The 55,200-nt window shown below is 72.4% G+C and carries 56 protein-coding genes (2 of these 56 only partly in view); 27 read left to right on the forward strand and 29 right to left on the reverse strand.

What is annotated here, in order from left to right:
* Positions 1-1,183, reverse strand: the 5' portion of a protein-coding gene (locus ACIBCT_RS05630; RefSeq protein ID WP_399186203.1) for an acyl-CoA dehydrogenase family protein. Its footprint begins 23 nt before the window's first position; 1,183 of the gene's 1,206 nt are visible here — the first part of the coding sequence; the start codon lies at positions 1,181-1,183; its stop codon lies off the left edge, out of view.
* 159 nt (positions 1,184-1,342) lie between these two features.
* On the opposite strand from ACIBCT_RS05630, the gene ACIBCT_RS05635 reads away from it, so the two are divergent.
* Positions 1,343-1,924 (forward strand): GNAT family N-acetyltransferase, encoded by a 582-nt coding sequence (locus ACIBCT_RS05635; protein ID WP_399186204.1) that lies wholly within the window; start codon positions 1,343-1,345, stop codon positions 1,922-1,924.
* 5 nt (positions 1,925-1,929) lie between these two features.
* Here ACIBCT_RS05635 and ACIBCT_RS05640 read toward each other — a convergent pair whose 3' ends face one another.
* Positions 1,930-2,511: a TetR/AcrR family transcriptional regulator gene (locus tag ACIBCT_RS05640; protein WP_399186205.1), complete on the reverse strand. Its 582-nt coding sequence runs from the start codon at positions 2,509-2,511 to the stop codon at positions 1,930-1,932.
* 73 nt (positions 2,512-2,584) lie between these two features.
* Between ACIBCT_RS05640 and ACIBCT_RS05645 the strand changes: the two genes are divergently transcribed.
* On the forward strand, positions 2,585-3,808 hold the full coding sequence (locus ACIBCT_RS05645) for an FAD-dependent monooxygenase (RefSeq protein ID WP_399186206.1): 1,224 nt from the start codon (positions 2,585-2,587) through the stop codon (positions 3,806-3,808).
* 109 nt (positions 3,809-3,917) lie between these two features.
* Here the strand turns inward: ACIBCT_RS05645 and ACIBCT_RS05650 are convergent, their stop codons facing one another.
* From ACIBCT_RS05650 to ACIBCT_RS05660, 3 genes are all read right to left on the reverse strand, one after another.
* Positions 3,918-4,805 (reverse strand): DMT family transporter, encoded by an 888-nt coding sequence (locus tag ACIBCT_RS05650; protein WP_399186207.1) that lies wholly within the window; start codon positions 4,803-4,805, stop codon positions 3,918-3,920.
* A gap of 35 nt (positions 4,806-4,840) precedes the next feature.
* Positions 4,841-6,310 (reverse strand): pentapeptide repeat-containing protein, encoded by a 1,470-nt coding sequence (locus ACIBCT_RS05655; protein WP_399186208.1) that lies wholly within the window; start codon positions 6,308-6,310, stop codon positions 4,841-4,843.
* 153 nt (positions 6,311-6,463) lie between these two features.
* Positions 6,464-6,829 (reverse strand): VOC family protein, encoded by a 366-nt coding sequence (locus ACIBCT_RS05660; protein ID WP_399186209.1) that lies wholly within the window; start codon positions 6,827-6,829, stop codon positions 6,464-6,466.
* 312 nt (positions 6,830-7,141) lie between these two features.
* Here ACIBCT_RS05660 and ACIBCT_RS05665 point away from each other — a divergent pair, with 312 nt between their 5' ends.
* Positions 7,142-8,050: a DMT family transporter gene (locus ACIBCT_RS05665; protein ID WP_399186210.1), complete on the forward strand. Its 909-nt coding sequence runs from the start codon at positions 7,142-7,144 to the stop codon at positions 8,048-8,050.
* A gap of 58 nt (positions 8,051-8,108) precedes the next feature.
* On the opposite strand, the gene ACIBCT_RS05670 is transcribed toward ACIBCT_RS05665, so the two are convergent.
* Together ACIBCT_RS05670 and ACIBCT_RS05675 are read right to left on the reverse strand one after the other, a co-directional pair.
* Positions 8,109-8,900 carry a class II aldolase/adducin family protein gene (locus ACIBCT_RS05670; RefSeq protein ID WP_399186211.1) on the reverse strand — a complete coding sequence of 264 codons (792 nt, stop codon included), beginning with the start codon at positions 8,898-8,900 and terminating at the stop codon, positions 8,109-8,111.
* Positions 8,897-10,048: a lactate 2-monooxygenase gene (locus ACIBCT_RS05675; protein ID WP_399186212.1), complete on the reverse strand. Its 1,152-nt coding sequence runs from the start codon at positions 10,046-10,048 to the stop codon at positions 8,897-8,899. Before ACIBCT_RS05675 ends, ACIBCT_RS05670 begins: the two co-directional genes overlap by 4 nt.
* Before the next feature lie 223 nt (positions 10,049-10,271).
* Between ACIBCT_RS05675 and secA2 the strand changes: the two genes are divergently transcribed.
* Positions 10,272-12,482, forward strand: coding sequence for an accessory Sec system translocase SecA2 (secA2, locus tag ACIBCT_RS05680; protein WP_399186213.1), 2,211 nt, complete (start codon positions 10,272-10,274; stop codon positions 12,480-12,482).
* 50 nt (positions 12,483-12,532) lie between these two features.
* Here the strand turns inward: secA2 and ACIBCT_RS05685 are convergent, their stop codons facing one another.
* The 3 genes from ACIBCT_RS05685 to ACIBCT_RS05695 are packed head-to-tail and all read right to left on the reverse strand — an operon-like array spanning position 12,533 to position 13,154.
* Entirely contained in the window at positions 12,533-12,742 is a 210-nt protein-coding gene (locus tag ACIBCT_RS05685) for a hypothetical protein (protein WP_399186214.1), read from the reverse strand.
* Positions 12,739-12,924: a hypothetical protein gene (locus ACIBCT_RS05690; protein WP_399186215.1), complete on the reverse strand. Its 186-nt coding sequence runs from the start codon at positions 12,922-12,924 to the stop codon at positions 12,739-12,741. Before ACIBCT_RS05690 ends, ACIBCT_RS05685 begins: the two co-directional genes overlap by 4 nt.
* Complete coding sequence (locus ACIBCT_RS05695; RefSeq protein WP_399186216.1) at positions 12,921-13,154, reverse strand: hypothetical protein; 234 nt, start codon at positions 13,152-13,154, stop codon at positions 12,921-12,923. Before ACIBCT_RS05695 ends, ACIBCT_RS05690 begins: the two co-directional genes overlap by 4 nt.
* Before the next feature lie 173 nt (positions 13,155-13,327).
* Between ACIBCT_RS05695 and ACIBCT_RS05700 the strand changes: the two genes are divergently transcribed.
* A complete protein-coding gene (locus tag ACIBCT_RS05700) occupies positions 13,328-14,131 on the forward strand; it encodes a helix-turn-helix domain-containing protein (protein ID WP_399186217.1) in 804 nt (267 codons plus the stop codon).
* 111 nt (positions 14,132-14,242) lie between these two features.
* Here ACIBCT_RS05700 and ACIBCT_RS05705 read toward each other — a convergent pair whose 3' ends face one another.
* The 6 genes from ACIBCT_RS05705 to ACIBCT_RS05730 form a co-directional block, all read right to left on the reverse strand.
* Positions 14,243-15,670: a PepSY-associated TM helix domain-containing protein gene (locus tag ACIBCT_RS05705; protein WP_399186218.1), complete on the reverse strand. Its 1,428-nt coding sequence runs from the start codon at positions 15,668-15,670 to the stop codon at positions 14,243-14,245.
* Positions 15,671-16,189: 519 nt separating this feature from the next.
* Positions 16,190-16,738 (reverse strand): hypothetical protein, encoded by a 549-nt coding sequence (locus tag ACIBCT_RS05710; protein WP_399186219.1) that lies wholly within the window; start codon positions 16,736-16,738, stop codon positions 16,190-16,192.
* Between the two features lie 273 nt (positions 16,739-17,011).
* The gene (locus tag ACIBCT_RS05715; protein ID WP_399186220.1) at positions 17,012-18,319 is read right to left on the reverse strand and encodes a CU044_5270 family protein; all 1,308 of its coding nucleotides are present in this window, start codon (positions 18,317-18,319) and stop codon (positions 17,012-17,014) included.
* The gene (locus tag ACIBCT_RS05720; RefSeq protein ID WP_399186221.1) at positions 18,312-18,914 is read right to left on the reverse strand and encodes an RNA polymerase sigma factor; all 603 of its coding nucleotides are present in this window, start codon (positions 18,912-18,914) and stop codon (positions 18,312-18,314) included. The genes ACIBCT_RS05715 and ACIBCT_RS05720 overlap by 8 nt, the downstream gene beginning before the upstream one ends.
* A 210-nt stretch (positions 18,915-19,124) precedes the next feature.
* On the reverse strand, positions 19,125-19,400 hold the full coding sequence (locus ACIBCT_RS05725; RefSeq protein WP_399186222.1) for a hypothetical protein: 276 nt from the start codon (positions 19,398-19,400) through the stop codon (positions 19,125-19,127).
* A gap of 330 nt (positions 19,401-19,730) precedes the next feature.
* A complete protein-coding gene (locus ACIBCT_RS05730; RefSeq protein WP_399186223.1) occupies positions 19,731-20,876 on the reverse strand; it encodes a serine hydrolase domain-containing protein in 1,146 nt (381 codons plus the stop codon).
* A gap of 341 nt (positions 20,877-21,217) precedes the next feature.
* On the opposite strand from ACIBCT_RS05730, the gene ACIBCT_RS05735 reads away from it, so the two are divergent.
* The 3 genes from ACIBCT_RS05735 to ACIBCT_RS05745 all read left to right on the forward strand — a co-directional run bounded on the left by ACIBCT_RS05735 (position 21,218) and on the right by ACIBCT_RS05745 (position 24,346).
* Positions 21,218-21,706 carry a hypothetical protein gene (locus ACIBCT_RS05735; RefSeq protein WP_399186224.1) on the forward strand — a complete coding sequence of 163 codons (489 nt, stop codon included), beginning with the start codon at positions 21,218-21,220 and terminating at the stop codon, positions 21,704-21,706.
* Positions 21,707-21,857: 151 nt separating this feature from the next.
* The gene (locus ACIBCT_RS05740; RefSeq protein WP_399186225.1) at positions 21,858-22,991 is read left to right on the forward strand and encodes an ADP-ribosylglycohydrolase family protein; all 1,134 of its coding nucleotides are present in this window, start codon (positions 21,858-21,860) and stop codon (positions 22,989-22,991) included.
* 302 nt (positions 22,992-23,293) lie between these two features.
* The gene (locus ACIBCT_RS05745; protein ID WP_399186226.1) at positions 23,294-24,346 is read left to right on the forward strand and encodes a class I SAM-dependent methyltransferase; all 1,053 of its coding nucleotides are present in this window, start codon (positions 23,294-23,296) and stop codon (positions 24,344-24,346) included.
* A gap of 85 nt (positions 24,347-24,431) precedes the next feature.
* On the opposite strand, the gene ACIBCT_RS05750 is transcribed toward ACIBCT_RS05745, so the two are convergent.
* The 3 genes from ACIBCT_RS05750 to ACIBCT_RS05760 all read right to left on the reverse strand — a co-directional run bounded on the left by ACIBCT_RS05750 (position 24,432) and on the right by ACIBCT_RS05760 (position 26,791).
* Entirely contained in the window at positions 24,432-24,884 is a 453-nt protein-coding gene (locus tag ACIBCT_RS05750) for a hypothetical protein (RefSeq protein ID WP_399186227.1), read from the reverse strand.
* Between the two features lie 9 nt (positions 24,885-24,893).
* Positions 24,894-26,186 (reverse strand): erythromycin esterase family protein, encoded by a 1,293-nt coding sequence (locus ACIBCT_RS05755; RefSeq protein ID WP_399186228.1) that lies wholly within the window; start codon positions 26,184-26,186, stop codon positions 24,894-24,896.
* Positions 26,187-26,422: 236 nt separating this feature from the next.
* Entirely contained in the window at positions 26,423-26,791 is a 369-nt protein-coding gene (locus ACIBCT_RS05760) for a winged helix-turn-helix transcriptional regulator (protein WP_399186229.1), read from the reverse strand.
* 99 nt (positions 26,792-26,890) lie between these two features.
* Here ACIBCT_RS05760 and ACIBCT_RS05765 point away from each other — a divergent pair, with 99 nt between their 5' ends.
* Genes ACIBCT_RS05765 through ACIBCT_RS05775 form a run of 3 tightly spaced genes read left to right on the forward strand, consistent with a single transcriptional unit; the run spans position 26,891 to position 28,465 of the window.
* The gene (locus ACIBCT_RS05765) at positions 26,891-27,649 is read left to right on the forward strand and encodes an NAD(P)-dependent oxidoreductase (RefSeq protein WP_399186230.1); all 759 of its coding nucleotides are present in this window, start codon (positions 26,891-26,893) and stop codon (positions 27,647-27,649) included.
* A complete protein-coding gene (locus ACIBCT_RS05770) occupies positions 27,649-28,071 on the forward strand; it encodes a nitroreductase family deazaflavin-dependent oxidoreductase (RefSeq protein ID WP_399186231.1) in 423 nt (140 codons plus the stop codon). Before ACIBCT_RS05765 ends, ACIBCT_RS05770 begins: the two co-directional genes overlap by 1 nt.
* A gap of 37 nt (positions 28,072-28,108) precedes the next feature.
* Entirely contained in the window at positions 28,109-28,465 is a 357-nt protein-coding gene (locus tag ACIBCT_RS05775) for a nucleotide pyrophosphohydrolase (RefSeq protein ID WP_399186232.1), read from the forward strand.
* A gap of 104 nt (positions 28,466-28,569) precedes the next feature.
* Here ACIBCT_RS05775 and ACIBCT_RS05780 read toward each other — a convergent pair whose 3' ends face one another.
* From ACIBCT_RS05780 to ACIBCT_RS05795, 4 genes are all read right to left on the reverse strand, one after another.
* Positions 28,570-29,724: an ARPP-2 domain-containing protein gene (locus ACIBCT_RS05780; RefSeq protein ID WP_399186233.1), complete on the reverse strand. Its 1,155-nt coding sequence runs from the start codon at positions 29,722-29,724 to the stop codon at positions 28,570-28,572.
* Between the two features lie 52 nt (positions 29,725-29,776).
* The gene (locus ACIBCT_RS05785; protein ID WP_399186234.1) at positions 29,777-31,150 is read right to left on the reverse strand and encodes a hypothetical protein; all 1,374 of its coding nucleotides are present in this window, start codon (positions 31,148-31,150) and stop codon (positions 29,777-29,779) included.
* 509 nt (positions 31,151-31,659) lie between these two features.
* On the reverse strand, positions 31,660-31,869 hold the full coding sequence (locus tag ACIBCT_RS05790; protein ID WP_399186235.1) for a DUF4287 domain-containing protein: 210 nt from the start codon (positions 31,867-31,869) through the stop codon (positions 31,660-31,662).
* A gap of 249 nt (positions 31,870-32,118) precedes the next feature.
* Positions 32,119-32,811: a DUF998 domain-containing protein gene (locus tag ACIBCT_RS05795; RefSeq protein WP_399186236.1), complete on the reverse strand. Its 693-nt coding sequence runs from the start codon at positions 32,809-32,811 to the stop codon at positions 32,119-32,121.
* Between the two features lie 315 nt (positions 32,812-33,126).
* Here ACIBCT_RS05795 and ACIBCT_RS05800 point away from each other — a divergent pair, with 315 nt between their 5' ends.
* The 5 genes from ACIBCT_RS05800 (at position 33,127) to ACIBCT_RS05820 (ending at position 38,698) form a co-directional block, all read left to right on the forward strand.
* The gene (locus tag ACIBCT_RS05800; RefSeq protein WP_399186237.1) at positions 33,127-33,462 is read left to right on the forward strand and encodes a YciI family protein; all 336 of its coding nucleotides are present in this window, start codon (positions 33,127-33,129) and stop codon (positions 33,460-33,462) included.
* 236 nt (positions 33,463-33,698) lie between these two features.
* Complete coding sequence (locus tag ACIBCT_RS05805; protein ID WP_399186238.1) at positions 33,699-35,921, forward strand: sigma-70 family RNA polymerase sigma factor; 2,223 nt, start codon at positions 33,699-33,701, stop codon at positions 35,919-35,921.
* Between the two features lie 84 nt (positions 35,922-36,005).
* The gene (locus ACIBCT_RS05810; protein ID WP_399186239.1) at positions 36,006-36,494 is read left to right on the forward strand and encodes a VOC family protein; all 489 of its coding nucleotides are present in this window, start codon (positions 36,006-36,008) and stop codon (positions 36,492-36,494) included.
* A gap of 333 nt (positions 36,495-36,827) precedes the next feature.
* Positions 36,828-37,400, forward strand: a complete 573-nt coding sequence (locus ACIBCT_RS05815; protein ID WP_399186240.1) for a hypothetical protein — start codon at positions 36,828-36,830, stop codon at positions 37,398-37,400.
* A 347-nt stretch (positions 37,401-37,747) separates the two neighbouring features.
* Positions 37,748-38,698 (forward strand): hypothetical protein, encoded by a 951-nt coding sequence (locus tag ACIBCT_RS05820; protein ID WP_399186241.1) that lies wholly within the window; start codon positions 37,748-37,750, stop codon positions 38,696-38,698.
* Between the two features lie 48 nt (positions 38,699-38,746).
* Here ACIBCT_RS05820 and ACIBCT_RS05825 read toward each other — a convergent pair whose 3' ends face one another.
* Positions 38,747-39,541: an alpha/beta fold hydrolase gene (locus ACIBCT_RS05825; protein ID WP_399186242.1), complete on the reverse strand. Its 795-nt coding sequence runs from the start codon at positions 39,539-39,541 to the stop codon at positions 38,747-38,749.
* Between the two features lie 358 nt (positions 39,542-39,899).
* Between ACIBCT_RS05825 and ACIBCT_RS05830 the strand changes: the two genes are divergently transcribed.
* A complete protein-coding gene (locus tag ACIBCT_RS05830) occupies positions 39,900-40,415 on the forward strand; it encodes an RNA polymerase sigma factor (protein ID WP_399186243.1) in 516 nt (171 codons plus the stop codon).
* A complete protein-coding gene (locus ACIBCT_RS05835) occupies positions 40,412-41,395 on the forward strand; it encodes a hypothetical protein (protein ID WP_399186244.1) in 984 nt (327 codons plus the stop codon). Before ACIBCT_RS05830 ends, ACIBCT_RS05835 begins: the two co-directional genes overlap by 4 nt.
* A gap of 587 nt (positions 41,396-41,982) precedes the next feature.
* Here the strand turns inward: ACIBCT_RS05835 and ACIBCT_RS05840 are convergent.
* From ACIBCT_RS05840 to ACIBCT_RS05855, 4 genes are all read right to left on the reverse strand, one after another.
* Positions 41,983-42,996 (reverse strand): hypothetical protein, encoded by a 1,014-nt coding sequence (locus ACIBCT_RS05840; protein ID WP_399186245.1) that lies wholly within the window; start codon positions 42,994-42,996, stop codon positions 41,983-41,985.
* Between the two features lie 137 nt (positions 42,997-43,133).
* Positions 43,134-43,952: a neutral zinc metallopeptidase gene (locus tag ACIBCT_RS05845; protein WP_399186246.1), complete on the reverse strand. Its 819-nt coding sequence runs from the start codon at positions 43,950-43,952 to the stop codon at positions 43,134-43,136.
* A gap of 367 nt (positions 43,953-44,319) precedes the next feature.
* Positions 44,320-44,685, reverse strand: coding sequence for a hypothetical protein (locus tag ACIBCT_RS05850; protein ID WP_399186247.1), 366 nt, complete (start codon positions 44,683-44,685; stop codon positions 44,320-44,322).
* Between the two features lie 76 nt (positions 44,686-44,761).
* Positions 44,762-45,019 (reverse strand): hypothetical protein, encoded by a 258-nt coding sequence (locus ACIBCT_RS05855; protein WP_399186248.1) that lies wholly within the window; start codon positions 45,017-45,019, stop codon positions 44,762-44,764.
* A gap of 228 nt (positions 45,020-45,247) precedes the next feature.
* Between ACIBCT_RS05855 and ACIBCT_RS05860 the strand changes: the two genes are divergently transcribed.
* The 9 genes from ACIBCT_RS05860 (at position 45,248) to ACIBCT_RS05900 (ending at position 54,320) form a co-directional block, all read left to right on the forward strand.
* The gene (locus tag ACIBCT_RS05860) at positions 45,248-46,519 is read left to right on the forward strand and encodes a sensor histidine kinase (RefSeq protein WP_399186249.1); all 1,272 of its coding nucleotides are present in this window, start codon (positions 45,248-45,250) and stop codon (positions 46,517-46,519) included.
* Positions 46,507-47,166 (forward strand): response regulator, encoded by a 660-nt coding sequence (locus ACIBCT_RS05865; RefSeq protein WP_399186250.1) that lies wholly within the window; start codon positions 46,507-46,509, stop codon positions 47,164-47,166. Before ACIBCT_RS05860 ends, ACIBCT_RS05865 begins: the two co-directional genes overlap by 13 nt.
* A 446-nt stretch (positions 47,167-47,612) precedes the next feature.
* Positions 47,613-47,891 carry a hypothetical protein gene (locus ACIBCT_RS05870; protein WP_399186251.1) on the forward strand — a complete coding sequence of 93 codons (279 nt, stop codon included), beginning with the start codon at positions 47,613-47,615 and terminating at the stop codon, positions 47,889-47,891.
* Between the two features lie 879 nt (positions 47,892-48,770).
* On the forward strand, positions 48,771-50,345 hold the full coding sequence (locus ACIBCT_RS05875) for a pyridoxal phosphate-dependent decarboxylase family protein (protein WP_399186252.1): 1,575 nt from the start codon (positions 48,771-48,773) through the stop codon (positions 50,343-50,345).
* Positions 50,342-51,883, forward strand: a complete 1,542-nt coding sequence (locus ACIBCT_RS05880; protein WP_399186253.1) for a hypothetical protein — start codon at positions 50,342-50,344, stop codon at positions 51,881-51,883. The genes ACIBCT_RS05875 and ACIBCT_RS05880 overlap by 4 nt, the downstream gene beginning before the upstream one ends.
* 48 nt (positions 51,884-51,931) lie before the next feature.
* Complete coding sequence (locus tag ACIBCT_RS05885; RefSeq protein ID WP_399186254.1) at positions 51,932-52,465, forward strand: hypothetical protein; 534 nt, start codon at positions 51,932-51,934, stop codon at positions 52,463-52,465.
* 25 nt (positions 52,466-52,490) lie between these two features.
* On the forward strand, positions 52,491-53,273 hold the full coding sequence (locus ACIBCT_RS05890; protein ID WP_399186255.1) for a hypothetical protein: 783 nt from the start codon (positions 52,491-52,493) through the stop codon (positions 53,271-53,273).
* Positions 53,274-53,307: 34 nt separating this feature from the next.
* Positions 53,308-53,775: a hypothetical protein gene (locus ACIBCT_RS05895; RefSeq protein ID WP_399186256.1), complete on the forward strand. Its 468-nt coding sequence runs from the start codon at positions 53,308-53,310 to the stop codon at positions 53,773-53,775.
* Positions 53,772-54,320 carry a hypothetical protein gene (locus ACIBCT_RS05900; RefSeq protein ID WP_399186257.1) on the forward strand — a complete coding sequence of 183 codons (549 nt, stop codon included), beginning with the start codon at positions 53,772-53,774 and terminating at the stop codon, positions 54,318-54,320. Before ACIBCT_RS05895 ends, ACIBCT_RS05900 begins: the two co-directional genes overlap by 4 nt.
* A 221-nt stretch (positions 54,321-54,541) precedes the next feature.
* Here ACIBCT_RS05900 and ACIBCT_RS05905 read toward each other — a convergent pair whose 3' ends face one another.
* On the reverse strand, positions 54,542-55,200 hold the 3' portion of the coding sequence (locus ACIBCT_RS05905; protein ID WP_399186258.1) for a protein kinase. It continues 862 nt past the right edge of the window; the window shows 659 of its 1,521 coding nt (coding positions 863-1,521); its start codon lies beyond the right edge, outside the window; the stop codon is at positions 54,542-54,544.

Here is a 55,200-nt window from a genome sequence, read left to right on the forward strand (position 1 = left end):
CCCGGTAGGCCAGGGAGCGCTTGTGGACCTCGTCGGGCCCGTCCGCGAGCCGCAGCGAGCGCGCGCCCGCCCACAGGCCGGCCAGCGGGAAGTCCTGGCTGACCCCTCCTGCGCCGTGCGCCTGGATGGCCTTGTCCAGGATCCACTCCACGTCGCGCGGGGTGGCGATCTTGATGGCCTGGATCTCGGTGTGGGCCCCCCGGTTGCCGACGGTGTCCATCAGCCAGGCGGTCTTCAGCACGAGCAGCCGCAGCTGCTCGATCCTCACCCTCGACTCGGCGATCCAGTCCTGGACGACGCCCTGCTGGGCGATCGGCCTGCCGAACGCGGTCCGCTCCAGGGTGCGGGTGCACATCAGCTCGACCGCCCGCTCGGCCATCCCGATCAGCCGCATGCAGTGGTGGATGCGTCCCGGGCCGAGGCGGGCCTGGGCGATCGCGAAGCCGCCGCCCTCCTCGCCGATCAGGTTGTCGACCGGCACCCGGGCGTCCTCGAAGACGATCTCGGCGTGCCCGCCGTGGTCGGAGTCGGAGTAGCCGAAGACGTGCATGCCCCGCCTGACGTGCATCCCTGGCGTGTCACGCGGGACGAGGATCATCGACTGCTGCCGGTGCGAGGACGCCTCGGGGTCGGTCTTGCCCATCACGATGAAGATCCTGCAGTTGGGGTTCATCGCGCCGGAGGCGAACCACTTGCGGCCGTTGACGACGTACTCGGAGCCGTCCCTGACGATCGACAGGGCGATGTTCGTGGCGTCGGAGGAGGCGGTGTCCGGCTCGGTCATGGCGAACGCCGAGCGGATCTCACCGCGCAGCAGCGGCTCCAGCCACTGCTCGCGCTGCCACCGGTTGCCGAACATGGAGAGGACCTCCATGTTGCCGGTGTCGGGGGCGGCGCAGTTGGTCGCGGCCGGGGCGATCCTGGGCGAGCGGCCCATGATCTCGGCCAGCGGCGCGTACTGGAGGTTCGTCAGACCCGCGCCGTGCTCGCCGGGCAGGAACAGGTTCCACAGGTCCCGTTTGCGCGCCTCCTCCTTGAGGTCCTCCAGCAGCGGCGGGGCGGCCCACCCGCTCTCGGCGGCCTGGGCCTCGAACGCCTCCTCCGCCGGGTAGACGCACTCGTCCATAAAGGCGAGCAGCCGTTCCCTCAGCTTCTCGGTCTGGGCGTCGAACGCGAAATCCATGGGGTCTCCTCACGGTCTCCCGTGAGCGTACCGACCGGACGGTATGAGTGTCGACAGGTCGCGAGGCCGAACCCGGCCGGTCCGTCCGCCGAGTGGTCCTCGGGAACGTGCTGCGAGTGGACCTACGGACAGGTCCACTCGGGATCCTAGAGTCGCCCCATGACCGCGAAGATGCCCGACCCCGTCGTTCTCGAGGGCGACACCGTACGACTGGAGCCGCTGACCACCGGCCACCTTCCCGACCTGTTCCTGGCCGGGGGCGGCGACGAGGAGATCTGGCGCTGGGTGACCTACGACCCCCCTCGCACCGAGGCGGAGCTGGCCGAGATCGCGACCGGTCTGATCGAGGCGCCGGACCACGTCCCGTTCGCCGTGATCCTGCGCGGGACCGGCCGCGCGGTCGGCTGGACCACCTACATGGACACCCCCGGGTACGCCGAGAGCATCGAGATCGGCTGGACCTGGTACGCCAGGTCCGTGTGGCGCTCCGCGGTGAACACCGAGTGCAAGGTCCTGCTGATCGACCACGCCTTCGACGTGCTGGGCATGAGCCGGGTGCAGCTCAAGACCGACAACCTCAACGTCCGCTCGCAGAACGCCATCGGGCGCATCGGCGGCGTCCACGAGGGCACGTTGCGCCGCCACCGCCGCCGCGCCGACGGCACCTGGCGCGACACCGTCTACTTCGGCATCCTCGACGACGAATGGCCCGCCCACCGCGCCCGCCTCACCGGCCGCTGAGGCCGTCAGGTCGGCGGTTCCCGGCCGAGCACGCCGCGCAGCAGTTCCCCGACCCCCAGCCGCAGGTCGTCCAGGCTCGGCTCGACACCGGCACCGACGACGGCGTCGAACATCACCCCTTCGCTGAAGGCGACCAGCAGGCGGGCGTGCCGTACCGGATCGGACGATCCCGCGGCGGCCAGGATCGCGACCGCGGGATCGCGGAACCGCTGCCCGGCCAGGTCGTAGATCGTGCGCAGCTCGGGACGCCGGGTGGCCTCCAGGGCCAGCTCGTAGCGGGCGATCAGCATCTCGCGGCCGACGGTCAGCTGCGTCCGCAGCGCCTGGGCCGTCATCTCCACCAGGACGTCCACGACGTCCGTCTCCGGGGCGTTCAGCAACGGCGCGAACGCGCCGGCCTCCAGCCGGGCGAGCCGCGCGAGGGTCAGCTCCAGCAGGGCGGACCGGGTGCGGGCCAGGTTCGAGGTCGACCCCGGCGGCAGGCCCGCCGCCTCGTCCACGGCCCGGTGGGTCAGACCGCGCATGCCTCGCTCCGCCAGCAGGGTGATGGCGGTGTCGGCGACCAGGTCGGCACGCGGTGACGTCACCCTTCCATACTACATTTGTAGTTGAACTACGGATGTAGTAATTTTCACTACATCCGTAGTGAGGGGATGGGTCATGGCACACGCAGTGGTCATCGGGGCGGGCATCGGCGGGCTGACGGCGGCGGTCGCGTTACGCCGCCGGGGCTGGGAGGTGACGGTGTTCGAGCGGGCGGCGTCCCTGGAGCCGGTCGGCTCCGGCCTGGGCATCGCCGCCAACGCGCTCAGGGCGCTGGACACGATCGGCGCCGGCGACGACATCCGCGCGCTGTCGGCGGTCCAGGGCACGGGCGGCTTCCGCCGTTCCGACGGCCGGTGGCTGCTGAGGACCACCGTGGAGGCGACCGCCGCGCGCAACGGCGGCGACTCGCTGGTGCTGCTGCGCCGCTCGGACCTGGTCGACGTGCTCTTCTCCCGGCTGGAGGCGGGCACGGTCCGGCTGGGCACGCCCGTTCTCCGGGTCGATCCGGACAACGGGCTGGTGGTCCTCGCGCGGGAGCAGGTGACGGCGGACCTGGTGGTGGCGGCCGACGGCATCCACTCCCCCGTCCGGTCCGCGCTGTTCCCCGGCCACCCCGGCCCGCGCTACGCGGGCGTCACCAGCTGGCGGCTGCTCGTCCCGGCGGACCACGTCCCGGGCCGGGCCCACGAGAGCTGGGGACGCGGGAGGGTCTTCGGCGTCATGCCGCTGGCCGGGGGAAGGGTCTACTGCTACGCCACCGACACCGTCCCGGCGGGCGGCGGCCGCGCGAACGGTGACGCGAACGGTGACGGCGGGGATCAACTGGCCGAGCTGCGGCGGCTGTTCGGGGACTGGCACTCCCCGATCCCGGAGCTCCTGGCCGCGGCCTCGCCGCGGGACGTGCTGAGGAACGACGTGTACCACCTGGCCACCCCGCTGCCCGCCATGCACCGGGGCAGGGTCGTCCTGCTGGGCGACGCCGCGCACGCCATGACCCCCAACATGGGACAGGGCGCCTGCCAGGCGATCGAGGACGCGGTGGTCCTGGCCCACGCGATGGGCTCCCCCGGACACGCCGTGCCGGACGGCTCGCACGGCGGGCGGCAGAAGACCCTGGGCGGGGAGAACGGCGGGCCGGCCGCCTACACCGCCGCCCGGCTGGAGCGCACCACGAAGATCATGAACAGCTCCGCGAGGATCTGCCGCGTCAGCCGGATGCGCAACCCCCTGGCCGTACGGCTGCGTGACACCGCGATGGCGGTCGGCTGGCGGCTCGCCCCGTCGCGCGTGAACGGCGCCATGGACGAGGTGCTCGGCTGGACGCCGCCCGCGGGCTGACCCCGATCGGGAGTACCCGGGGCGAGAGGGACGCCTTCGGAAGGGAGACGTCCACGGCGGGACGGGCGTGCCTTCACCGCGGGTTCGCACGGGTTCGGCACGGGGGCGGCTACGGGGAGACGGGCTCCTTCTCGCGGACCGCGGCGGGGACGCCGTGGTCCGGCGAGAGCCTTCCCAGGGTGACCGTCCCCCAGACCAGCAGCGCGGCGGCGCCCAGCGCGGGGATCACGTTCGCCCAGCCGCGGGGGACGGCCTCGTCGAGCAGGAGCGTGCCCGCCAGGATCGAGGTGACCGGGTCCACCACCTGAACGGCCGCGTACGAGATCCCGAAATATCCCACCTCGTACGTCTTCTGCAGCAGCACGACCGCGACGATGAGCAGCACCGGGATCGCCAGGGCGAACCAGTGGACCAGCATGGACAGGTCACCCTCGAAGGTGCCGCCCACCACCCGGACGAAGGTGGAGACGCTGGCCGTCACCGCTCCCGCGCCGACCGACAGCACGAGCGCCTGGGGGGAGCCGGTCATCCTCCGTCCCAGCAGGTGCGTGACCAGCACGACCAGCCCGACACAGCCCAGGAAGCCCAGCGCCTCCTGGTTCGTCATGTGCGGCCTCACCGGATGGGACGGGACCAGCAGCATCAGGACGAGCAGTCCCACGGCCACCGCCAGCGAGCCGAGGATCTCCGCCCGGTGCGGGCGCCTGCCGTGCAGCAACGCCGCCAGCGGCACCGCGAACACCAGCGTCGCCACGCTGATCGGCTGCACCGCGATCAGCGGCGCGAAACTGAGGGCGACGGCGTGCAGGGAGGCCCCGGTGAAGCCGATGACGCCGCCGAGCCACCAGCGGGGCCGCTTCATCAGCTTGAGCGAGGCGCCCTCCGAGACGGCCTCGAACTGCTGGAGCGCGGCCCCGAGCGCGTAACCCAGCGCACCGACCAGCGCGATCGATATCCCGACCCAGGTCATCGCCACCCCCCAGAGCGGACAGGGCATACGGAAAGAAGCGATTCTCGGGTCATCCCGCAAGCTTAGGGCGCCGGAGGAACGGGTAGGGACCCCCCTTCCACCAATCGTGCGATGTCCGAGCCGTCGTCGACGGCCTCGTCCCACCCGCCCGGCCAGGACCGCTGCGTACCGGGCACCGTGCGGGCCCTCGCCTCCGCGAAGGAGGGGCCGGTACGGAACGTGGCCGTGCCGAAGAACGCCGCCCCCTCGAACGTGACCTGGCGGAATACGGCCTCACCGGTGAAGGCGGCACCGCCGAACAGCGCGGCCTCCGCGAAGACGGCCCCGCGGAAGGTCGCCCGGTCCTCGAAGTCCGCGCCGCCGAACAGCGCCGCCCCCTCGAACGTCGTGCCCGCGAAGTTCGCCCGCACCGCGAACACCGCGTCCCGGAACACCGCCTCCCGGGCGAACCGCGCGTTCCTGAAGGTCGCCGCGCGGTCGCCGTACCCTGCCGGGCCGGAGACGTTCCCCTCCCGGCCGGAGGCGCTCCTCGCCGCGCCGGAGACGTTCCCCGCCGGGCCGGAGACGGCGAAGCCGGCTCCCCCGAACACCGCCCGTTCCGCGAAGAGGGCCCCTTCGAAGCGGGCACCCCCCTCGAAGACGGCCCCGCCGAACCCCGCCCGGCGCATCCGGCAGTCGCCGAGGTCGAGCTTCACCAGCCGCGCGCCGGTGAGGTCGAGGTCGATGCCGGGCCAGAACCGGGCGGGCAGCACCGGTTCCGATCCGCTCCAGCGCAGGTGCTCGCCGAGGATCCGCTGTGCCGTGACGCGGACCTGGAGCTCCTGCGGGTCGACGGACGGGTCGGTCTCCCGCTCCTCGCCGGCCGGTTCCGCCGGTCCGGCCCAGGGAGGCATCCGCAGGTAGCCGCAGATCACGTCGACGACCGTCTGGCGATGCTCGGGGTTGTCCTGGGCGACCCGCTCCAGCGCGTACAGCCCGGCCAGCCGCACCGCGGCCCGCTCGTGGCCGAGCTGGCCGGTCGCCCCGATGTAGAGCTCGGTCACGCGCTTCTCGGCGGCGTCGTACTCCTGGTGGGCCTGCGTCCGCTCCCCGAGCCACTGCCGGCGTACGCCGAGCAGGAGCGCCACCAGCCCGGCCGCTCCCGCGCCGACGGTCAGGCCGGTCTTCACCGCGTCCAGCCGCAGCTCGACGCGCCTGGCCGCGTCCGGCGCCGTGTCGGCGAGGGAGAGCAGGAGGGCCGTGGTCCCCCAGACGGACACGGCGACGAGCACGGCTCCGGCGAGGACCCACCATCGGGACAGGACGCGCAGCACCGCGCGCCCCTGTTCGCCGGGTCGCCTCACCAGGCCCGCTCCCGCGGCCGCGAGCACCACGGCCGTCAGGGCGAGCACACCGGGCAGCGGCACGTAGGCCGCCACGTCCGGCGCCCCGGCCAGGGCCGCCACCGGCGTGGCCGTCGCCGCCGCCCCCGCCGCGACGAGCATCCCCACGCCGGCCGCCCGGCGCCCCGGCCGCCACCCCCATCGCCTCATGAGGGAAACTTCACCGCATCCCACCGGAAACGTCCACGGGAACGCCCCGGCCCGGTCACCGCGGGGACGTCCGGAAGAGCGGCCCGGTCATCCCGGGAGATCTGTCCGGCCACCGCGCGAGACGTCCGGAGGAGCGGTGCGCGGGCGGGCCGGCTACTCGGCGGCGGGCGGGCAGATGCAGAACAGATGCCCCTCCGGGTCGGCCAGGACGATCCAGTTCCCCTCGCCGGGCTGGTAGTCGGGCTTGGTGGCGCCGAGCTCCAGGTAGTCCTTGACGGCCTGGTCCACGTCGGGGACGCGCACGTCGAGGTGGAACTGCTTGTCGGGGCCGGGCCAGGCGGACGGCTTGCGGTCGAGGTTCTGCTGGAAGTAGATGGTCATCGTGCCGTCGCCGATGCCGGCGTAGGTGTCCTCGGCGTACTGGACCTCGTAACCGAGGACCGTCGCGTAGAACTCGGCCAGCCGCCTGGGGTCGGCGCAGTCGATGTTCACCGCGATGAATTGCGCTTTCGTGGTCATGTGCCGATCGTCCCGCCCGTACCTGTCACCTGATGTCAGGTTCCCGGAGGGGAACGGGGGGCGGACGGCCCCCTCCCCCGCGACCCTGGCCGTCCGGCGGACCCGGTGGCCCGGCGCGGGCGGTGGCCGGATACCTCCTGGCCCGGGGAGGCGGACCCGGTTATGGTGGCCCCGTGTTCCTGATCGTCTCTCCGCCCCCCGCCCGCTAGCGGGCGGCCCTCTCCTGACAGACCGGACCCGGGCGGTCCGGTGGGTGCTTGCCGTCCGCATACGTGCGACCTGACGACGAACACCTCATCTGGAGAGACCCTCATGACGCATGTCTCCGTACGCCGGGGCCTGCTGTACGTTTCCATCGCGGCGACCGCCTGGGGCACCGGCGGTGCCGCCGGCGCGCTGCTCGACCTGAGCGGCGGGATCGGTCCCGTCGCCGTCTCCTTCTGGCGGTTCGCCGCGGGGGCGGCCATGCTCCTGCTCGCCACCCGCCTGTTCGGCCTGGGGGGAACCCCGGGGCGCCCCTCCGGCAGGCCCCGCAACCTCGGCGGGATCCTGCTCACCGGCGCCGGGATGGCCGTCTACCAGACCGCGTACTTCGCGGCGATCGCGGACTCGGGCCTGGCCGTGGCGACCGTGGTCACCATCGGCGCCACCCCCGTCCTGGTGGCCGCCGGGGGCCGGCTGCTGCTGGGCGAACGGCTCGGCGCGGCCGGGCTGGGTTCGGTCGCGGTCGCGCTGGCCGGTCTGGTCCTGCTGACCCTGGACGACGGGTCGGGGTCCTTCTCGGCGTCCGGCACCTGGTGGGCCCTGCTGTCGGCGGCGGGCTACGCGGGGGTGACGCTGCTCAACCGGGCCTTCGCGACGGAGCCGTACGCCACCGCGACGGGCGGCTTCGTCGTCGGCGGGCTCTGCCTGCTGCCGATCGCGCTCGTCCAGGGCCTGCTGCCCTCCGGTGACCCGCTCGTCTTCTGGACGATCATCGTCTATCTCGGCGCGGTCCCGACGGCCCTGGCCTACGGCCTGTTCTTCATCGGCCTGGGCGCGGTACGCGCCACCACCGCCTCGGTGATCACGCTGGTGGAGCCGGTGGGCGCGACGCTGCTGGGGGTCCTGCTGCTCGGTGAGCGGCTCACCCCGGCGGCGGTGTGCGGCGGGTGCCTGCTGCTCGGCGCGGTGGCCCTGCCGGCCCTGAACGAGAGGGGGCGCACGGGCGTCCCGGCCTGAGGACCGGCCCTGCCGGGCCTCGGCCGAGGCCCGGCGGGGACACCGGCCGCACGGGACCTCAGCCGAACAGGTCGGGCTCGGCGGCGGTGATCTGGTCGTACAGCGGCTGGAAGTTGATCCAGCCGACCGTGTCGTTGCCGATCTGGCCGTGGGTGAGCTTGGCGTTCTCGTGGCTGATCGGGACCGTCGGGCCCGCCGCCTTGGCCAGGAGCTGGGCCTGGCACGAGCGCTCCAGCGTGATGAACCACCAGGCGGCGGCGTCCACGCTCGCGCCGACCGTCAGCAGACCGTGGTTGCGCAGGATGACCGCCTTGTTGGAGCCGAGGGCCTGGGCGATGCGGCGCCCCTCCTCGGTCTCCAGCACGACGCCGGTGTAGTCGTCGAACAGGGCGATGTCCTCGTAGAAGGCGCACGCGTCCTGGGTGAGGGGTTCCAGCAGGGTGCCCAGCGAGGACAGCGCCTTGCCGTACACCGAGTGGCTGTGCGCGGCGGCGACCACGTCCGGCCGGGCCTGGTGGACCATCGAGTGGATCGCGAACGCGGCCTGGTTGACGTGGTGACGCCCCTCGACCACCTGGCCCTCGTGGTTGACCAGGATCAGGTCGGCGATCGTGATGTGCTTGAACGACATGCCGAACGGGTTCACCCAGAAGTGGTCGGTGTGCTCGGGGTCGCGGACGGTGATGTGACCGGCCACGCCCTCCTCGAAGCCGAACCTGCCGAACAGCCGCAGTGCCGCGACCAGGCGCTCCTGCCGGTGGCGGCGCTCCTGGTCGGCGGTCGCGAACGTCTGCGGCAACCGGAAGATCAGCTGGTCGCCGGGGATCGGCTGCAGGTCGGACAGGCTCATGATGCCTCCAGGGCGGAAGGGTCGAGGCCGGCGGGGCCGTCGTGGCCCGCCAGGCCGAGGGTGAGGTCGAGTTCGGCGAGCAGTGAGCGCAGGACGTGGCGGACGCCGTCCTCCCCGCCGACCGCCAGCCCCCACACGTACGGGCGGCCCAGCAGGACGGCCCGCGCGCCGAGGGCCAGGGCCTTGACGACGTCGGAGCCGGTGCGCACCCCCGAGTCGAACAGCACGGTCAGCCGGTCGCCCACGGCCGCCGCGATCGCGGGGAGCGCGTCCAGCGACGCCGTGGCGCCGTCGACCTGGCGGCCTCCGTGGTTGGAGACGACCACGCCGTCCATGCCCGCGTCGGCGGCGCGCAGCGCGTCGTCGGCGTGCTGCACGCCCTTGAGGACGATCGGCCCTTCCCAGTTGTCGCGCAGCAGCGACAGCCGCTCCCAGGTGTGGGAGCGGCCGTTGAACATCGGCGCCCACTGGATGATCGCGGCGTTCAGGTCCTCCTCGACCGGCCGCTCCAGCCGGGAGCGGAACACCGGGTCGGAGAACGGGATCGCCAGGCCGGTGCCGCGCAGGAACGGCAGGTAGGCGAGGTCGAGGTCGCGCGGGCGCCAGGCCAGCGTCCAGGTGTCGAGGGTGACGACCAGGGTGTCGTAACCGCTCCTGGCGGCCCGTTGCAGCAGGCTGAGCGTCACCTCGTCGTCGTGCGGCCAGTAGAGCTGGAACCAGCGGGGCCCTCCGGCCTCGGCCACCTCCTCGATGGTGTGCGAGGCGGCGGTGCTGAGCACCATGGGGACGCCGAGCGAGGCGGCGGCCCTGGCGGTGGCCATCTCCCCGTCGGGGTGGACGATCGACTGCACCCCGATCGGCGCCAGCAGCAGCGGCGCGGGGTACCTCCTGCCGAACAGCTCCACGCCCAGGTCGCGGACCGAGACGTCGCGCAGCATCCGGGGCACGATCCGCCGCCGGTCGAACGCCTCGCGGTTGGCGCGCTGGGTCGCGCCGATGCCGGCCGACCCCGCCACGTACCAGTACGGTCCCGGCTCCAGCCGCTCGCGCGCCACCCGCTCCAGTTCCGCGAACGAGGTCGAGTACGGGGGCTGCCGCCCGGCGAGGCCGTCGAGGTAGATCTCGTACTGGTAATCGGAGAACGACATGTCCCAACCTTTGTGCCGATCGAGGAGAATGTCCACGCCTGGGGGACAGGTCCGGCTTCCGATCCGTTCCCGGGCGGGCGGGCCCGGCGTGTCCGGGTCCCGTCCCCGCGCGGGCGGGGATTCGGCTCGCGCGGGCGAGCCTCCACTCTGTACACGACCGATCTTTACACCACAATGTCCCAAGAGACGGAACGCGAGCCCGGGAAAGGGCGTTGGAGGGAACGTGGCCTCGATAACTCAGCTCTTCCGGCGTTTTCTGGAACGCCCCGGCACCGTGGACCTGTCGAAGTTCGAGCGGGTGGTGGCGGAGGCGGGGGCCCGCGAGGAGCGGATCCGCGCGCTCGACGAGCTCCCCCGCGCCTCGGTCGACGACCTGGCCGAGTTCTGCGCGATCGTGCGGGAGGCCGCGCGCCGCTCCCTGGACCTGCGTCCGTACGACGTGCAGCTGGTCGGCATGCTCGCGATGCTCTCGGGCAACGTCGCGGAGATGGCCACCGGCGAGGGCAAGACCCTGGCCGGCGCGATGGCCGCGGCCGGGCACGCCCTGCAGGGCAAGCGCGTCCACGTCATCTCGGTCAACGACTACCTGGCCCGGCGCGACGCCGAGTGGATGGGCCCGCTGTACGAGACGCTCGGCGTCTCCTGCGGCTGGATCGGGCAGACCTCCACCCCCGAGGAGCGCCGCGCGGCCTACGCGGCCGACGTGACGTACGGCTCGGTCAGCGAGATCGGCTTCGACGTGCTGCGCGACCGGCTCGCCACGGACGTGGACGACCTCATCGTCCCGGCCCCGGCCGTGGCGCTGGTCGACGAGGCCGACTCGGTGCTGGTCGACGAGGCCCGGGTGCCGCTGGTGCTGGCCGGGGCCGCCGACCCCGGTGACGCGGTGCCGGAGATGGCCGCGCTGGTCAGGCAGCTCGTCAAGGGCTACCACTACGAGCTCGACGACCAGGCGCGCAACGTGCACCTGACGAGCAAGGGCATCGACACCGTCGAGCAGGCGCTCGGCGTGCAGCTCTACGACACCCCCGCCACCCTCACCGAGGTCAACCTCGCCCTGCACGCCCACGCGCTGCTGACCAAGGACGTCGACTACATCGTCCGCGACGGCCGGGTGCACCTGATCAACCCGTCCCGGGGCCGGGTGGCGCTGCTGCAGCGCTGGCCGGACGGCCTGCAGGCGGCGGTGGAGGCCAAGGAGGCGCTGTCGCCGTCGGAGACCGGTGAGATCCTCGACTCGATCACCGTCCAGGCGCTGATCACCCGCTACCCGGAGAAGTGCGGCATGACCGGCACGGCCGTCGCGGTCGGCGACCAGCTCCGGGAGTTCTACGACCTCAAGGTCGCGGTGATCCCGTCCAACCGGCCGTGCGTGCGGACCGACGAGCCCGACCGGCTCTTCGAGTACCGGATGGAGAAGGACCTCGCGCTGGTCGACGAGATCGCCGAGGTGCACGCGACCGGCAGGCCGATCCTGGTCGGCACGCTGGACGTGGCCGAGTCCGAGCGCCTGGCGCTGACGCTGAGCGGCCGGGGGCTGGAGTGCGTGGTCCTCAACGCCAAGAACGACGCCGAGGAGGCGGCCATCATCTCCCGGGCCGGGGAGCGCGGCGCGCTGACGGTCTCCACCCAGATGGCCGGGCGCGGCACCGACATCCGGCTCGGCGAGGGCGTCGAGGAGCTCGGCGGCCTGTACATCATCGGTTCCGGACGGCACACCAGCAGCCGCCTGGACGACCAGCTCCGCGGGCGCGCGGGCCGTCAGGGCGACCCCGGCGGCTCGGTCTTCTTCGTCAGCGGCGAGGACGAGCTGATCACCCACTACGTCGCCGACGAGTACGCCAAGGGCGTGCCGGAGCGCTCGCTGGTGGGTCACGCCCAGCGGGTCGCCGAGGGCGTCAACATGGAGATCCACCGCAACACCTGGCGCTACACGCGGCTGCTGGAACGCCAGCGCGGCCTGCTGCTGGAACGCCGCGACAGGGTGCTGCGCGAGCGGACGGCCGGGGACGCCCTGGCCGCCGCGGCCCCCGAGCGGTGGGCGGAGCTGTCGGAGAGCGTCGGCGAGGACGTGCTGCACGAGGCCGCCCGCCAGATCGTGCTGTTCCACATCGACCGCTGCTGGGCCGACCACCTGGCCTACCTGGGAGAGCTGCGCGAGGGCATCCACCTGCGGGTGCTGGGCCGGCTCAACCCGATCGACGAGTTCCACAAGGACGCCGTCCCGGCCTACCAGCGGCTGCTGGCCGAGATCGAGACGCGCTCGGTCGAGACGTTCGAGACCGCCGAGGTCACCGCCGAGGGGCTCGACCTGGAGGGCGCGGGGCTCAAGCGTCCCACCGCCACCTGGACCTACCTGGTGCAGGAGAACCCGTTCGGCACCGAGTGGGACCGCATCCTCAACCGCCTCACCAACAAGGTCCGCCGCCGCTGACCGGACCGTCGCCACCGCACGGGACGGCCGTCATCCCCGCGGGCCGTCCCTCAGGCGCTGAGCTGGTCCACGCGCGACTTCGACAGCTCGAGCAGCGCCGCGCTGTCGCGAACGGACACGCCCGCCGCCCGGAGAGCCGCCACGGCCTCTCTCGCGGTCTCACCGAGCTGTGCGGTGACCTGGTCACGCCGGGCTCGGAGTTCCCGGTAGCTGTCGAGCACGGTGGCCGGGACACCGGCCACCTCGTACTGGTACGTCACGACCACCTCGGCGTCGGGGAGGCGCCGAGAATGAAGTGCTTGGCCGCCTCCACCTCCTCGTACAGTTCCGTGAGGGTGTCACCGGAGACGCCTCCCGCGATGGGCGCGTCCACCGGGAGCGCGATCCAGTAGTCGGTCTTGCGCACGGCCTTCATCGTGAGCCGCAGGGGTGTCCCGGTCATTCCGTCCATCCCTTTCCGAACACGTCTTCCAGGTCATGTTCCAGAGCCGCGAGCAGGTCGGGGTCCATATGGCGCATGGGGACCCTGGAACGGGCGACGACCACCTGATCGGAGTCGTAGAGCAAGAGGGATCGAGTCGTCCCGCCCGCATCGATCCGGTCGGGACGCAGGGCGTGTCGGCGCGCGAGTTCGTAGATCCGATCGCGGATCTCCGGGTATGTCCGAAGCACGCACGGAAGCTAGCGGACTGGACAGGGGGCGTCCAGCGAACTGGACAACGCGGTCTGGTTCGTCGGGGTACATGGCGGCACGTCCCGGCCAGGGCAGGGGCGATGAGACATCATGATCCTCGTTACGTCTCCGGTAATGGTTTCGCCGTCCGGTGACGGTTATCGTGGCGTACGTGACCACCACCAGCGCGTCCCGGCCGGTAGGTGAGCTTCTGCGCCAGTGGCGCGAGCGCCGGCGGATGAGCCAGATGGACCTCGCGATCCAGGCCGACATCTCCACCCGGCACCTGAGCTTCGTGGAGACCGGGCGGTCCAAACCGAGCAGGGACATGATCCTGCACCTCGCCGAGGAGCTGGACCTGCCCCTGCGTGAGCGCAACCACCTTCTCCTGTCCGGCGGGTTCGCCCCGGTGTACTCGGAGACCCCGCTCAACTCCCCGCACATGACCTCCGTGCGGGAGGCCCTGGGGCAGGTGCTCAGGGGGCACGAACCGCACCCGGCGGTGGTCGTGGACCAGCGCTGGAACCTCATCGACCGCAACTACGCCACCGGGGTGATGCTGCGCGGGGTCGCCCCCGAGCTGCTGACCCCCCCGGTCAACGTGCTCCGGCTGAGCCTGCACCCCAAGGGCATGGCGCAGCGGATCATCAACCTGGGCGAGTGGCGGGCCCACCTGCTGCACCGGCTCCGCCGCCAGATGAGCCTGACCGCCGACCCCGAGCTGGCCGCGCTCTGGCGTGAGCTCGACGACTACCCCTGCGACCAGCCCGAACCCGAGATCGACCGGCCGGGTCCCGGTGACATCGTGATCCCGCTCAAGATCCGCCGGGGCTACCGGGAGCTGACCTTCTTCAGCACCATGACGACCTTCGGCACCCCGCTGGACATCACCGTCGCCGAGCTGGCCATCGAGGCGTACTTCCCCGCCAACCCCGAGACCGCCGCCTACCTGCAGCAGCAGCACCACCCGGACTAGAGTCCCGCCGGACGGACGCGGGACGTCCGACGGGGTCATCGCCCCCGGCCGGTGACCCGCGGGACCGGCCCGGCGCGCCCGGAGAGCCGGGCGCGCCGGAGTCCTGGAGCCCTACCCGTCCACCCGGGACCGGCGGGCCCGCAACGCCGCGGTCCTGGCGAGGACGACGTCGACCACGAGGAAGGCGAGCAGCGACAGTCCCAGCAGCGGGAGGAACACCCCCACGGCGATCGCCACCGCCCCCAGGAGCAGGGTCACCCCCACGGGCAGCCGGCGCAGGCCGCCGCGCTCGTAGGGCGCCGCGAAACCGCGGGTCGGACGGCGCAGCCACCACATGCGGTACCCCCATACGATGACCGAGACGAGCGCCAGGGCGAGCACGGCCAGCAGGATCTGGTTGGCCGGGCCGAACAGCACGCCCATGTGCCCGTCGATGCCCCAGCGGGTCAGCTTGGCCGCGAGCGGGTAGTCGTCGAAGCGCAGCTCCGCGGTGACCCGGGCGTCGACGGGATCGACCGCCACCTGGTCGTTGCGCTGCGGCCAGAGCCGGTCGATCTCCTTGACGACGTACGGGCTCCCGGGCTCGGCGGGCCAGACGATCTCCAGGGGGCCGGACAGCCCGCCGCCCGCGGCGGCACGGACGACCTGGTCGGCGTCGGCGGACCTGGCGGCCGCTCCTTCCGCGTCACCGGCGGCGTGACCCCCGTGGTCACCGTGCCCACCGGAGGGGACGGGCAGCGACGGGGTGGACCAGCCGAACGACCTCTGGAGCACGTCCACGTTGGCCCCGGCGTACTTCGACCAGGTCAGGCCGGTGGCCGAGAGCGCGAGCAGGCCCACCAGCGCCCACAGGCCGACCGAACCGTGCCAGGAGAGCGTCCCGCGCAGGCCGCGGACACCGCGTTCGGGGGCGACGATCCGGCGCAGCCGCCGCTCGCCCCGGCGACGGCGGGAGAGCCAGAGCACCAGGCCGCCGAGCCCGACGAGCCAGAGCCAGCTCGCCGCCATCTCGCTGTAGACGCGTCCCGGCTCGCCCAGGTGCAGGTGACGGTGCAGCTGGGAGATCCAGGTCCGCACGGGCAGGGCACCCGAGCTGCCGTAGCTCTCCAGCGCTCCCCGGACCCGGCCGGTGTACGGGTCGACGAACACCGCGAGACGGGTGCTCTCGGCCAGGCCGGGCACGTCGAGCAGCACCTGGGTCGTCACGCCGGGCTCGTCGGAGGTGCGCACGGCCCCGACGGTCCCACCGGGGTGCGCGGCGGTGGCAGCGGCGACCTGCCGTGCCAGCGGCACCCTCTGCGCCTCGGCCGGTACGGGAGCCGTCAGCTCGTGGGAGTGGATCACGTTCTCCAGCTGGAAGGAGGCCGCGTACAGCAGGCCGGTCGTGGCCGCCACCAGCAGGAAGGGGGCGACGAGGATTCCGGCGTAGAAGTGCAGGCGGAGCAGGAGGGCGCGCAGCGTCGCCCAGGGGGAGGTCGCGGGGGGCGGGGCGGGAAGGGACGGCCCGGCCGCCGGTTGGATCTCGACGTCAGAGGTCACGGGGTTCTCCTCGGCAGGGAGCGCGCGTACCGGCAGGTACGCGCCATCGCGATACGGGGTCCGGCCCGGCTCGGGGGTGAGGACCCGGGCCGGGCGTGTGTCGACGACAGGGGAAGGAACGAAAGGACGTACCGGGGCGTACAGGGACGTCCGGAGACGTCCGGGGACGTGTGAGGACACGGATAAGGTCCGCGCGGCCGGGCACGGTGACACGGGCGCGCGAGCGGGCACGGCGGTACCGGGTCTCACCCGCCGGAACGACGCGGCGTCACCCGGGCACGGCCCGTCCCGGCGACGGCCACGGCGGCGTCCGGGCACAGGTCCCGACGACAGGACCGGGACCGATACCGGTGGCCGGACCGGTGGCGTTACCGGCGACGGTGCCGGCGACGCGTCCGGCGCCAGGGTCGGTGACGGGACCGGCACCGGTGCCGATGACGGGGCCGATGAAGGGGCCGGGCGGCGGCCGGTGACGCGGCCCCTCGGGGCACGACGGCGTCCGGGCGGAGCGGCCCGATGTCAGATGGCGTACGAGGGCGCGGGCGGGCCGCGGCGGGAGACGGCGGCGGCGAGCAGCCGCGCGACGAGCGGCACCCGGTCGGCGGGTGCGGCGGGCGGGGCGACGGGATGGTGGACGGCGGGCGCGTACCGCCACAGCACGGTGAGGATCGAGGCGAAGAGCAGGTACAGGAGCGTGGCCAGGCCACGCTCCCCCCGCTCCAGCCAGTGCGCCGACAGCAACGCCGTCACGGTGTGCACCAGCAGCATGAACAGGCCGGCGGACAGGCCGCCGTCACCGTGCTCGTGCCCGGTCGTCGGCGGCGGGACGGCGCCCGCGGTGAACCACAGGTGCATGCCGTACTGGGCGGCGAAACCCGCCCCCATCAGAACGCCGAAGCCGCACTTCCTCCGGGCGAGGACGAACGCCCCCGCCGCGGTCGGCAGCACCGCCCAGGCCAGCACGTCCGCCCCCACCGGGGCGCCACCGGCCAGCACGTGCATGGCGAGCGACACCGTCACGCACACGACCGCGAACACCGCGGCGCGAACGGAGCGGAGGACGTACATGCCGTAATGGTGACAGAGAATGGCGAATTCGCCAGCCCCTTGATTGTTTTGACGAACATGGACCGTTGCACGGTGCACGTTTCACATCGACCGGCGGCCGGGCGTTCCTCACCACCACGCCCGGCCGCTCCGTGTCACCGGGGAGACGTGACCGCCAGGGGCTCGTGCCGCCAGGGTCCCGTCGTCGAGATCCTCGCGGCAGGGATCCCCGCTGTCGGGGTCCCTGCTGCAAAGACCGACGCGATCGGGAGCGATTCCGCGGGGATCGGACCGTCAGGGCCGCATCGCCGGGGCGTCCTCGGACACGCCGTGGGAGACCTCGGGAACGCCTTCGGAGGCCGTCCCGGGAGCGGTCTCGGGAGCGGTCTCGGGAGCCCTGTCGGCGACCGCCACCTTGAGCAGCGCCGTCGAGGTCAGGACGCTCCCCGCCGGGGCCCCGGCCGTGGCCGCGTCCACCACGACGACGCGTTCCCCCAGGTAGCGGTAGGTGACGGGGTCGAAGATGTACTCGTGCCGTATCCCGCTCTCCGGGTTGGACATGGCCGCCGCGACCCCCCTGCGACCCGTGGCGTCCTCGACCCCCTCGACGGTCCGGACACCCGGGATCGTCCCGATCGCCCGGAACAGCGCGGCCCGCTGCGCGACCGGCATGTACGCCTGCGTGATCATCGCGCCGGCCCTCCCCCATGCCTCGTAGTGGTCGACGGCCCCCCCGGTCAGGCCGGTGAAGAGGTGCTCACGCATCCCGGCGGGGTCGGCGGGCAGCCGGCTCAGGTAGGCGTAGTCGGTGCGCAGGTGGTCGGGGCGGTCGTCGCGGCCGGTGACCCTGGCGGGCTCGGACCGGCTCTCCGCCCGTCGCAGCGCCTCGGCGGGCAGCGGCTCCCCCGGGTACGGCTCCGGCGGCAGGTGCCGGACCGACATGACGCCCCCGTCCAGCGGGGAGCCCTCGGCGGGGAGCCAGATCCTGTGCACGCCGCGGTCGAGGTACCGGCGTGTCCGCCCGTCCTCCTCCACCTCGACCGGGAACATGACCTGCGACTCCAGGAAGAGGAACTGGCCGGGCCGCGGGCGCAGGTCGCCCTCGGCGCTCACGGTCTCGGCGGCGCGCCGCAGGACCTCCGTCACCGCCACCGGCGCCATCCGGACGGACGGCGCCACCCGGTCGGGCCCGGCGGACGGGGAATGGACCGCGGTGACGTACACGGTTCCCGCGAGCGCGACGACCGCGGCTCCGGTCCCGACGGCCAGGCTCCGGCGCAGGTTCCCCGGCAGTGCCGCCCGCAGGCCACCGGGCCGCCTCGAACCCTCCGGCCGCTCCCCGAGGCGGCGGGTCGTGCCGGGCCGCTCGGCCGGGGAGCCGGAGGCGCGCCCGGCTCCGGGGGCGGACGCGCCCCTCGCCGCAGCGGACGCGTCCCTCGCCGTACGGGCCGGTGCGCGCGTGGCCGTACGGGCCGACGGCGCGACGGTGGCGACGGAGGCGGCGATCTCCGCGAGCAGTCGCGACTCCTCGGCACGCAGTTCCGCCGGGCCGGGCAGCGGCACCTCGGAACGCAGCCGGTTCACCTGGGTCATCTCATCCATGGACGCTCTCCTCGCTGACGGATGTGGGATCGACCCCGCCGAGATGCTCGCGCACCTTGTCCCTGGCCCGGCTGACGCGCGAACGGACCGTGCCCACCGGGACGCCCAGTGCCTGGGCCGCCTCCGGGTAGGTCAGGCCGCCCCACGCCACCAGCAGCAGCACGTCCCGGTGACCGGCGGGCAGCCCCGCCAGGGCCGCCGCCAGGCTCCGCCGTACGGCGCCCGCGCTCACCCGTTCGTCGCTGCGCTCGGTGAACGGCTCGGTCACCGGGTCGACGCCGGTCCGTTCGAGAACGCGCAGCCGCTGCAGCTCGACACGCCTGTGCCGTCTGATCAGGTTGGTCGCGATGCCGTACAGCCACGGGCGCGCGCTGGGCCGGGACGGGTCGTACCCCTCCCGGCCGCGGAACGCCACCAGGAAGGTGTCCGCCACCACGTCCTCGGCCACGTCGGCTCCCAGCCTGCGGGTGACGTAGCGCTTGATCTCCGGCGCGTGCCGGTGGAAGACCGCGGCGAACGCCTCGGGCTCGTACCGGGACCGTTCGATGACGGAGGCGTCGTCGGCCTCCGGCCCGGTCCGGCTCGTGTCGCTCATATCCGGCCTCTCGGCTCTCGGTCAGGTCACCCGTTGTTGCCTTCCCGGGCGGCAACGGTTCCCCGGACCGACACGGCGCCCCTCCGGCCGATCCCGGCCGGTCCCGTCGGCTCGTGCGCGTCCCCCTCTTCCGAACGATCCATTCTCTTCCGGTCGTACGGGCCTCTTCAGGTCGTACCGGCCTCTTCAGGTCGTACCGGCGCGCGGGTGTCAGCCGTGGCCGACGGGGGTGGTGCCGAACATCAGCGTGCGACGGCGGACGTCGTAGAAGACGGTCCCCGCGACCGAGAGCAGGTCCTGCAGGTTGTCGGCGTCGTCGGGGTCCAGGGTCAGCACCTCCTCCCAGGCGCCCTGGTCCAGGACGAGCTGCAGGGTGTACGTGCCGGACTGGCCGGGGTCTCCCGCGACCCAGCTGAACTGGTAGTGGCTCAGCTGGCGCACCGCGATGCTGTCGTCGGTGACGGGCTGGCGGACTTTGGCGGCCATCGGGTTCCTCCCAAGGTCGAGGTCGGCGGAGCGTCGTCGAGCCGGTGGCGCGGTCCCCGGAGCCCCAGGGTCCGCACCACCGGCTCCACGTGCCGGGTGACGTGCCCGCTTCCCGCTCCGCCACTCCGGCGAGGCGTCCGCCCGTACGCGAAAACCTCCCCATCACGCTTTACCGGCCCTTGGCGCCGCCCCCTTTCCCACGCGTGGTCTCACCATGGGGTCCGGCGACCTCCGCGACCTCCTTGAGCACGGCAGGCGCGGCGGGCACGGCGCCCGCGGTGACGCCGGGGCCGTCGCGCACGGGCCGGCCGCACAAGGCGGCCGCACAGATCAGCCGCACAGGGCGGTCTCGAAGGCGGCGATCAGGTGCTCGCGCTGCGCGGCCGTGCCTGCGGAGCCCGTGGTGTAGACGGTGACCTGACGTCCCCTCCGGTCGCGTCCGCTGACGACGGACACGCCGGGTACGTCACCGCCGTGGAACCAGGCCCGGCCACAGCTCAGCCGGGCATCGGCGATCCCGAAGCCGTACCGGGCGCCCGCGGGCCAGTCCGCGTTTCCGATGGGCACGGAATCGCCGATCATCGTCCGCAGCGCTCCGCGCGACAGCGTCCTACCGGCGAACACTCCCCGCCAGAACCGGTTGAGGTCGCCGGGCGTGGAGACCAGGCCACCGCCGGCACCGAACTCGTAGCCGGGCAGCCGGGTGAGGTCGACGACCCCGCCCGCGGGATCCGCGGGATGCACGCCGTACGTGCGCGCGTGCTCCCCGCGAACGTCCGTCTCGCCCCTGGCCGGCCAGTAGGTGTCCCGCATGCCCAGCGGCTCGATGACCAGATCGCGGCTGACCTCGCGGAAGTCCCGGCCGGTCACGGCACGCACGACCATGCCGGCCACCAGGTAGTTGGTGTTGGCGTAGGCGAAGCGACCGGCGGGCGTCGGCCTCCGGGTGAGCGCGAGCCCGAGGTAGTCCTGGGGGAGCTTGGACCAGTCGACCGCGTCGACGTACTCCGGCAGGCCGCTGGTCTGCCGGAGGAGATCGCGCACCGTGATCCTCCGCCCGTCGATCGCCGCGCCCGCGCCCTTTCCGCGTACGACGCCGGGCAGGTAGCGGTCGACGGGCACGTTCAACCGGATCCTGCCCTGCTCGACCAGCCGCATCACGGTCACCGCCATGACGGGCTTGGTCATGCTGCCGATCCTGAACCTCCCGTCGGCGCCGACCATCGGCCGCCCGGTGCCGCGCTCCGCGGTACCGGAGACGGTGGTCACGTCCCCGCCCCTGCGATCACGGACGTGGGCGAGTGCGCCCGGCAGCCCGTCCTCGCCGGTGAGCCGGTCCAGCCGTGCCTGGAGGGAGGCGGGGCGAGACGCCCCCGGCTCGGTGCGGGCGGACGCAGGGCTCGACGGGACCAGGGACAGGAGGAGTGCTCCGGCGACCGCGGTCGCGAGCAGCCGACGGGAGTTCTTCTGGGACATGGGTTCGCCTTAGAGATCGAAGCGCGGATGGCGCCTCCGACTCTGGCCGGTGCGGCGGGAGGGGGCAGTGACGCCCGCACCACACTTGGGGGGAGGCCTTCCCTACCGCCCCGGGTGGTGCGGGCCCACGGTGAACCGGCCCGCTCCCCAAACCGGCCTGACCTTCCGGACCAGCCGGACCGCACGACCCGGCCGGACCGCACGACCCGGCTGACGCGCCAGAACCGGTTCAACCGGCCGAACCGGCGGCACGACGCCCCGAGCGGACGTTCGTCCCGGCCCGGTCGTTCACATTGCGCAATACTCGATCACGCATCGTAACCGAACGAAGGGGGCTTCCCATGCGTGTTCATCTCGTCCTGGTCGCCGCCGCACTGCTCGCGACCACCTCCCCGGCCCTGGCGGTTCCCGCCTCGGCCTCCGCGTCCGACCCGGTCCGGCCCGGCACCTATGTGATCACCAATCCCGAGGGGCGGTGCCTGCACACCGGCGGTGACTTCAACGAGAAGGTCACCATCGGCGCGTGCGACACCAGGTGGAAGGTCGCTCCCGCCGACGACGAAGGGGCCGTCGTGATCCGGCACGCGGACACCGGCAACTGCATGGCCTACGCCCTGGAGCGGATCTATCCCCCCAGGGTCGCCACGGTGCCGTGCGAGGTGGGCGGCACGACCAACAACTGGCTCGTACGCGAGGCCGAGGCCGGGCGGGTCACCATCGCCACCCCGCAGGGAGGCGGCTACGTGACCGATACGGGCGCCGACCGGCCGCTGGTGGTGCTGCCCGGCGACGAGGAGGACCGGAGGCTGTGGACGTTCACCCTCGCCTGAGGGTGCCGGTCCCGCTCCGAGAAGCTCCGAGAGCGCGGCCCCCGGGTCGAGCCGCACCCGGGGGCGACCTCGATGCCGTCACCGATCCGGTGAAGAGGTGTACAAAGGTCGGCATGCCATGGTGTGACATTTCCGCAGAAGGTGGGCGATCGTGACGGCCGGCCCGCTCGACCGTCGTGACCGGGTGCGCGGCTGCCTGCTGGGCGGCGCGCTCGGCGACGCGCTCGGGGCGCCCGTCGAGTTCGAATCGATCGGAAGGATCCGCAGGCAGTACGGCTCCGGCGGCCTGACCGGCCCGGTCCCGGACTGGCGGGGCAAGGTCGGCCTGATCACCGACGACACACAGATGACGCTGTTCACCGTGGAGGGACTGCTCCGCGGCGGGGACGTCGACGCGGTCCGGCGGGCCTACCTGCGCTGGCTGGACACCCAGGAGCACCCTTCCCCCCCGCCCCCCGCCGTTCCCGCGGGCGCGCCGGACGACGCGTTCCGCACCGGCGCGCTGCGCGAGCAGGGCTGGCTGTACGCGCAGCGGGCCCCGGGGAACGCCTGCCTGTCGGGCCTGCGGGAACTGCGCCGTCCGCGGGCCGGCGCCCCGGCCTTCGTACCGGCGCCGTTCGGCGAGCCCGGCCCGGTGAATCCGCACTCCAAGGGCTGCGGGACCGTGATGCGCTCGGCCCCCTTCGGCCTGTGCGCGCCCGACGCCCGCCGCGCCTTCGACCTGGCCGCCGACTGCGCCCAGATCACCCACGGCCACCCCACCGGCTACCTCGCCGCCGGAGCCCTCGCCGCCCTCGTCCGTCTCCTGGTGGAGAACGAGACCTCGGGCCGGGACGAGCCCCTGGCCCGGGCCGTACGGGAGACGACGGACCTGCTGGCGACCTACCCCGCGCACGAGGAGACCACCGGGGCGCTGCGCGACGCCGTCCGTCTCGCCGCCGAGGGGGACCCGACCCCGAAGAAGGTGGAGTCGCTCGGGGGCGCCTGGGTCGCCGAGGAGGCGCTGGCGATCGCCGTGTACTGCGCCCTGCTGAACCCGGGGCCCGGCGACGTCGGACGGGCCCTGCTGCTCGCGGTCAACCACTCCGGGGACAGCGACTCCACCGGCGCCGTCTGCGGCAACCTGCTGGGCGCCCTGCACGGCGAGGCCGCCCTTCCCGGTGACTGGCTCGCCCACCTGGAGGGCCGCGACGCCATCGCCGGACTGGCCGACGACCTCGCGGCCCGCTTCGGGGACGGCCACCGGGTCACCGACGCCTGGCTCGCCCGCTACCCGGCCGGCTGACCCCTGGGCCCTGGGCCGATCCGGGAGCCGCGTCCCCGGCCGGCCCGGTGCCCCACCGGCCTACCCCGGTTCCGGCCCGCGTGCCTCGCCCCCGGCGCGTCCCGTCCCTCCGGAGCCCTTCGGTCCGCGACAATGGCCGTACCGCCCACGGATCGTCGGCACCGGCCCGCGGAGCGGTGGCACCGACCTGCCCGGCGACGGCACCGGCCCGTGGAACGAGACCGCGGGCCGCTGTGTGCACCAGTACCTTCTCGTTCCTTCCTCCCACGGTCATGGTCGGACACGACCCTGAGGAGATGAGCATGGAGAAGACAACCGAGGAGTTCACCGAGCGGATGTTCGCCTCGGCGCTCGGGACGATCGAGATCCTGTCGATGCACATCGGAGACCGGCTGGGCTGGTACCGGGCGCTCGCCGACCACGGCCCGGCCACACCCGCCGAGCTCGCGGCCCGCACCGGCTGCGCCGAACGCTACGCCCGGGAATGGCTGGAGCAGCAGGCATGCTCGACCGTCCTGACCGTCCGGGACGACGGCCGTTTCGCGTTACCGCCCGCCGCGGCGGAGGTGCTGACCGACACCACCAGCCTGTCCTACCTGGCGCCGGTGGCGCGGATGCTGGCCGGAGCCGCCGTCCAGTTGCCCGCCCTGCTGGAGGCGTACCGGACCGGCGGCGGTGTGGGCTGGTCACGGTTCGGCGCCGACGTGCGCGAGGCGGAGGCCGACATGAACCGCCCCTGGTTCGAGCGGGAGCTGGCCTCCGCCCTGGCGTCGGTCCCGGACCTGGACGCGGTGCTGGCCCGGCCCGGCGCCCGTATCGCCGACATCGGCTGCGGCGCCGGGTGGTCCACCGTCGCGCTGGCCCGCGCCTACCCGGACGCACTGCTCGAAGGCTTGGACGTGGACGCACCCTCGGTGGAGGCGGCCACCGCCAACGCCGCCACGGCCGGGCTCACGGACCGGGTGTCCTTCGCCCTACGTGACGCCGCCTCGCTGGAGGCGGGCCGCTACGACGCGGTCTTCGCGTTCGAGTGCCTGCACGACATGTCCCGTCCGGTGAGCACACTGGAGGCGGCACGCCACGCGCTCCGGCCGGGCGGGCAGGTCGTCATCATGGACGAGGCCGTCGGTGAGACCTTCACCGTGCCCGGAGACCAGACCGACCAGTTGATGTACGGGTTCAGCCTGTTCATCTGCCTGCCCGACGGGATGGCGGAGCAGCCCACGGCCGCGACCGGCACCGTGATGCGGCCGGACACGCTCCGCCGCTACGCCCTGGAGGCCGGGTTCGCCAGCATCGAGATACTACCGATCGAGGGATTCGGCCTCTGGCGCTTCTACCGCCTGCTGCCGTAGACGGCCCCGGCCCGCCCGTCCATCGCTCTGCCGACACGGACGATCCCGGCATCGTCCTCCGCTCACAGCCGTGGACGGCCCCGGCCTACCCGGGATCACCGCCGCGAACGGCCGGGGCGTACCCGGCGGCACGGGTGGTGAAGGTCCCCCGGCCCCGCACCACGCCCTCGCCCGTACGGGTCAGGTCGCGCAGCGCGGGGGCCAGGGTCGGCTCGGAGATCGCCGAGTCCGCGCAGAACTCCTCCAGCGCGAGCGGGTGCAGCTCGGCCACGGCCTCCTCCAGCGACCGGCGGCGCCGGAGCGCCTCGGGCAGCAGGGCGCCGGGCACCGGCCTCTCCTCGAACGTGCCGCCGTCCCCGGCCCAGACCAGCGACCGCAGGCGCAGCAGGTCCATCACCCCGGTGAAGGCGTCCTCGCACCCGATCGGCAGCTGGATCACCAGCGGGACCACGCCCAGCCGCTCGCGGATCGACGCGACCGCCGCGTCGAGGTCGGCGCCGGCGCGGTCCAGCTTGTTGACGAAGGCGATCCGCGGCACGCGGTCAGGTCACGCGGCCGGCCCGGGATCGCCGTGGTCGACGAAGACCAGCCCGTCGGTCCCGTCCAGGTGACCGGGGTCCAGCGGGAAGTAGCCGTGATCCGCCGACGTGTCGGTGCGCGGGGCCGGTCGCGTCCCGGCGGCGCCGAGGGCCGCTGCCAGGCCCGCCGGGTCGATGACGTGGCGGTTCCCCGGGAGCGCGGACAGGATTCCCTCCAGGGTGTCCGGACGCGGAGCCCCGAGCCCCTGGTGCGGCGCGGTTCCCAGGGCCGACGCCACGAAGGCGTACGCGTCGCCCAGCCGCGCGGAGACGATCGCGCCCGCGCTCCACCATCTCAGCGTCCGGCCCTCCAGCGGTCCCCAGCCCGGCGGCAGCCGCCAGACGCTCTCGTCCCGCTGCAGGTGGCGGTTGTGGGCGTGGACCAGCGTCGGCCCGATCCGCGACCGCTGCTCCGCGACGGCCCGCAGGTTGTCGGCCATCATCGCGTCGCGCAGGCCCATGAGCCGCACCATGCGCGTCTCGGACGTGTCGGCCATCGCGGCGTGGTAGCGCAGCAGCCCCGCCGCGCTGCGCCCGTACAGGCACGCCCGCCACCAGTCGTCGTGCGAGGTCGCGTGGATCAGACGCGGTGACTGGGCGGTGAGCGACGCCAGCAGGTCGTCCGCGACGAGACGCAGTGCCCCGGCGTCAGCGGACAGCCCCACGGAGCGGGAGGGGTCCGTGAGGATCGCGGGGTCGGTCCACCGGTCGTCGGAGCCGATCAGGTTCTCGACGACGTCCATGGTGTGCGGGACGAGGTCGGCGTCCAGCCAGGTGGAGAGGTGGTCGTGCAGCGCGACGAGCGCCCGCCGGGGGCCGTCCGGCCCGGTCATCTCGATCGGGGCGTCGAACCCGAAGAACCTGATCCTGTCCGGCACGGGACGGTCGCGGTTGTACTCCCTCATCCACCGCACCAGCTCGCGGTTCTCCGCCGACCCGGCGAACCCGGGGCTGAACCCGCGGGCCATGACGTCGTCGAGCGTTCCCGTCCCCTCCGTGACGTACGCGTCGACGATCAGGCCCGACAGGCAGTCGCTCTCCAGCGCGATCGACCGGTAGCCCTCGTGCTCGACGAGATGCCGGAAGACCTCGTTGCGCAGCCGCGTGAGCGCCTCCTCGCCGTGCATGGGCTCCCCCAGGCCGAGCAGGCGGGGCCTGGCCGGGAGCGACCGGAGCAGTCTCGTGATCGCGGAACCGAGATCGGCGTCGCTCTCGGCGGGGAAGGCCCACACGCCGTCTCGGATCGGGGGGTCGGCGGCCATGGCGGCTCCTGTCCGTTCGATGGTCCTGGCAGCACCTTCAACCGTATCGCCGAACCTTCTGTTGAGACTTTCGTCGCTCACTGCTTGGCGAAGAGGGAAAAACCTTCAACACCATGGGGAACCCGAGATCGACGGGTGGCCTGCACGGCTCGTCCTCCGCACGGTCTCGGCCGCACGATCTCGTCCGTACGGTCTCGGCCGGGCGCTCTCGGCTGGCCGGGCCTTCACGACGGGTCCTACGACGAGGCCGAGGACGCCTCGCGCGCGTCCAGAAGCTCGTCCCAGTGCTCCCGCGTCCAGGCGCACGCCGCGTCCATCGGCCCGATCATGCTGCGGCCGAGCGGCGTCAGCGCGTACTCGACCCTCTGCACGGGAGCGGGATGGGCGGTGCGGACGATCAGGCCGTCGCGCGCGAGCGTCCGGAGCGACCCGGCGAGCACCTTCGCGGTGATGCCGCGCAGCGGGACCCGAAGCTCCGAGAACCGCCGCGGACCGTCCTCGAGGCAGCGGATGATCATGCCTGCCCACTTGTCGCCGAAGCGGATCGGCGCGAGGCCGGACGGGCAGACCGGGTCGAACATGTCCGGATCAAGAGGCTCTGTCACGACTCCACGGTAACCGGTATCCCATCGGTAACCACCTGCTCAGGTACCTTTCCGGCAGTGGCCGGTGATCGGATCCGGCCGTGAACACGGGGTGGTCGAATGAGTGACGTCATCGTCTTCGGAGCGGGCGGCAGGGCGGGCCGGGCGGCCGTCCACGAGGCCCGCCGACGTGGCCACCGGGTCACCGCCGTCGTCCGCGACCCGGCCAAGTACGACGACCTGGCGGCGGGCGACGGTCTGTCGGCGGACGGCGTGCGGGTCGTCGCCGGCGACATCCTGGACGCGGACGACGTCGCGCGGCTCGCCAAGGGCCACGACGCCGCGATCGCCGCCGCCTACGACTTCGGTACGCCGCCCGACGTCTTCTTCACCGGTGCCGCTCGCGCCCTGCTCGACGGGCTGTCCTCGGCGGGCGTCCCCCGGCTGCTGGCGGTCGGCCTGGCGTCGGTGCTGGAGACCGCGTCCGGGACGCTCCTCATGGACACCCCCGGCTACCCGCAGGAGTACCGGTCGTTCTACCTGGGGCACGCGGCCGGGAACGAGGTGCTGCGCACCGCCACCACCGGGCTCGACTGGCTGGTCGTCAGCCCCAGCGGTGACTTCGACCACGGCGGTCCCCGCACCGGCCGCTACCGTACGGCCCCGGCCGAGGCGGGCAGCCGCATCTCCTACGCCGACTTCGCGATCGCGCTGCTCGACGAGATCGACTCCCCCGCCCACCACCGCGTCCACCTGGGCGTCGAGCGCGACCCCGGCACCGAGGAGAACCCTGGCGGGAGGGAATCCGGCACCGGCGAGAACCCCGGCGGCCGGGAGGGCTCCGACGCCGAGGAGAACCCCGGCGCCGGGGAGCGCTGATGGAAGAGGAGATCGTCGACAGCCCGAACGAGTGGGTGGCCCAGCACATCCGCCGTTTCGTCGAGACCGGCGGCCAGGCCCGGCCGGGCATGAACGACCTGCTGCTGACCACACGCGGCCGCAAGTCCGGCAGGCTCCGCCGTACCGCCCTGGTCTACGCGCGCGACGGCGACCGTTACGTCCTCGTCGCGTCCAACGCCGGGGCGGACCGTCACCCGGCCTGGTACCTCAACCTGGTCGCCGACCCCGCCGCCACCGTCCAGATCGGCACCGAGACGTTCGCCGTGACCGCGCGGATCGCCACCCCCGAGGAGAAACCCCGCCTGTGGCGGCTCATGGTCGCGACCATGCCGTCCTACGAGAGGTACCGGGAGACCACCGACCGGGACATCCCCGTGGTGATCGTCGAACGCACGGCGTGACGGCCCCTCCGGCTCCCGCCTTGTACCGTGTCCTCCCATGACGGAGCTTGAGGAACTGGCCGGCAGACTCCGGCGGTTCGCCGAGGCGCGGGAGTGGCAGCGCTTCCACACCCCCAAGAACCTGGCCATGGCGCTGGCCGGTGAGGCCGGTGAGCTGGTCGCGGAGTTCCAGTGGCTGACGCCCGAGGAGTCGGCGGCCGTCATGGGCGACCCCGAGGCCGCCGCGCGCGTCCGCTCCGAGATCGCCGACGTCATGATCTACCTCTCCCGGCTGGCCGACACGCTGGGGATCGACCTCGTCGAGGCGGCCCACGCCAAGCTCGACGAGGGCGACCGGCGCTACGACGTGGAGACCTACCGGGGAACCGTCAAGAAGGCTCCGCCGCTCCCCTGATCTCGCCGCGTCGCTCCGCGGCCGGGCAGGTCTCCCGTCTCCACGCGTAGGACCACCGGGCAAGACGGTGTCGGCGGCCGGTGATGTCCCCGGCGGCGGCACGGTCACCGGCGATCGCGGCGGGCCCGGGCACGGTAGTGATCCAGAATGTCCTGGCGGAGGAGGTGGCCGAAGCCCGCGGCCTCGATGCGCAGGCCGAGCTGAGGCTCGGTCACGCCGAGCGCGACGGCGGTGTCCGCCAGGTTCCAGCCCGTGGCGGCGAGACCGGTCAGCAGATGCCCGCGCCGGACCTGGTTCTCCGACAGGCGGAACGTCTTGAGGTACGCGAGCCGGCCGGCGCCGTCGGTGATGAGCTCGCCGATGTGGTTCTCCCGCCGCCGTTCGAAGGACGGCAGGAAGCGCGACAGGCGGTATCCGCCCATCTCGTAGACGCGCTGGTAGGTGTGGTCCCCGCCCAGCAGCGCGCCCGCCATGACCCGGTCGTGGAAGGCCGCCCACTCGTCCCGCTGCCGGCGTGCCCCCGCGCGCAGGTCGGCGAGCGACCGCACCGTCGCGTCCTCGATGCGGGCGTGGAAATCGGCCACCGGGCCGCCGAACATCGCGTAGTGGTAGATCAGCTCGCCGTACAGGTCGTGCACGAGGGTGGTGTGCAGGGCGCGGTAGTCGTCGGGATGCGGCACCACGAACGCGGCGGCGAGCGCGTCCGCGACGTAGACGAGGACGCCGCACTGGCCGGAGTGGATCTCGAAGACGCGAAGGGCGTCCTCCAGGCCGCCGACCTGCGCGCCCGTGTAGGCCTCCTCGGCGCGGGGCGAGAGCCCGTGGCCGACCGCGCGCTGCGACCACTCCTCCCACACGATCTCCGGCCCGCCGAAGTGCAGCGCCAGGTACCCTTCGAGCGCCAGGTGCAGGGGCAGGAAGCGCAGCCGGTTCCTGTCGGCCCGGCGGGCCATACGACGGTGGAACCGCAGCGGCATCCGGCCGGGCGGGCGGTCACGCTCCCCCGGCCCCCGGAGCTGGGTCCCGTACGCCGAGGCCGGGGTGCCGTCGTCCGTCCAGGTCGCCACGAACCCGTGCGGGATGTAGGAGACGTACTCGGTCCGCGGGCCCACCTCGACGACGCCGAGTTCGGCGTCGTAGAGGCGGGCGTCGAGCCGCAGGTCCTCGATCGGTTCGGCGCGGACCAGCGGGACGAGCCGCACGCCGCCCCAGGCCTGCGCGGGGCGGCTGACGAGCCCGGTGAGGGCGAGATCCGTCATGCGTCCTCCCCCGGAAACCCTTCGGCACGGCACGTCAGGTGGGCGGGCCTCGTCACGTGTCCTCCCGCAGGAACGCCTCGACGCGGCGCTCCAGGTGGGCGCGCAGCTCGGAGATCCCGGTACGCCCCTCCGCGAACCGGGCCAGCTCCACCAGGGCGACCAGGTTCTCGGCGTCCCGGATCCCTGCGGTCGGGACGGTGGGCGCCAGCCGCCGTACGTCGAAGGCGGCCGCGTCGTACACCGGGTTGAGGTGCACGACGCCGCAGGTGTGGTCCGGGTCGAGCCGGGTGCGCCAGATCCGCAGCACCTCTCCCGCGAGCCCCGGCGGTGAGTTGTCCCATCCGTCGGAGACGATGACGAGGCGTCCGGGTCCGCGTTCGAGGGCGTCGAGGATGCGCTCGCCGAGCGGCGTCGCCCCGTACGGACGGACGAGCAACGAGTCCGTACGGCCCGACAGCCACAGCGGCGTGTACTCGGCGGCCAGCGCCTCCAGCAGGAAGTGGCAGGCGAGCGCGACGGCCAGCGGGCGGCGGCGCTTCTGCCCCGAGCCGTACGCGGAGAAGCTGTCGTCGAGGACGGCGGCCACCGAGCCCCAGCTCCCGGCCTGGTCACCCGCGGCCCGCCGGGCCGCCGCGCGCAGTGCCTCCGTCAGCTCGGCGCGGCGGCGTACGCGATCGTCCGTCGGGAGGGCGAGCGTGTACGACGCCAGCCGGGTCAGCGGCATCGCGGTGAGGTCGGCCCGCACCGCGTCGGCCTTCAGGTCGCGCGCGGACTCCTGCAGGCGCAGCCGCTCCAGTCGGGTGAGCCGGGGCGCGATGCGCTCCAGGAAGGTGGCGCGGGCGATGCGGTGCTTCGCCGCGAACCCCTCCGCGACCGTGTAGGGCAGCTCGTACAGCGCCGCCTGCTCGTAGTGGGCGCGCCGCCAGGTCTCCAGGATCGGCGTGGCGTAGGCGGCCTTTCGGTGCGGGGTGAACAGGAACGGCCCCAGCTCCCCGGGCGGGCTCAGGTGGGCGTGGCGGACGGCGTCCTTGACGGCGCCCCGGTACTTCACCGCGTCGAACGCGGGGTCGGGGCGGGCCGCCAGCCAGTCCCGCATGATCGCCCTGGTGCGCCGGTTGTTGACCCTGGCGCGGCGCAGCGCGCGGAACAGCCCGTACACCCGCTGCGGCGGGAGCAGGGCCAGCCGCCGGGCGATCAGGCGTCCCTCGGCCCGGCGCTGCTCTGCACTCGCCTCCCTCGCCGTGACCAGCAGGTTCTTGACGATCAGTACGGCGTTGTGGTCGTTGACGTCCAGGGCGAGGGTGGCCGCGTACAGGTCGCGGTAGTTGCCGATCAGGTAGTCGTGCAGGAAGCCCAGCGACAGGCCCTGCTCGTCGGCGCCGGAGTGGAACTCGCGCTGGCCGGTGGAGGTGATCGCCGCGTTCACGAACAGCAGGACGTCCTCGGCGGCGACGAGGTCCGCGCCGGTCTCGATGTGCGCTTCGATCGCCGCCTCCGGGGTTCACGTACGAGGCCGGCCGGGGAATGGGGGAACGAGCTGCGAATCATCGCTTCAAAGACGGGTTCCGGAAGTCGCACCGAAGTCCCGCGGCCGACCTTGGGAAGGCTAGCACCGACATATCGCCTTCTTCTCCCGCTTATTTCCCGCGCTACGGCAGCCGAGACCGGGGAACGCGCCCGCGAGCGCGCTGTGCGGTCCCGGACGAGGGCGAACGGGCCGGCCACGCACACCGCCCGGGGATCCGAGTAAGGCGTGATCATCGGGTCCGATCCCGTCGTCCGGGGGCAGCGGTGGAGGTGGCCGAGTGATCGACCCCACGTCGACACGATGGGCCGCTTCTCCTTCCGGCCTCCGAGACGCCCCGGCGGGCTCCACCCGCTCGTCCCCGTCCCGTGAGAGCCGGTGCCGGTGTTCACGGGACGGGGCCGTCCGGTCTACTTCCTGCCGGCCAGGGTGTGGGCGACCAGGGCGTTGGCGTGACCGTGGCCCAGGCCGTGTTCGGTCTTGAGCCAGGCGACGAGTTCCATGTGCCTGGTCAGGGGTGAGGCGTTGATGAGGTCGATCCACTCTTGGACGGGGCGGCCGTACTTGGCCTCGATCGAGGGGAAGTAGCTGGCGGGATTGCCCTTGGCCGGTGTGGTCATGTCCTGCGGTCCCGTTCTGTCGGTGCTGGTGGGTCGGAGTCGATGGAGATGAGGCCGGAGCCGGTGGTGGCGTCGGCCACCGGGCCCCGGTGGTCGGCGGGGAGGACCGGTGGTGCGGTGCCGGGCCGGTCGGCCGGCATCCGGGCCGACGAGGACGGGGCTCCGTCACCGGAGTCACCGGAGGTGACTTCGATGCCGACGGTGATCGGGACGGAGCCGAAGCGGGCGCAGCGTATCGGAACACGGTCCCTATCGGAGTGCGGCCCGCTTGTCCGCCGCCGTCACGGCGACCCAGGTCATGGCGGTGATCGCGCCGACGGCCAGGGTCAGCGATCCGGCCCGCCCGCCCGACATGGCCCAGCCGTCACCGAGAGCGAAGATCAGGCCGCTGAGCCGTGAGGCCGTGGCGAACCCGGGTCGTCCGGCGCGGGAGAAGTGACGGCCCAGGACGAAGCAGGCGGCGATCAGCGCGGTGAAGGCGATGGATCCCGCGACCATGTGCATGAGGGCGTGCCAGCTCAGCGTGCCGGTCTGGCCCAGCGGGGTGCCCGCGGGGAAGCCGTCGCCCGGGTCCATGACGAAGACTCCGGCGGCGATCATCCCGACGCCGTTGACCAGGATCAGCCGGGGTGCCCAGGTGCCGCCGGGCGTACCCCGCATCGCGCGGCGCAACCCGAGCGCTCCGGCGATCGTCAAGGTTCCGCTGACCAGGAAGTTGGCGATCTGGAGCCGGCCTAGGTCACCGGTGGCGAGCATGCTGAGCGGGTGACGCGTCAGGTCGAAGCCCTCCCGGGTGAAGGCCTGCGTCAGCGACACGATCGCGAACAGGGGGGCGGCGGCGACGCCTCCGGCGAGCAGGGCCCGCGTCACCGAGCCCTCGGGGCGGGCGGCGGAGCCGTGGGCAACGGAGTCGTGGGAGGTGGGGGGGTGGGTGACGGTCATGGTCGTTCCTCTCTGCTGCGACGGGGTCCCGTCGCTCTCCTTCGTCCACCGGCCTCGACCGGCGTCGTACTGATGTCCACCGGTCTCGCCCGGCCTCGCTGACGCGTCGAACGAGCCGGGCCGAACTCGACACCATCACCCGTCAAAGCCGTGACCTGCGGATACGCGTTTTCTTGCGCATTCCCTGTCACATCGCATTCCCTGTCACATCGAGCCACCGCCCTGGTCAGGACGTTCGTGTCGATATGGGGGTGCCCCGGTCGACGCATGGCCGAGGACCGGCGAGGATCGGTCCTGCAGAGCACTAGAGGAGATATGACGATGCGATTCCTGATGACCACCAAGGGCGAGATGGCTCCCCCGGACGAGGCGACGATGGCCGAGATGGGCGCCTTCATCGAGGAGATGACCCGGGCGGGGGTGCTGCTGGCGACCGGCGGCCTGGACCCGGCCGGTACGCGCCTGACCTCCTCGGGAGGCAAGGTCACCGTCACCGACGGGCCGTTCACCGAGGCCAAGGAGGCGATCGTCAGCTTCGCGCTCATCGAGGCGCGATCGAAGGAGGAGGCCATCGAGCTCTCCCGCCGCTTCTGGAAGATCATCGGTGACGGTGAGGGCGCCATCCAGCAGGTCTTCGGCCCCGAGAACTGACCGGGCACCCCCGGGCCGGACGATCACAGGGAGAAGATCCCTCGCCGCCCGGCCCGGCCCCCTGTCCGCACGTCCGGCCGGGCGGCCGTTCCCGCGGACTACCCGGCCGGACGCCCCGGTGAGCGGGTCGCGCAGCATCACCACCCCGCTGAGCGCGACCGTTCCCGCAGGCGATCCGGCCGGACGTCCCGGCCGGGCGCTTGCGTACCCGGTCGGACGGGTGCTCTCATCGAGCGGTGACATCCGGGGACGCCCACCGCGCGGTCGACGCGGTCTGGAAGATGGAGTCGGCGAGAATCGTCGCCGGGCTCGTCCGGATGGTGGGCGACGTGGGGCTGGCCGAGGAGTTCGCGCAGGACGCACTTCTCGCCGCCCTCGAACAGTGGCCCCGGACCGGCGTACCGGACAATCCGGGTGCTTGGCTGATGGCCGTCGCCAAGCGCCGCGCCGTCGACCACCTGAGGCGCGGCGAGCGGCTCGACCGCAGGCACGAGCAGCTCGCCCACGAGCTCACCACCCGGCAGGACACCTCCGAGGCCGAGGTCGACGCGGCTCTCGACGACGAGGTGGGCGACGACGTCCTGCGGCTGATGTTCGTCTCCTGTCACCCGGCGCTGCCGGCCGAGGCTCGGGTGGCGCTGACGCTGCGGCTCCTCGGTGGCCTGAGCACCGAGGAGATCGCCCGCGCGTTCCTGGTCTCCGAGTCGGCCGTGGCGCAGCGCGTCGTCCGGGCCAAGCGGACCCTCACCTCCCTCGGCGTCCCCTTCGAGGTTCCCGAGGGTGCCGACCGTGCGGGCCGCCTGTCGTCGGTCCTGGAGGTCGTTTATCTGATCTTCAACGAGGGGTACGCGGCCGGCGCCGGTGACGACTTGATGCGCCACGACCTCTGCCATGAGGCCCTGCGCCTGGGACGCCTGCTGGCCGGGCTCGCGCCCGGAGAGGCCGAGGTGCACGGCCTGGTCGCGTTGATGGAACTCCAGGCGTCGCGATCGGCCGCCCGGACGGATCCGTCGGGCCGTCCCATCGCGCTGCACGAGCAGAACCGCGGGCGCTGGGACCGGCTTCTCGTCCACCGTGGCATCGCGGCCCTGCTGCGCGCCCGGCAGTGCGGCGGCCCCCTCGGCCCGTACGTGCTGCAGGCCGCGATCGCCGTGTGCCACGCCCAGGCCCGTACGGCGGAGGAGACCGACTGGGCGCGGATCGCCGCCCTCTACGAGGCGCTCGCCCGGGTGCTGCCCACCCCGGTCGTGCAGCTCAACCGAGCGGTCGCACTGGCCATGGCGTACGGTCCCGAACGGGGGCTGGAGCTCGTCGACACGCTGTCCGGCGAACCGGCGCTCCGGACCTACCACCACCTGCCCAGCGTGCGCGGTGACCTGCTGTTCCGGCTCGGCCGCCACGAGGAGGCCCGGCGGGAGTTCGAGCGCGCCGCGGCCCTCACCCTGAACCTGCCCGAACGCACGATCCTGCTGGAACGGGCCGCGGCCTGCGCCGACGAGACCGTGCGGAAGGCGATCCCCCGAAAGGGGAGCGGGCCGGCGGGGCCCGTCACCCTGGCCGAGGCCGCGGAGGCGTTCCTCGCCCGTGAGGATCTGGACGCCTCGACCGTCCGGTCCTACACGCAGACGATGAACCGGCTCCGCCGCGATCTCGGCGACGACATCCCGCTGGCCGGGGTGAGCGCCGGTCGGGTCGCCGAGGTGTTCACCTCCGCGTGGGGCGGTGCCGCCGCGGCGACCTGGAACCGGCACCGCGGTGCCGTCCGCTCCTTCTCCGCCTGGACCGTCGCCCGGGGCCTGAGACCCTCCGATCCGGACCACGGCCCGGGTCACGGCCCGGGTCATGGCCTCGGCCACGACCCGGGCCACGACGTGGAGCACTCCCCGGAGCACGATCTCGCCTCCGGCCTCGCCCGCCGGTACGAGCCCCGGGGACGTACCCGTCCCCTCGATCGGTCCCGCGTCGAGGCGCTGTGGGAGCGGCAGGACATCGCCCTGCGCGAGCGGACCCTGTGGCTGCTGCTCCACGAGAGCGCGGCCGGTCCCGGTGCGGCGCTCTCCATCGACGTCGAGGACCTCGACCTGCCCGGGATGCGCGCCAGGACGGCCTCCGGCTGGGTCCGCTGGCACTCCGGCACCGCCGGGCTCCTCCCCCGCCTCGTCGCGGGCCGCCGCCGGGGGCCGCTGTTCCTGTCCGACCGCAGGCCGGGACCGGGCCGTCCCCCCGCCCCGGGCGACCTGTGCCCGGAGACCGGCCGCCGCAGGCTCTCCTACGAGCGGGCCGAGTACCTGTTCAAGCAGGCCACCGGCCACACCCTCGACCAGCTCCGGCCCCGACGGGAGAACGCGCGGGCGGAACGTCCTCGACGAGGAGATCCGCCACCGGTCACGACCACGGACTTCGACACGGACGAGGGCACGGGCGATCATCTCGTCCCCGGGATGGCCGGTTTCCGGTGATCGTCCTGCGGGGCCCCGCGTTTAACCACCGGCGTGGCGCGCAGGGGCCAGGCCGGTGCGACACGGGAACGAGCAGGGGGAGCGGTGATCGATGTGACCGACGGGGAGAGCGTGCCCAGGCTGTGCCAGGTGGTGCTCGACTCCACCGACGCCAGGTCTCTGGCGGAGTTCTACCGATCTCTGCTGGGCCTGGTCTACCGGCCCGGTGACGAGCCGCCGGAGGAGGGACACGCGGACGAGCGTGGCCGCGACTGGCTCGTGCTGAGGACCCCGGACGGCGCCCCGCAGATGGCCGTCCAGCAGGTCGACCGCCTGCCGGAGGTGACGTGGCCGGAGGGCGGGGTGCCACAGCAGCTGCACCTGGATCTGACCGTGGAATCGGTCGAGGACCTGCGGGTCCAGCACGAACGCGTCCTGCGTCTCGGTGGCCGGTTGCTGCTGGACCGCATCGACGATCCCGAGGAGCCCCTGCGCGTGTACGCCGACGTGGCCGGTCATCCGTTCTGCGTCTTCGTCACCCGGCGCCGTGACCGGAGAGGGTTCGCCGGGGCGCCGGGACACGGCTCGCGGTGACGGCATTCCGTACGTTGCGACACCTGAACACGAAGCACCCATGCCCAGATTTATGATGAATTTTCCTCAAAGCATCACCATTCTCTAATGGTGCATTAAAGGGATATATCAGATAACTCACAAACGCCCGGTTCCATTGAATAACCGCATGTCAACCGGCCGAACGAACATTGCCGATAACGGTCTTTCCATTGACACGGCAGGGCGGAAATGACACGTTTACCAATGTCCGGCGCCATTCATGTGAGATCGGAACCGCGCCCTTTCTCGGCCACCGGACGAGGTTCGCAGAACGACCTCTGCCCACGCTCCACCCAGCTCGGAGGTACGATCATGCGTCGATCACTTCGTACGATCTCCATCACGGCCGGAATCGCAGGCGCGATGTTCCTCGGGGTCTCGCAGCCCGTGGCGCTCGCGGCCCCGGCGCGGTCCTCCCCCGCGCCCCCGCCCACCCCCGCCCCGGCCCCCGGTTCCGAACGGTCCGCCGCGAGAGGCGAGGCGCGCCTGGAGAACAGGGGCCCCTCCTCCTCACGGGACGCCCGGTCGGCGTCCGCGTACTGCGTCTTCCAGACCTACGGGGACTACGTCCACGTCTCCTCGTCCGCCTTCGAGGCCTCCGGGCACGGCTGGTGGGTGAACGGTGACTGCAGCGCGACCCTGGCGGTCGTCACCGTGCAGCTTCAGCAGTACTACTCCGACGGTGTCTGGCGGAACGCCGGAGCGGCGGGCAGCCAGACGGTGCGATCCGGCGGTGGCGCGGGCAACCGGGCGACCGGGCGCGCGGCCTGCGTCAACGGCGGCCTGACGGGATGGCGTAGCGTCGTCGACGTGGACCTGGTCGGCCTGGCCGACGACCCGGGCAAGCTCTACACACCGAGCCGCAACATCTACTGCAGGCGATAACGGACGAGGGCGCCGTGAGCATCGGACCCGACGACACCGTGTCCGTGGCCCTGCGCGGCGAACCGGTGTCGCATCCGTGGCGAGATCCTCTCGGCGCCTCCCCGGACATCTGCAGCCCGTTCCTCGCCAGATCGTCCGCGCCGGAACGGCTCCCCCGGGCGAGGCGGGACGCGTCCGGCGGCGTCCAGGGGACGAACGACGCCGGACGGCGTTCTCACGGTCCCGTGGACCACCGGCCGGCACGGAGGGCAGCGATACGGCGGCAGAGGATCAAAATACTTTCAACTTTTGATATCACTCTATGTGTCACCAATTTCACTATAAGTGAAAATGGGTAGTTTGACGGTGTGACGGACACGATCGACACCGGCGGCTCGACGAGGCTGTCGAGCCGTGCGTGCGGCCACTCCCACTGCGAGCGCCATGCCACCTGCATCGGTGCCGGACCGTTCCGGGAGTACCACGGGCCACTGGAGCAGATCCGTCCCGACGAGGAGACCTCCGAGCGGGAGGGCCGTCTGGCGGCCGCCGAGCGGAAGGCCACCGACCAGACCGCGTTCGCGACGTACGCCCTGAGCCTGCAGCAGAAGGAACGGCGGCGCGCCGAGAGCCTGGCCACGACCAACCAGAGGTTGCGGGACGCCCACCGCGTCCTGGAGCAGGAGCTGGCCACCGCACGCGAGGAGGCCGTGGCCGCGAGGATCCGCGCCCACCAGCTCGACTACCAGGCGGTCGCGCTGCGCGAGCGGTACGTCAACGAGTTGCGCCAGTTCCACCAGGAGGCCGCCGAACAGGCCCGGGCCCTGCGCGCCGAGGTGACCATCGCCAGAAGGGAGATCGACGACCTGCGCGTCGTCCTGCTGGAGGTCCGCGAGCAGGCTCACGCCGCGAGCGAGCGGACCCGGGTCGCGGGCGAGCCGCCCTGGACCATGGACGAGCCGGCCTGGACCGCGCACGAGCCGGGCTGGACCGCGGACGAGCCACCGCGGGTCACACGGGCGCGGGTCACACGGACGCGGGTCCCGCGGACGCAGGTCCCGCGGACGTGGATCCCGCGGACGTGGATCCCGCAGGCGCGGATCGCGCGGGTACGGGTCCCGGTCGCGCGCGGCAGGTCCGGCATGGCCGCATCACCCCGCGGGCGTCATCGTAAAAGCGCGCCGAGGCACAGGGCACGTGGGCGCGGGCTCTGGCCGGTGTCGCGCCCGGCCGGGTTGTCCTGGATGAGGACACGTCCGGCGGGCGTCCTCGATGCGATGCTGACATCGATCATGACCTGGCTGGCCCGCATCCGGTAGCCGGACCCGGCCACCGCACCGGCCCGGGAAGAACCGCTCCGGGTCACGTCATCGCCGCGGAGACGACGTCCCGCCGTACCGGGCGAGGTGCCCGATCAGGAGGCGTGCCAGCCCTTCCGGGTCCTCCCGGTGCGGGTCGTGCCCGGTGGGCAGGGACACCGCCCGCACCGGCGGCGTCTCCCGCACGGCCGCCTCCAGCTCGTGCTCGACCCACGCGCAGTACGCGTTCCAGGCGGGAACGAGACGGTCGGGGAACACCCCCGCGAAGGCGCGCGCGTCACCGCTGACGACGAGCAGCGGGCAGCGGGCCGCGCGGTAGGCGGCGAACCGGTCGAGGGCGTCGATCTCCCGCATGACCTGGAGGAACGATTCCGGAAGCCCTCGGCCCATCTCCTCCGAAAAGGCCGTCATCTCCCGGCACGCGCGCGCCGCCGCGACCTCGTCCAGGCCGAGGAACTGCCCGGGTCGCGTGGGGTTGCCGTGACCGTCGAGGTTGACCGCGAGCGGGCACTCCGGATGCTCCCCGGCCCACAGCGCGGCGACCATGCCTCCCAGGGAGTGCCCGACGACCACGGGCCGGTGAAGCCCGAACCCCTCCGCGACCGCGGCCACGTCCGCCGCCACGTCCCGCCATGACCACGGCGCCGCGCCCGACTCGCCATGGCCGCGCAGGTCCATGGCCACCGGCCGGAATCCGGCGTCGAGCAGGAGCGTCGCGAAGGCGTCCCAGTCCTCGCGCGTCCGCCCGCCGCCGTGCAGGAGGAGCACGTCCTGGCCGTGCCCACCGTGGTCCTCCGCCGTGATCGGCACATCGCCGGCCACGACCTCCCTGATCACGCCCATGTCGCCCGTCGCCTCCCGCCCGCCCTGTCGTATGTCGTCCTCCCGTACGACGCTCTTCGTAACAGTTCGGCACGGCGGTCGCCACGGCTTTTCCACCGGGTGACGACGGTCTTCCGGGAGGCGGCCGGCACCCGTGGTCCGGCAGGAGGCGGGGAGGCGTGCGAGCGAAACAGCGCCGGCCCCCGGTCGGTATCCACCGACGACCACAAGAGCCGCCGTAACGTTCGCCACCGAGGCGGACATGTGGGCAGTGCCGGGCCGTCGACGTGGAAGGGAACCCGTGAGCTCGCCGGAGGATCGATTCGCCGCACTGTTCGAACGCACCCATCAACCCTTACTGGCCTATGCCCTGCGACGGGTGGCCGATCCAGCGGACGCGGCCGACGTGGTGACCGAGACGTTCATGGTGGCCTGGCGCCGCCTGGAGGATGTACCCGATGGGGACCAGGCCCGCCCGTGGCTCTTCGGGGTGGCGCGCAAGGTCCTGGCCAACCTCCATCGCGGGGAGCGCAGGCGGCACGCGCTGGCCGAGAGACTGCGGGCGTCCCTGTCCGACGCGGCGCCCCAGGACGACACGGCGTTCTCGGCGGTCGAGGTGGCCATGAGCCGGCTCACCGACGACGACCAGGAGCTGCTCAGGCTGCTCGCCTGGGACCAGCTGAGCCGTGACGAGATCGCGCTGGCCCTGGGCGTGTCACGGGCCGCGGTCCGCGTACGCCTGCACCGCGCGCGGAGCCGCCTGGTGAAGGAGTTACGGAGTCTGGAGGTGGCCGAGCGCATGGCCCCCGGCCGCCCGACGGCACAGAGGACACCGGACGTACTCGTGGCGAAGGGGCGGCCACGCGTCCGCTCCGAAGTGAGGGAGCAGCGATGAGAAACGACGACGTGCTCGCGCGCCTGCGCGCGAGCGACCCGATCCTCGGCGCCGACCCGTCCCGCGCCGATCGCGGGGCCCTGGACGACCTGCGCGACGGGATCATGCTGACGGACCGGGGCGAACCGGCCCGCGGGACGCGCCGGCGCGTCCTGGGCCGCGGCGGTGTGGTCGCCGTCGCGGCGGCGGCCCTGGTGCTCGGCGGCGGAGTCTCGTACGCCACCTACCAGCGTCTGTACGTCTCCGACTCCACCGGCGTGACCTGCCTGACGCGGTGGGTCGATCCCGCGACCGGCCCGCAGGAAGGCGAGAACGGACCGGATCTGACGGGCGACCCCGTGGCCGACTGCCGGCTCTACCGGGAACAGGCCGGCCGCCCCGCGATCCCCGACCCGGTGGCGTTCCGCTTCAAGGAGGAGGTGTACGTGGCGCCACGGTCACAGGTGCCCTCGTCGGCGACCCTGCTGAACCCGGCCACGCCGCAGGACGCCGCCGTGCGGGAGCTGGAGGGAGGTTTCAGCGACTGGGTGGACGGGCTGTACTCCCGCTGCTTCTCCGAGACGGAGGCCGTCGCGTTCGCCAAGACCCAGATCAAGCGGCTGGGACTGACAGGCTGGCGGATCGAGGTGTTGCCCGCGGACTCGCGGGACGACGACCAGCCGTGCGCGGACGCGGACCTCGACCCCGGCCACAACACGGTGATCGTGCTTCCCCACCGCCTGAGAGACCACAGCGTCAGGAACGCCGGCACGGTTGACCCGTTCGTGTACGAGCTGCGTGACGCGCTCGTTGAGGGCGTCAGCTCCCGGTGTGTCGGCCTGCGCCAGGCGGAGCAGGTGACCAGACGAGCCCTGGGGACGCAGCATCACTGGCCCCTGACCGTGCTGCCCGACTCCACGGCCTCCTGTACCCGCGCTGACCTGCAGGTAGGCGGCAGCATCCAGGTCACGCTGCGCGGCCCCGAGGTCGCCAATCCGTAGCCCCCCTCACCGGTCCTCGCCGTCGTGACGGCGAGGACCGGTGAGGAACCGGGGGCCGAGGGGCGGGGCTGGGGGCGGGCCGGGGCACCCGCGCAGATCGCCGCCGTCCCCCGGCCCGGTGCTACGTCCGCGATCTCCTCAAAGGGCTCGACCACCCGCACACCGACGACGCCCCGCTCCTGCTCACCGAACTCGTCACCGACTCCGTACACCACTCCGACTCCGGCCGCCGCCCGAGCGGGCGGATCACCATCGCCGTCGCCCACCATGATGGAACACTCCACATCGATGTGACCGACGCAGGCTCGACGGCCGGCACCGCCCCTGGTCTGCGCGGATGTCACCGCCGACAGCGGCGGAGGACGCGGGCTCTGGCCGGTGCAGGAGCCGTCGTCGGCCTGGGGCCGGTACGAGATCCTCACCGGACGCGTCGTCCGGTCCCGGCTGGGCGGAGGCTGATCCCGTGATTCGCTGGGAGTGCCCGCCCCACTGCCTCACCAGGTGGATCGCCCTGTCTTACGGGCTGGTGCGATGAGCCGGACTCTCCCTTGGGCCGCGTCCTGTCCGGTGGCCGATCACCGGTTCGATCAGGACGACGTTCGCGGGGCCCGCGGGACGGTGACCTCGGGAGAAGGGACGGTGAGTCCCGGAGAAGGACAGCCCGGCCTGGTCAGAGCGTGGTAGGACACGGCAGCGGCGAGCAGGCCGAGGCCCCACACGGTGTAGCCGAACATCTCCATCGACACCTTCCAGAGCGGGGCCTGGGCCAGGTTGCCCCTGCCGAGGAGCCATGCCGTCATCCCGGCCACGCCGAAGTAGCCGGCCATGCTCGCGCCGACGAACAGGGCGGGTCCGAGCACGAGCCATCGCGGCACGTCGCGTCCTGCCAGCGGCACCACCCAGCGTGGCCAGATCCTGCCGAACCGGTGGACCAACGCCAGCGGCAGAAGGGTGCCGGCCAGGATCAGCAGGACGATGAAGACCCCGAAGGAGAAGCCGAGCGTGAACGGCAGCGGTTCACCCGCCGTGATGGATTCGATCACCAGCACGCTCACACGGGCCGCGCAGCCGGTGATCGCGGCGTAGGCGGCGAGACAGGCCCACCGTGGTGCGGGATCGGTGCGCCGCTCCGGCGAACGGCCGTGGACCCGGGCGCAGTGGGGGCAGGCCCGCCGGACCCTGCGCTGCTCGGCGACGGCACACGCCAGCGTCAGCGCTCCCGCGGTCACTCCGGCCGCGCGGGTCAGCAGGCTCCCCCAGTGGCCGGCCTGGCCGAACAGCACGGTGGCGAGGCTGATGGCGAGCATGTACGAATAGGCGATCAGCCCCGCCCCGGCCGCCCACGCCAGCGCCACCAGCGTCCACCGCACGGGCGCCCCACGGTGGTGCCCGATCCCGGTGGCGATCACCGAGCACACCGTGGCGGCCGTGAGGGCGAGCGTCACCGCCACCCACCGGCCGGGCGAGAACACCTCCTCGGGAGGAGCCCATGACGCCCCCGGGTCCGCCAGCCACCACACGTGGGCCGCACCGTAGAGCGAACACCAGATCGCCGCCACGCGCGGCCACCCACGCCCGCCGCTCAACGTCTCGGCTCTCATCCGTACTCCTCGGTCCTGCGGCGCGATGACCCGGTGAAGCCTGCTACGCCGGACCTGTGACCTCGCTGAGAGACGCTGAGGATCCGCTCAACCGTTGACCGCCCACCTACGGGACTTCGTCGAGGCCCCGGCGCTCGTCAGGCGACGCGGGAGGCCGGCGCGCTCCAGGTGTTGCACGCGGACGGGGACGCGGCGGCGAAACCCCGCTGCAGCCAGGCGGCCCGGTTCTTGCCCGTGCCGTGGCTGCGTTGGGTGTTGACCTTCTCGTCGCCGCTGCCCCGGTAGTGGTCCACGACCTGCTTCCAGTCTTCATCCCGGTAGTTCTGCGAGGACCAGACGCTGGACAGGAACGCCGCTCCCAGGCAGTCGGCCTGTAGCTCCAAGCGGCGGCTCTGAGCCAGCGCCTGCGATTCGGTGGCGGCCGGCATGTTCTTGTAAGCACTCCACACGCCGGTGAGGTTCTGCACATGGTGGGCGTACTCGTGCGCGATCAACTGCAACATCACCGGATCGGCCGGCGCTTTGACGGCATAGTCGCTGATCATGATGACCAGCCGCCGCTCATCGGTGCAGTAACGGCCGGTGTGATACCTGCCCCACTCCGATCCGCACGCACGACCGGGCTTGGTCATGAACTGGATCGTCGGTTTCCTGAACGTCACGCCGGTCTTCTTCAGTTGCTTGGACCATGAGGCGTTCAAGCAGCTCAGTATCGCCGTCAGATGCTTCTTGGTGACGGCGACACTGCCGGAGCCTTCGGGGGCCCGGCCGCAGGGCAAAGTCAGCTTGCTGCTGCGGTACAGCGGATTATGGGTCAGCGCCTTGGTGCCGGTGGGGACCGGCGCGCTGACGACGGCTCCGGTGATGGTGCCGGTGGTGACGTCGGCATGGGCGGTGCCGGTGAGCAGCAGGCCGGCCAGCATCCCGACCGGCAGGGTGATACGGGGGGTACGCATGGAGCAGAACAGTACAGAAGGAACATGGACGCTAAGGATTGACGTCTATCTGTAGCGATACCGCTGCGTGACGATGTTCGCCGCCGGAGGCATGATGCTTCGGAGACGAAGCGGGGACACCTCGGCTCCTGCTGGTCGCAAGCTCGACACACACGTCCAGCGGACCGGCAGGAAACCGGTCGACGACCTGATCAATGTCCTGGCCGCCGGCAGGATGCCCCGCGACCGGCCATGAGCGAGCGTCCGTCATGGCGGTCACAGTGGTCAGAGCCGGGTCCGCCTGCGGTGGACGATCACGTCGTCCCCGCCCCGGGTAGGCCATGATCAGCAACCGCTGACCGGCGCGTCTCTCGCCCTTCCACGGCGGTCAGGCGTGGTGGACGCGGATCCGGTAGTCGCCCCTGCCCCGGAAGGCGAGGTTGGGGAACACGGGATATCCCATCGAATCCCCCAGTTCGAGCCTGCCGGTCGGACTGCGGTGGCCGACCTCGACGACGTGACCCCACGCCCTGGTCTCCACGGGCGGGCAGCGGGTGTACGGCTCGGTGGTGGCGCAGATCGAGAAATCGGAGTGGACCTGGATCACCGGGTGCCCGGGCGACGCCGCCACCCTGTTCCCCCGCAAGAGGCCGTCGTCGCCGGTCACCGGCGCGGCGACACCGGCCACGACGACCACGGTCAGGTACCCGGCCGCGGCAGGGGCGGCGGAGCGGCCGAAACGACGGCGACGCACGGGTGCTTCCCCGGGGGAGAGGAATGATCAAGCCGGGGAGGGGTCCATCCTGGTGCGGCGGTCCGGCAGGGGACGCTCACCGGCGCAGGTACCGGTAGTGGTGGACGATCAGGGCCGTGGCGCACGCCACGGCGGCCAGCCCGAACCCGATGCCGGCGAGGACGTCGGTGCCGGTGGACGAGAACACCACGTTGAGGACCACGCTGACCGCCAGCAGCAGCCACAGCACGGGACGGACCATGCCGCCCCGGGTGCCGGCCGGGCGTGCCGGACGTCGCGTCCCGGGGGTCCTGAAGGTCTCGGAGGTCTCGGGGGTGTGCCGGAGATCGGTCATGATGCGCTCCTCGCTCGGGGAATCGGCAGGTCGGCTGCCGTACCTCGACGCTACGGACGACCGTCTCCGGCGACGATCCCGTCAGGGGGACGACCGGGGTACAGCAGGCTGTACTTCTCGGGCGGCGACCCCGTGACGGGGCGGCGGGTGCCCTATCGTCTGGCTGAGGAGGGCCGAGGAAGGCCGAGGAGAGCCGGCAAGGGCCGACGAGGGCCGAAGGAGGTGCGGATGCCGATCCCCGATCCCGCGGCCGGCCGCGGGCCGGTTCGCCGATGGGACGTGGTCGCCCGTGCCCGTCTCACCCTGGACGCGTTCGAGCACCTCGCCGGTGGGCTCGGCACCACGCTCCTGGCGCTGCTCGCGTTCCTCATGGTGGCCGCCACCGCGCTGGCCTGCCTGGTCGGCGTGGGCCTGCCGCTGATGCCCGCCGCGCTGCGCGGGCTGCGTTCCGTCGCGAACCGGGAACGCGCGCGGCTCTCCCGCTGGGGTCCGGAGCTCGTCGAACCGGGGCCGGTGCCGCCCGGCCTGCGTTCCGCCCTCACCGACCCGGCCACGCGCCGGGAGGTGGGCTGGGTGGCCGTGCACGGCACCCTCGGACTGGTCCTCACGCTGGTCGGCCTCACGCTGCCTCTCAGCGCGGTCACCAACCTGACCTTCCCGCTGTGGTGGCGGTTGCTGCCCCCGGAGGAGGCCGCCACCTCGGCCATGGGCCTGTGGGTCGTGCGGGACCTGCCCGGCGCCCTCGGGGTCGGGTTGCTGGGCCTGGGATGGGCCGTCGTCTCCATGATCCTCACCCCGGGGATCGCGCGGCTGCAGGCCTGGCCCGGCCGGCGCCTCCTGGGGCCCGAGCCGGGCGGTGACCTCCTGCTGCGGGTCGCGCAGCTGACCGCGACCCGGGCCGCCGCGCTCGACGCGCACGCCGCCGAGCTGCGGCGCATCGAGCGGTCGCTGCACGACGGGACGCAGAACCGCATCGTCGCCGTCAGCGTCCTGCTGGGCGCGGCCCGCCGTGCGCTGGCGCGCGACCCGGCGGGCGCCGGGGAGATCCTGGAGCGTGCGCAGGACGCCGCCGAACAGGCGCTCGCCGAGCTGCGCGGGGTGATCCGCGGCATCCTGCCGCCCGTGCTGACCGACCGGAGCCTCGCCGACGCCCTCACCGGCCTGGCCGCGGCCTGCCCGGTCCCGTGCAGGATCGACGCCGACATTCCCGTACGATGTGCCGCGTCCGTCGAGGCCACGGCCTACTTCGTGGCGGCCGAGGCGCTGACCAACATCGCCAGGCACAGCCGGGCCCGGCACGCCACCGTCAGCGTCCGCCGCGACGAGGACCGGCTCCACCTCCAGATCACCGACGACGGCGACGGCGGGGCGGACGAGCGCACCGGGTCGGGGCTCGTCGGCATCCGCCGCCGTACCGAAGCACACGATGGGACGTTCATGCTGACCAGCCCCGCCGGGGGACCCACCACCCTCACCGTGAGCCTGCCGTGCGGATCGTGATCGCCGAGGACGACCCGCTCCTGCGCGAGGGGCTCGCGCTGCTGCTGCGCGCCGAGGCGCTCGACGTCGTGGCCACCGCCGCCGACGCCGACGGCTTCCTGGAGGCCGTGGACGCCCACGAGCCGGACGTGGCCATCGTCGACGTGCGGATGCCGCCGACCCACACCGACGAGGGGATCGTCGCGGCGGTCGAGGCCAGGCGCCGCCGGCCGGACCTGGCCGTGCTCGTGCTGTCCGCGTACGTCGAGCAGGCGTTCGCCACCGAGTTGCTCGCCCAGGGCGGTTCCGGCCTGGGGTATCTCCTCAAGGAGAGGGTGGGGCGGGTCGAGGAGTTCCTGACCGCGCTGCACCGGGTGGCGGACGGGGGGACGGCCATCGATCCGGACGTGGTCGCGCAGCTGCTGACGCGCTCCCGTCCCGACACGCGGCTGGAACGTCTCAGCCCCCGCGAGCGTGACGTTCTGGCCCTGATGGCCGAGGGACTGGGCAACGCGGCGATCGCCGAACGGCTCTTCGTCACCGACGGCGCGGTGCACAAGCACATCCGCAGCATCTTCGCCAAGCTCGACCTGCCCCCCACCGACCGGGCGGACCGGCGCGTCACCGCCGTCCTGCACTACCTGCAGGACGCCCACCGGCGGGCCTGACCGGCCGCCCGGTGCCGTGTCGTCGCGGCGGCCCTCACCCGTCGCCAGGGCACCACGCCGGAGCGCGCGGGAGCGCCGGAAGGGGCGGGAGGGGCCGCGAGGACATGGCCGGACGGACGGGGATCCGGCGAGGTGGGACATGGAGACCGCTCCCGGAGGAGTTTCCAGGGCTTCGTTCTGACCCCTGCGAGCCTCGCGTCCGGATCGCCTCGTGATCGATCCCCCTGCCCGGAGGAGCGAGGTGCCGCAGGCTGTACCTCGGCCCCGGGTGCCGGGACGGCCCGGAACGTTTGCGGCCTTTCCCCCGCGGTAGGGGACATGGCCCGAACAACGTGATCATGACGAGCCCGGCTTCTCGGGGGCGAAGGGGGATTGACATGGAAGATCGTCAAAGGCGTGGGTGGCGAACGGGCGTCCTCGGTCTCGACGAGCCGAAGGACCGCAGAATGCCGCTGTGGCAGGTGAGCCTCCTCGGTCTCGTGGCGGGTCTCGTCGCGGGTCTCCTGGTGACGCTCCTCGTCGCGTGGCTCGACACCTTCGGCTCCGGGTCGCAGGGCTTCGTCTTCGACTGGCGGAGCGCCGTCGGCTACATGATCTTCACCGGTCCGATGACCGCCCTGATGTGGTTCCTCACCGTGCGCAGGCGCCGGGAGGCGGCGGACAGGAAGGCGCAGGGGACGGCGTCCGGCGCGGCGGAGCGCGTCCCGACCGGCGGGAGCCGATGAGCGTCCCGACCGGCTGAAGCCGGTGAGCATCACGACCGGCGGGAGCCGGTGAAGGTCCCGATCCCACAGGTGGGTCCCGGCCGCGCTCTCCGGGTGGTCCAACGGGGGATCCAAGTATGCGGCCGGGACGGCCCCTCACCGGACCTCGGGAGCGCCTGCCGAGCACGGCGGCCCTGAAATGCCCTTTTGGCGAGACTCGTCACGGAAGCCCGAGAGATCGCTTTTACAGAAATTCACCGAACAACACCATTGCGTAAGGAGAAAAACACCCTCCGGAAAGATCCCCGATCGAGGGGCGGGATCGAATTCCCGAACCCGATCGAGACCGGCCGGAAACTCATAAGCCCCAAAACCGCCGGACCCCTCTCCCCAATGCCGGCGCAGCGGTAATCATGGCCGGAATCTGCCACTCGACCTGGGCCGGAGGCCTTGCGCCCCTCCTGTCGTCAATGGTTAGCTCGCTCCCATGAAGCGCGCGCCACGATATATGGCGGACGAAATTCAGGGTGAATCAATCGCGATTCGGCCGCGACGGTTCCCCCTTCTGTCTTGATCGACGGCGACATCGCCACCGGACCGATTCGAACCATGTGACCAGGGCGCGAACGGACGACCGCCCGCCCCCCTCCCTCTCCCCCGGCATCACCGATCGACATCGAATTTCGATGTTGGAACGTTCCACGAACCGGAGCGGCACGAATTCCGTCTCGTTTCCCCGGAGACGGAGGATGTCCTCCCCGCTCGGTGCAATACCCGGATCACGCGTTCATCCGCGAGAGCCCTGACGTGATCGCCCGGGAGTTCGGTTCGCCACATCCGATCTCCCGTCCAGGCGCGACCATATGTGCGTTCCGTACGCCGGATCGTTTGGAGCCCCCCGTGACGAGTTCTCTTTCCGATGTCCACAGTCCCTTTCCCGAGCCCGCGACCGGCGAGGGTCCCCGATCACCCACGCCGGACCTCGCCGCCGCCTTCGACCCCGGACGTTTCCACGACGGCGCCGTGGACATCGTCGGCCGCCTGACGACGTACCTGAGCGACCGGTCGGTCCGGGGGCTCGACCTCCTCGACCCGGCCGTGCTGCTGAAGGCCGCGCAGGGGCTGATGACCCCTGAACGGCAGCGCATCGCCGACTTCGACGCCGACCGGGTGAACCGGATCGTCGACCTGTACACCGAGACCGGCATCCCGGTCTACTCGCCCGGCTACATGGGGCGGCAGTTCTCCGGCGTGGTGCCGCTGGCCGGCCTCATCGACCTGGTCGGCTCGGTGGTCAACCAGCCCTCCTCCTTCTACGAGGCCGGGCAGCTCCCCAGCGTCGCCGAGCGGCTCATGGCCGAGGAGCTCAACCGCTTCATCGGCTGGGACCGCGACCGGTTCGCCATGGTGACGACCTCGGGGGGCTCCCTGGCCAACCTGACCGCGCTGCTGGCCGCCCGCAACCGCGCCTTCCCGCAGATCTGGACGCGCGGGGCCGCGGACATGGCGGGACGTCCGGCCATCGCGGTCAGCGAGGAGGCCCACTACAGCGTCACCCGGGCGGCCGGGGTGCTCGGCATCGGGGAACGGCAGATCATCCGGCTCCCGGTCGATCGTGCCGGGCGGATCCGCCCCGATCTGGCCGGTCCGGCGCTGGCCGAGGCGCTGCGGCGCGGCCTGCGGCCGTTCTGCCTGGTGGCCTCGGCCGGGACCACGTCGATGGGCGCCTTCGACCCGCTGGAGGAGCTGGCGGCCGTGGCGCACCGGTACGGGCTCTGGCTGCACGTGGACGGGGCGCACGGGGCGAGCCTGCTGCTGTCGGACCGGCACCGGGACAGGCTCCGCGGCATCGAGCTGGCCGACTCGCTGACCTGGGACGCCCACAAGATGCTGTTCATGCCGGCGCCGTGCACGCTGCTCTTCTACCGCGACGGCTCGGCGGCGCGCGACGCGTTCCGGCAGCGCGCCAGCTACGTCTTCGACGAGGAACCGGACGTCTACAGCGCCTACGACAGCGCGGGCAAGAACCTCGAGTGCACGAAGCGCCCCATGATCATGCCGCTCTGGGCGGTCTGGTCGGTCTACGGCCCGGCGCTGTTCGCGCAGAAGATCGACCGGTTGTGCGCGACGGCCCGGCAGGCGTACCGGATGATCGCCGCGGAGCCGGACTTCGCCGTGGCGCACGAGCCGGAGTCCAACATCGTGTGCTTCCGGTACCTGCCGGACGACCTGGACCCGGTGACCGTGCACCGGTTGCAGCTGGAGATCCGCAACCGGGTCCGGGGTGACGGGCGCTTCTTCATCTCCAAGGTCGACATCGAGGGGGTGGCGGCGCTGCGCGTGGTGGTGATGAACCACCTCATCGACGCCGGCCACCTGGCCATGCTCATCGCCGAGATCAGGGACATCGGGCGACGGGTGCTGCGCGCGAGCGCCGGTGCCCGCCACGACCAGCCGAACGGGAGTCATTCATGACCATGACGGGTTTGGACATCGCCGCCTCGGCGGAGCTGGCGGAGCGGCTGATCCCCGAGGAGGAGCTGCGGCCCCGCTCGGTGGACGACGTCGTCCGGCTGCCGTCGTTCGCGGGGAGGCTGGAGGAGTGCGGGCGGCTCACCGGGATCCCGTACTGCGAGTCCCCGCTCGACCTGCAGAACGTGCTGGTGTTCCGGCGTCTGCGGCAGCTCGTCGGCATCGCCCTGCTCAACCCGCTGTGGCGGGAGCGGCTGCACCACTTCGGGATCCGCGACGTCCCCGCCGACATGTCCGAGTGGGAGCGGATCCCCCTGTCGGACAAGACCGTGCAGCGCGACATGTTCATGGGCGCGCGGGCCGGGATGGTCGTGCCGCTGGAGCGCGGCGGGTTCGAGGTGGTGGCCAGTGGCGGCACCGGTGACGGCATGCCCCTGGAGATCGTGTACTCCCTGCGGGAGCTGCGCGACACCTACCGCATCTCCGGGGCGTTCATGGGCGCCTACCAGCTCGGCCGCTACCTGCGCGGCCCCGCGCCGCGCTGGTTGTTCACCACGCTGGCCGACTACCAGATGTGGAGCAGCGGGACCATGGTCGGCGGCGTCCTGTCGCACGTCCCGGGGGTCAACTACATCGGCGCGGGGCCGGTGAGCGCGCCGGTGCTGGAGCACATGTTCTCCTACCCGGGCCACAAGGCGCTGATGGGCATCACCGCCGGCATCGCGCTCCTGCCCGAGCTGGGCGCGGGCCTGCCCCCGCACGCCAGGGCGAGCTTCCGGGTCGCCATGTACGGCAGCGGCTCCCTGCCGCAGCGCAAGCGCGACGAGCTGCAGGCGTTCTTCCCCAACGTGTCGATCCTCAGCTACTTCGCCGCGACCCAGGCCGAGTGCGTCGGGCTCCAGCTCGACCACACCTCGCCTGCGCTGTCGGCCGTGCCGGGGCTGCACCTGGTGGAGATCGTGGACGAGCACGGCCGGGCCGTCGCCGAGGGCGAGGAGGGCGAGCTGGTCGTGACCCGGCTGCACGCCGACGAGACGCCGCTGCTGCGGCTCAAGCTCGGCGACCGGATGATCCGCCGTCCCGCCCTGGACGGGCCCGGGGCGCGTACCGAGCGGTTCGAGTTCGCCGGGCGCAGCGCCGACGTGCTGCACCTCAACGACAGTCAGTACTCGGCGACGCTGGCGTACGCGGCCCTGCGCGGGCGGCTGCGCTCGGCGGCCGGCGTCGACCTGGACCTGATCGCGCACGAGGTCCAGTTCCACAACCACCGCGAGGACCGGATCCTCACCCTGCTGGCGGCGGTGGACGACGCCGAGGGCACGACCGCGGCCGTCGAGCACGCCCTCGGGCCGGGCGGGACGCGGCGGCTGTTCACCCAGGCGCTGCCGGGCTCCCTGTCGCTCTTCAACGACCGGGAGGCCAACGCCGCGGCCATCGAGCAGACCGGGTACGGGTTCCGACTGGAGTTCGTCCCGCGCTCCTCGTCGCAGATCGAGCGGACCGCCGTCGGCAAGACGCCGCTGGTCCGCGACCGGGGCTGAGCGCCCGGTGGCCCGTGCGCCCGAATGACATCCGACAAGGGAGGATCGATGAAACACAGGATCAGCATCGTCGTGATGGTCGACGCCGTCGGGGCGTTGTCCGACCGGACGTTGCACAACGGCAACCTCTCGCTGGTCGACGACGGCTCGGCGGGGAGCAAGAACCAGGGGACCCCCGACCTCGTCACGGTCGTGTCCCCGGGACAGGTCGTCCAGTGGACCCCCATCCATGTGGACGTGCAGACCCCGGTCGAGATCCAGGCCATCGAGTTCCTGTCCGGCGCGACCGTCCGGGCACCGGCCGACCGGGCCGTGGCGCCGCGCCCGGCGGGGTCCCCCACCGCGGCGGCGGCCGGTGCCGCGCACGGGACGGGCGCAGTGGCGTCCGGTGCCGTGTCCGGGGCGGGGGTCGACGCCACCGGTTCCAACGGGCGCGAGAACTACGACCTGCTGGTGTGGGAGGGGATCGTGCCCCACGACATGACGCCCGGCGTTCCCTACCGGTACCGGCTCTCCCTTCGGCTCCACGAAGGACCCAACAGCGTGCTGCACATCGACTCGCCCGCACTGCTGTGCGCGTGAGCCACGTTCCCCGAAAGGCGGTTCCATGGCACAGCAACACGGGATCATCGTGCTCTTCGACGTCGAGAACGCGCTCCGGACGCGATCGCTCGAGGGCAACACGTACTGGTTCGACAACATGAAGCTGTTCGGCTCGGAGGGGGTGGGCACCGAGCGGCTGGAGACGATCGTGCCCGGCACCCACTACCTCGACGGGTCGCAGGCGACCGAGCAGGTGCTGAACTGGCTGCCCGCGGCGCTGGGGTCGATCCCCCCGACGGTGCCGCGCAACTACCTGGCCGAGCAGGGACGCGCCGACGACCGGCGCACGCTGGAGGAGCTGGCCGGGCTCGACGCCGCGGGCGGGGTGAACGAGACCGACGTCAGGCGGCTGCAGGGACGGGTCGGCAAGCGGGCCCGCAAGCAGGCGAGCGGGCGCGGCCTGACCGACTCCAAGCTGCTGGACGTCACCGGCAGGACCACGACCAGCTCCGACGCGTACAACTACCCGGCTCCGGTGATCACCGACATCACCGGTCCGGCCGTCACCGAGAAGATCATGTACCCGGCCCAGTACGGGTCGCCCGACATGGTCTACGACGGCTGGTACTGGGCCGCGACCGTGGACACGAGCCGGCCCGGGGTCTACCGGTACACGATGCACGTCCAGCTGCACGAGCTGGTCGAGCGCAACGACGAGCTGGTCTGGGAGTCGGTGGACCTGACCTGCGAGTCCAGCCTGAAGATCATCAACGATCCGAAGCGCAACGGGTTCACCGGTGCCGGACTGGGCGTCCTCCCCCTGCCGCCCGTCCCGGTCACCGGCTGACCCGGTCCGGAGCATCTTCGAGCGAAGGAGCCGCATGCCCCCGAGGAACAGACAGCCCGAACGCCGGTCCACCCGGCCCGCCCGGCCCGTGACGATCACCGCGGTGGTCGACCCGGTGGCCGCGCTGGCGTCGGAGAACCTGGACGGCAACCTCTACCTCTACGACACCAACAGGCCCGCGGGGTCCACCGGTTTCGGCACCCCCGAGCTGCACAGCCGGGTCCGCAAGGGCGACACCCTGCTGTGGAACGTGATCCCGCTGGAGTGCGAGACCTACGTGTCCCTCGCCGACGTCGAGATCGACCCGCAGATCGCTGAACCCACACAAAAGGTGTATCCCGGCACCGACATCGTGTTCTGGACCGCCGAGGTCAAGCAGGACCTCACCGAGCCGGTCCCGTACCGGCTCTCGTTCCTGCTCGGCACCGTCACCACGCCGTTCACCCCCTCCGGCCGACCGGCCCTGTCCGGTCCCGCCGGCGACGGAAAGGAGGCCCAATGACCCAGGCGTACGCGGCCACGGACTTCACCGAGCGCGGCCAGCTCAACTCCGTCCAGCTGAACGTGGTCACCCTCGTCGACATGGAGCGGGCCGCCACGACGAAGTCCCTGGACGGCTGCCTCTACATGATGGACAACAGCGTCGGCGGGGTCGGGCAGGGCACCGACCACCTGGAGACCGTCTGCAAGCAGGGACAGGTGATCAACTGGATCATCCGCCCGATCGACATGCACCGCCGCCCGGACGGCACCTGGCCCCCGATGCCGAAGATCAACAACATCGTCTTCCTCGACATCGAGAAGGGCGACGAGGACGACGTCGCCGAACGCCGGATCATGACCGAGCTCAAGGTCTACGGCGCTCCCGACCGGATGCGCGACCGGTACACCGCCGTCTACTACTACTGGGCCGGGGCGGTGATGAGCGACGCGCGCGCGGGGCTCTACCGCTACCGGTTCGTCCTGGAGCTGGAGAAGGAGCACGGCACCGACAAGCTGTACCTGAACTCGGCCCGCTACCCCGCCCTGCGGGTCCTGCCCGTCTGAAGCCACGGCCCCCGGTCCCGGCCCCGGTTCCCCGTCCCGGGGACCGGGACCGGGATCGTCGCGTCGATCGCCGTCCGGATCACGATGGGGATGACCCCTCCCGGGCGCGGATCACGTCCGGTCTCCCCCGCGCGACCCCGTACCCGGTCCACGTCCGGCCTCCCCCGCCTCACCCCGGACGTGGACCACCTCCGGCGTCCCACGGTCCCCTCCCCCGCGCGTCAGTGGTCGGTGAGGGATCGCAGGATCGCCCGGACCTTGCCCGCGTCGTCGTGCTGCGGGCCGTACCTGCGTTCCAGGTCGGGCAGCAGCTCTCCCAGCACCCGCTTGGCCCGCACCCGGTTGCCCGCGTCGAGCTCCACCATGCCGATCTTGCGGCGCAGTTCGAGGAGCCGCTCCTCGCTCGCGCCGAACCGCCGCTCGTCGGCCAGGAGCCGCTGGAGCTGGGCCAGGGCGAGTTTCCTGTCACCGGTGGCCGCGTGACAGCCGGCCTCCATCAACCGGCAGCGCAGGGCGAGGTTGTTGTCCGGGCCCTCCACCGCGGCGACGTCGGCGGCCAGCCGGTGGAACTCCGGCGCCGCCCGGCGGTGGTCCCCGGCGAGGAAGAGCAGCTCGGCGAGCTCGATCCGCAGCTCGATCACGGTGGAGGCGGTCGCGCCGAACGAGCTCGCGGCCGGGCCGGCCACCTCCGCCAGCAGGTCCGCCGCCTGGCTGAAACGCCCCTGGACCTTGAGGACCTCGGCGTCCCTGCGGGCACGCTCCAGGTCGGCGCGCTCGATCTGGGCCAGCCCCCCGATGTTCCTGATCCGCGTCGGCCGCTGGTGGTGGGCCGACCGCCGGTGACGCTCCCCCGAGGAGGTGATGCGCCCGACGACGGTGG

Source organism: Streptosporangium sp. NPDC050855 (assembly GCF_044456585.1).
In the GTDB taxonomy this organism is placed as follows: Bacteria; Actinomycetota; Actinomycetes; order Streptosporangiales; family Streptosporangiaceae; genus Streptosporangium; species Streptosporangium longisporum.

Bases quoted from the DNA above. Each gene is read 5' to 3' on its own strand.
- ACIBCT_RS05815 (WP_399186240.1), top strand. From the start codon at position 36,828: ATGCGTCGATCACTTCGTACGATCTCCATCACGGCCGGAATCGCAGGC.
- ACIBCT_RS05795 (WP_399186236.1), bottom strand. From the start codon at position 32,811: ATGACCGTCACCCACCCCCCCACCTCCCACGACTCCGTTGCCCACGGC.
- ACIBCT_RS05710 (WP_399186219.1), bottom strand. From the start codon at position 16,738: ATGTACGTCCTCCGCTCCGTTCGCGCCGCGGTGTTCGCGGTCGTGTGC.
- ACIBCT_RS05730 (WP_399186223.1), bottom strand. From the start codon at position 20,876: ATGTCCCAGAAGAACTCCCGTCGGCTGCTCGCGACCGCGGTCGCCGGA.
- ACIBCT_RS05690 (WP_399186215.1), bottom strand. From the start codon at position 12,924: ATGACCGGGACACCCCTGCGGCTCACGATGAAGGCCGTGCGCAAGACC.
- ACIBCT_RS05720 (WP_399186221.1), bottom strand. From the start codon at position 18,914: ATGAGCGACACGAGCCGGACCGGGCCGGAGGCCGACGACGCCTCCGTC.
- ACIBCT_RS05825 (WP_399186242.1), bottom strand. From the start codon at position 39,541: ATGGGCGTGATCAGGGAGGTCGTGGCCGGCGATGTGCCGATCACGGCG.
- ACIBCT_RS05895 (WP_399186256.1), top strand. From the start codon at position 53,308: ATGCCCCCGAGGAACAGACAGCCCGAACGCCGGTCCACCCGGCCCGCC.
- ACIBCT_RS05855 (WP_399186248.1), bottom strand. From the start codon at position 45,019: ATGACCGATCTCCGGCACACCCCCGAGACCTCCGAGACCTTCAGGACC.
- ACIBCT_RS05725 (WP_399186222.1), bottom strand. From the start codon at position 19,400: ATGGCCGCCAAAGTCCGCCAGCCCGTCACCGACGACAGCATCGCGGTG.
- ACIBCT_RS05835 (WP_399186244.1), top strand. From the start codon at position 40,412: ATGAGAAACGACGACGTGCTCGCGCGCCTGCGCGCGAGCGACCCGATC.
- ACIBCT_RS05745 (WP_399186226.1), top strand. From the start codon at position 23,294: ATGGAGAAGACAACCGAGGAGTTCACCGAGCGGATGTTCGCCTCGGCG.
- ACIBCT_RS05845 (WP_399186246.1), bottom strand. From the start codon at position 43,952: ATGCGTACCCCCCGTATCACCCTGCCGGTCGGGATGCTGGCCGGCCTG.
- ACIBCT_RS05665 (WP_399186210.1), top strand. From the start codon at position 7,142: ATGACGCATGTCTCCGTACGCCGGGGCCTGCTGTACGTTTCCATCGCG.
- ACIBCT_RS05670 (WP_399186211.1), bottom strand. From the start codon at position 8,900: ATGAGCCTGTCCGACCTGCAGCCGATCCCCGGCGACCAGCTGATCTTC.
- ACIBCT_RS05860 (WP_399186249.1), top strand. From the start codon at position 45,248: ATGCCGATCCCCGATCCCGCGGCCGGCCGCGGGCCGGTTCGCCGATGG.
- ACIBCT_RS05660 (WP_399186209.1), bottom strand. From the start codon at position 6,829: ATGACCACGAAAGCGCAATTCATCGCGGTGAACATCGACTGCGCCGAC.
- ACIBCT_RS05775 (WP_399186232.1), top strand. From the start codon at position 28,109: ATGACGGAGCTTGAGGAACTGGCCGGCAGACTCCGGCGGTTCGCCGAG.
- ACIBCT_RS05635 (WP_399186204.1), top strand. From the start codon at position 1,343: ATGACCGCGAAGATGCCCGACCCCGTCGTTCTCGAGGGCGACACCGTA.
- ACIBCT_RS05800 (WP_399186237.1), top strand. From the start codon at position 33,127: ATGACGATGCGATTCCTGATGACCACCAAGGGCGAGATGGCTCCCCCG.
- ACIBCT_RS05655 (WP_399186208.1), bottom strand. From the start codon at position 6,310: ATGAGGCGATGGGGGTGGCGGCCGGGGCGCCGGGCGGCCGGCGTGGGG.
- ACIBCT_RS05890 (WP_399186255.1), top strand. From the start codon at position 52,491: ATGGCACAGCAACACGGGATCATCGTGCTCTTCGACGTCGAGAACGCG.
- ACIBCT_RS05880 (WP_399186253.1), top strand. From the start codon at position 50,342: ATGACCATGACGGGTTTGGACATCGCCGCCTCGGCGGAGCTGGCGGAG.
- ACIBCT_RS05780 (WP_399186233.1), bottom strand. From the start codon at position 29,724: ATGACGGATCTCGCCCTCACCGGGCTCGTCAGCCGCCCCGCGCAGGCC.
- ACIBCT_RS05755 (WP_399186228.1), bottom strand. From the start codon at position 26,186: ATGGCCGCCGACCCCCCGATCCGAGACGGCGTGTGGGCCTTCCCCGCC.
- ACIBCT_RS05765 (WP_399186230.1), top strand. From the start codon at position 26,891: ATGAGTGACGTCATCGTCTTCGGAGCGGGCGGCAGGGCGGGCCGGGCG.
- ACIBCT_RS05715 (WP_399186220.1), bottom strand. From the start codon at position 18,319: ATGGATGAGATGACCCAGGTGAACCGGCTGCGTTCCGAGGTGCCGCTG.
- ACIBCT_RS05645 (WP_399186206.1), top strand. From the start codon at position 2,585: ATGGCACACGCAGTGGTCATCGGGGCGGGCATCGGCGGGCTGACGGCG.
- ACIBCT_RS05885 (WP_399186254.1), top strand. From the start codon at position 51,932: ATGAAACACAGGATCAGCATCGTCGTGATGGTCGACGCCGTCGGGGCG.
- ACIBCT_RS05735 (WP_399186224.1), top strand. From the start codon at position 21,218: ATGCGTGTTCATCTCGTCCTGGTCGCCGCCGCACTGCTCGCGACCACC.
- ACIBCT_RS05675 (WP_399186212.1), bottom strand. From the start codon at position 10,048: ATGTCGTTCTCCGATTACCAGTACGAGATCTACCTCGACGGCCTCGCC.
- ACIBCT_RS05870 (WP_399186251.1), top strand. From the start codon at position 47,613: ATGCCGCTGTGGCAGGTGAGCCTCCTCGGTCTCGTGGCGGGTCTCGTC.
- ACIBCT_RS05650 (WP_399186207.1), bottom strand. From the start codon at position 4,805: ATGCCCTGTCCGCTCTGGGGGGTGGCGATGACCTGGGTCGGGATATCG.
- ACIBCT_RS05840 (WP_399186245.1), bottom strand. From the start codon at position 42,996: ATGAGAGCCGAGACGTTGAGCGGCGGGCGTGGGTGGCCGCGCGTGGCG.
- ACIBCT_RS05900 (WP_399186257.1), top strand. From the start codon at position 53,772: ATGACCCAGGCGTACGCGGCCACGGACTTCACCGAGCGCGGCCAGCTC.
- ACIBCT_RS05770 (WP_399186231.1), top strand. From the start codon at position 27,649: ATGGAAGAGGAGATCGTCGACAGCCCGAACGAGTGGGTGGCCCAGCAC.
- ACIBCT_RS05790 (WP_399186235.1), bottom strand. From the start codon at position 31,869: ATGACCACACCGGCCAAGGGCAATCCCGCCAGCTACTTCCCCTCGATC.